The sequence below is a fragment of the Streptomyces sp. AC550_RSS872 genome (assembly GCF_019049285.1).
In the GTDB taxonomy this organism is placed as follows: Bacteria; Actinomycetota; Actinomycetes; order Streptomycetales; family Streptomycetaceae; genus Streptomyces.
The window spans coordinates 148,443-205,131 of sequence record NZ_JAGMUL010000198.1; the positions used below are offsets into that span (position 1 = coordinate 148,443).

The window sequence follows — 56,689 nt, forward strand, 5'->3', positions numbered from 1 at the left end:
ACCTGCTGGAGTCCACCACCGTGATGTTCCGGCAGTGGGACGCGCAGTGCGGCGGCGGCCTGCGTCGCAAGGCCGTCGTGGGCCAGCTGCACGAGGTGACCGATCTGCTCCAGGAACCGCATCCCGAGGCCACCACCAGGAAGCTGTTCAAGGTCGCCGCCGAGCTGGCGGAGCTGGCCGGCTGGATGTCGTACGACGTCGGGCTCCAGCCCACCGCGCAGAAGTACTTCGTCCTCGCGCTGCACGCCGCCAAGGAGGCGGGCGACCGGCCGCTCGGCTCCTACATCCTGTCCAGCATGAGCCGCCAGATGATCCACCTCGGCCGGCCCGACGACGCCCTGGAGCTGATCCACCTCGCGCAGTACGGCAGCCGGGACTGCGCGAGCCCGCGCACCCAGTCCATGCTGTATGCGATGGAGGCCCGCGCCTACGCCAACATGGGCCAGCCCGGCAAGTGCAAGCGGGCCGTCCGGATGGCCGAGGACACCTTCGCCGAGGCCGTGGACTGGGACGAGCCCGACCCCGACTGGATCCGCTTCTTCTCCGAGGCCGAGCTCTACGGCGAGAACTCCCACTCCTACCGTGACCTCGCCTATGTCGCCGGCCGCAGCCCCACGTACGCCTCGCTCGCCGAGCCGCTGATGCAGCAGGCCGTCGACCTCTTCGCGACGGACTCCGAGCACCAGCGGTCGTACGCACTGAACCTCATCGGCATGGCCACGGTGCATCTGCTCCAGAAGGAGCCCGAGCAGAGCGCGGTCCATGCCGAGCAGGCCATGCGCATCGCCAAAAAGGTGCGCTCGGAGCGCGTCAACACTCGTATTCGAAAGACGGTCGACACGGCGGCACGCGACTTCGGGGATCTCGCCGAGGTCGTGGACCTGACGGACAAGCTCGCCGTCGAGCTCCCGGAGACCGCGGAGGCGGTCTGAGCTTCGCGTGCCGACGCGGGGCCACCCCCGAACCCCGGCCGCGGCCGGCCCTCCCGAACTGCCCGACTCGGCTCCCCCATGCCAGGTCATCGGAAGGCCGACCGCGGCCGGTTCTCTGTCCCCCATCGAAGGTTGCGCCAAGATAACGATCGGCTCGCCCACAATCCGGCAGTTCATCGAGGCGTAACACACGAGGCGCCTTCGTCACGGCGGCGAAACAACGAGGGGCTTTCACCGAAACGGCGCTGCGCCAATCTCTTGGCGCATAACCGGCCCACCCCTCAATCCGCTCAGGCTTCGCCCGCACGGGGCCGTACCAATGACGAGGAGACGCCGATGGCACCAGCCATCATGATGGCGGCAGACAAGGTAGAGCTGTCGCCCGCCAACACAGGCTTCATGCTCATCTGTTCCGCCCTGGTGATGCTCATGACCCCGGGCCTGGCCTTCTTCTACGGAGGCATGGTCCGCGTCAAGAGCACCCTGAACATGCTGATGATGAGCTTCATCAGCTTGGGGATCGTCACCATCCTGTGGGTGCTGTACGGCTTCTCCCTCGCCTTCGGCAAGGACTCCGGCGGCCTCATCGGCTGGACCTCCGACTGGGTCGGCCTCAGCGGCGTCGACAAGGGCCAGCTGTGGGTCCTGGGCGAGACGACGTACAACATCCCGCTGCTGGTCTTCTTCGTCTTCCAGCTGATGTTCGCGATCATCACGCCCGCCCTGATCAGCGGTGCCCTCGCGGACCGCGTGAAGTTCTCGGCCTGGGCGCTGTTCATCGCGCTGTGGGCCACGGTCGTCTACTTCCCGGTCGCCCACTGGGTCTGGGCCGACGGCGGCTGGGCCTTCGACATGGGCGTGATCGACTTCGCCGGCGGTACGGCGGTCCACATCAACGCGGGTGCCGCGGCGCTCGGCGTGATCCTGGTCATCGGCAAGCGCGTCGGCTTCAAGAAGGACCCGATGCGTCCGCACAGCCTCCCGCTGGTCATGCTCGGCGCGGGCCTGCTGTGGTTCGGCTGGTTCGGCTTCAACGCCGGTTCCTGGCTCGGCAACGACGACGGCGTCGGTTCTCTGATGTTCGTCAACACGCAGGTCGCCACCGCCGCCGCCATGCTGGCCTGGCTCATCTACGAGAAGATCCGCCACGGTGCGTTCACCACGCTCGGCGCCGCCTCCGGTGCTGTCGCGGGTCTGGTCGCGATCACCCCGGCCGGTGGTTCGGTCACTCCGATCGGTGCCATCGCCGTCGGCGCCATCGCCGGTCTCCTGTGCGCCCTGGCCGTCGGCCTGAAGTACAAGTTCGGCTACGACGACTCGCTCGACGTCGTCGGTGTCCACCTGGTCGGCGGTGTCGTCGGCTCGATCCTGATCGGCTTCTTCGCCAGCGGCAAGGGCCAGTCCGAGGCCACGGGCGTCTTCTACGGCGACCACAGCTTCGACCAGCTGTGGAAGCAGCTCGCGGGTGTCGGCGGTGTCCTCGCCTACTCGCTGGTCGTCTCCGCGCTCCTCGCGTTCGTCCTGCACAAGACCATCGGGATGCGGGTCACCGAGGACGAGGAGGTGGCCGGTATCGACCAGGCCGAGCACGCCGAGACCGCATACGACTTCAGTGGCGCCGGCGGCGGTGCCGCCCGGACCGTCGCCCAGGCCCCGGTCGCCGCGGCCGCGAGCAAGAAGGTGGACGCATGAAGCTCATCACCGCCGTCGTCAAGCCCCACCGGCTCGACGAGATCAAGGAAGCCCTCCAGGCCTTCGGGGTCCACGGCCTGACGGTCACCGAGGCGAGCGGCTACGGTCGTCAGCGGGGCCACACCGAGGTCTACCGCGGTGCCGAGTACACCGTCGACCTGGTCCCGAAGATCCGTATCGAGGTCCTGGCCGAGGACGACGACGCCGAGCAGCTGATCGACGTCATCGTCAAGGCCGCCCGCACCGGCAAGATCGGTGACGGCAAGGTCTGGTCCCTGCCGGTCGAGACGGCCGTACGGGTCCGGACCGGCGAGCGCGGGCCCGACGCGCTCTGAGGCAGGGAAACAGAACAGGAGTCGCTGGGTGACGAGCACGGACGTTTCCAAGGATGCAGAGGACTCGGGACCCAGCGGCTATGCGGCGGCCCGGCTGCGTCTCCTCACGGAGGGGGCGCGGTCCGGGCCGCCGCGCCGTTCCGGCCTCGCGGAACTGACCGACGAGTGGCTGACCGGCCTGTTCGCCGCCGGCGCCGAGGGGCTGCGCGGAGTGTCCCTCGTCGCCGTCGGCGGCTACGGCCGTGGCGAGCTGTCCCCGCGCAGCGACCTGGACCTGCTCCTGCTGCACGACGGCGGTGACCCCGGCGCGGTGGCCGGCCTGGCCGACCGCATCTGGTACCCGGTCTGGGACCTCGGCCTCGCCCTCGACCACTCCGTGCGCACGCCCGCCGAGGCCCGCAAGACGGCCGGCGAGGACCTCAAGGTCCAGCTCGGCCTGCTCGACGCCCGGCACATCGCGGGCGACCTGGGGCTCACCGCCGGATTGCGTACGGCGGTGCTCGCCGACTGGCGCAACCAGGCGCCCAAGCGGCTGCCCGAACTCCAGGAGCTGTCCGCCGAGCGCGCCGAGCGCCAGGGCGAGCTCCAGTACCTCCTGGAACCCGACCTGAAGGAGGCGCGCGGCGGTCTGCGCGACGCCACCATCCTGCGCGCCGTCGCCGCCTCCTGGCTGGCCGACGCCCCGCGCGAGGGCCTCGACGACGCCCGGCGCCGGCTGCTCGACGTGCGTGACGCCCTGCACCTGACCACCGGGCGCGCGACCGACCGGCTCTCGCTCCAGGAGCAGGACCAGGTCGCCGCTGAGCTCGGCCTGCTCGACGCGGACACGCTGCTGCGGCAGGTGTACGAGGCGGCGAGGGTCATCTCGTACGCCAGTGATGTCACCTGGCGTGAAGTGGGGCGCGTACTGCGCTCGCGCGCCGTGCGGCCGCGACTGCGCGCCATGCTGGGCGGTGGGAAGCCCACGGCTGAAAGGTCACCTCTCGCCGAGGGCGTGGTCGAGCAGGACGGCGAGGTGGTGCTCGCCCGTGCCGCACGCCCCGAACGCGACCCCGTGCTCCCCTTGCGAGCCGCGGCCGCCGCCGCGCAGGCCGGGCTCCCGCTCTCCCTCCACGCCGTACGGCGCATGGCGGCCACGGTGCGCCCGCTGCCCACACCCTGGCCCGCCGAGGCGCGCGAGCAGCTCGTGACCCTGCTCGGCTCCGGCCGCCCCACGGTCGACGTCTGGGAGGCGCTGGAGGCCGAAGGCCTGATCACCCGCCTCCTCCCCGACTGGGAGCGGGTGCGCTGCCGCCCGCAGCGCAACGCCGTGCACATCTGGACGGTCGACCGGCACCTCATCGAGACGGCCGTGCGGGCTTCCGAGTTCACCCGCCGCGTCCACCGCCCCGACCTCCTCCTGGTCGCCGCGCTGCTGCACGACATCGGCAAGGGCTGGCCCGGCGACCACTCGGTGGCCGGCGAGATCATCGCCAAGGACGTCGCCGCGCGGATCGGCTTCGACCGTGACGACGTGGCCGTGCTCTCCGCCCTCGTACGCCATCACCTGCTGCTCGTCGACACGGCCACCCGGCGCGACCTGGAGGACCCGGCCACGGTGCGTTCGGTCGCCGAGGCGGTCGGCTCGCAGGGCACGCTGGAGCTGCTGCACGCCCTGACCGAGGCCGACGCGCTGGCCACCGGCCCGGCGGCGTGGTCGTCCTGGCGCGGGTCCCTCGTCGCCGACCTGGTGAAACGGGTCGCGGCCGTGCTCGCCGGGGACGACCTCGAGGAGCCCGAGGCCGCCGCACCCACCGCCGAGCAGGAGCGGCTCGCCATCGAGGCCATGGCGACCGGCAGCCCCGTGCTGTCCCTGCGCGCGCAGACCGAGCCGCCGACGGAGGAGCCCTCGGGCGATCCCGAGCCGCTCGGCGTGGAACTCCTCATCGCCGTTCCGGACCAGCCGGGCGTGCTGCCCGCGGTGGCCGGTGTCCTGGCGATGCACCGCCTGACCGTCCGCACCGCGGAACTGAGCGCCCTGGATCTGCCCGACGGCGTCGAGGGTTCCGTCCTGCTGCTGAACTGGCGGGTCGCCGCCGAGTACGGCTCCCTGCCGCAGGCCACCCGGCTGCGCGCCGACCTCGTCCGTGCCCTGGACGGCTCCCTGGACATCGCGGGCCGCCTCGCCGAGCGGGACGCGGCCTATCCGCGCCGCCGGGGTGTCGTGCCCCCGCCGCCGAGGGTGTCGGTCCATCCGGCCGCGTCCCGGCTGGCCACGGTGATCGAGGTCCGTGCCCAGGACGCTCCGGGGCTGCTGTTCCGGATCGGGCGGGCGCTGGAGGACGCGGCGGTGCGGATGCGCAGTGCGCATGTCAGCACGCTGGGTGCCAACGCCGTCGACGCGTTCTATGTCACAGGGCCCGAGGGAGCGCCGCTGCCCAGCGAGGAGGCGGCCGCCGTGGCCCGCAAGGTGGAGGAGACCTTGCGGGGCTGAGACCCTGTTCAAAGCCTCTGAACCGAGGGATCCCGGCAACCTGCGCGGCCGGGATACCCTGGAGGGCGATTCCCAGCTGCCACCGACCCCGAGGACCGCGAGCGCCGTGTTCGATACTCTCTCCGATCGCCTCTCAGCCACTTTCAAGAACCTGCGCGGCAAGGGACGGCTCTCCGAGGCGGACATCGACGCCACAGCGCGCGAGATCCGTATCGCACTCCTCGAAGCGGACGTGGCGCTGCCTGTCGTCCGGACGTTCATCAAGAACGTCAAGGAGCGTGCCCTCGGCGCCGAGGTCTCCAAGGCGCTGAACCCGGCCCAGCAGGTCCTGAAGATCGTCAACGACGAGCTCGTGACCATCCTCGGCGGCGAGACCCGCCGCCTGCGCTTCGCCAAGCAGCCGCCCACCGTGATCATGCTGGCGGGTCTCCAGGGTGCCGGTAAGACCACCCTCGCCGGCAAGCTCGGCCGCTGGCTGAAGGAGCAGGGCCACTCGCCGCTGCTCGTCGCGGCCGACCTCCAGCGTCCCAACGCCGTGAACCAGCTGAGCGTCGTCGCCGAGCGCGCGGGCGTGGCCGTATACGCGCCCGAGCCGGGCAACGGCGTCGGTGACCCCGTCAAGGTCGCCAAGGACTCCATCGAGCACGCCAAGGCCAAGGTTCACGACATCGTGATCGTGGACACCGCCGGCCGTCTGGGTATCGACCAGGAGATGATGCAGCAGGCCGCGGACATCCGCGACGCCGTCTCCCCGGACGAGATCCTCTTCGTCGTCGACGCGATGATCGGTCAGGACGCGGTCAACACCGCGGAGGCCTTCCGCGACGGTGTCGGCTTCGACGGCGTGGTGCTCTCCAAGCTCGACGGTGACGCCCGCGGTGGTGCGGCCCTGTCGATCCGGCAGATCACCGGCAAGCCGATCATGTTCGCGTCGAACGGCGAGAAGCTCGACGACTTCGACGCCTTCCACCCGGACCGGATGGCCTCCCGCATCCTCGACATGGGTGACCTGCTCACCCTGATCGAGCAGGCGGAGAAGACCTTCGACCAGGCCGAGGCCGAGAAGATGGCCTCCAAGCTGGCGTCGAAGAAGGGCCAGGACTTCACCCTGGACGACTTCCTGTCCCAGATGGAGCAGGTCAGGAAGATGGGCAGCATCAGCAAGCTGCTCGGCATGCTCCCGGGCATGGGCCAGATCAAGGACCAGATCAACAACCTCGACGAGCGCGACGTGGACCGCACGGCCGCGATCATCAAGTCGATGACCCCGGCCGAGCGCCAGGAGCCGACGATCATCAACGGCTCGCGGCGCGCCCGTATCGCCCGCGGTTCCGGTGTCGAGGTCAGCGCGGTCAAGAACCTCGTCGAGCGGTTCTTCGAGGCCCGCAAGATGATGTCCCGCATGGCCCAGGGCGGCGGCATGCCCGGTATGCCGGGGATGCCGGGCATGGGCGGCGGTCCCGGCCGTACGAAGAAGCAGCCGAAGAAGGCCAAGGGCAAGCAGCGCTCCGGCAACCCGATGAAGCGCAAGCAGCAGGAGCAGGAGGAGGCCGCCCGCAGGGCCGCCGCCGCTCAGGCCGGAGGCGCCTTCGGAGTGCCGGGCCAGCAGGCCGGGCAGGACTTCGAGCTGCCGGACGAGTTCAAGAAGTTCATGGGCTGACCCGAGAGCCCAAGGAGCTCAAGGGCCGGCAGTCCATCGCGTACGTCAATGAGGGCGCCCTTCCGGAGGGGGGCGCCCTCAGCGCATGCCAGGGCCCGGCATCTGCCGTAACGTCCAGATATGAGCAATGCCGCGCCACCACGCAAGGCCCCTGACCAGCCGTGGCGCACCGAGGGCACACCGGACGAGCCGCCCGGGCGGCCCCGTGGCCGACGGATGCGCGGTCGCTGGTGGAGCCTGTTCCTCACCGCGGTGATCGTGTTCCTTCTCGCCTATGTCGGGCTGACGTACCTCGACCGGGGCAACGAGCCGACGATCTCCTACACGGAGTTCAGCAGACAGGTCGACGCCGGCAACATCGACAAGATCTACTCCAAGGGCGACGCGATCCAGGGTGAGCTCAAGAGCGCCCGGGACAACCCCGAGGGCGACGGCGACTACACCCGGTTCAAGACCCAGCGGCCGGCCTTCGCGGACGACGACCTCTGGCAGCAACTGGACCGCCACGACGTGACCGTGACCGCCCAGCCGGTCGTACGGGAGCGTGGTGTCCTGTCCAACCTGCTGTTCTCCCTGATCCCGATCGTGCTCCTGCTCGCCGTCTGGATCTTCGTCGCCCGGCGGATGGGCGCAGGGCTCGGCGGCGCGGGCGGCATGCTCGGCCGAAAGGCACCGCCCAAGCCGGTCGAGCTCCAGCCCGGCAAGCAGCGCACGACGTTCGCCGACGTGGCCGGCATCGACGAGGTCAAGGGCGAGCTGGACGACGTCGTCGACTTCCTGGAGCATCCCGACGCCTACCGCAGAATGGGCGCCAAGATGCCGCGCGGCGTGCTGCTCGCCGGCTCGCCCGGCACCGGCAAGACCCTGCTGGCCCGAGCGGTCGCGGGCGAGGCGGACGTGCCGTTCTTCTCCGCCTCCGCCTCCGAGTTCATCGAGATGATCGTCGGCGTTGGCGCCTCCCGCGTCCGGGAGCTGTTCGCCGAGGCCCGCAAAGTGGCACCCTCGATCATCTTCATCGACGAGATCGACACCATCGGACGGGCACGCGGGGGCGGCGCCTCGGTGAGCGGCCACGACGAGCGCGAGCAGACGCTCAACCAGATCCTCACCGAGATGGACGGTTTCTCCGGCTCGGAGGGCGTGATCGTCATCGCGGCCACGAACCGCGCCGACATCCTGGACCCGGCCCTGACCCGCCCCGGCCGCTTCGACCGGGTCGTCAACGTCTCCCCGCCGGACCGCGGCGGCCGCGAGGCCATCCTGCGCATCCACACCCGCGCGATCCCGCTCGCCGAGGACGTGGACCTCACCCAGGTGGCCCGCACGACCCCGGGCATGACAGGTGCGGATCTGGCCAATCTCGCCAACGAGGCCGCCCTGCTCGCGGTCAAGCGCAAACAGGACCAGGTGACAGGCGCGGACCTGTCCGAGGCGCTGGAGAAGGTGCAGCTGGGCGCCGAGCGCACCCTGGTCATGCCCGAGGAGGACCGCCGGCGCACCGCGTACCACGAGAGCGGACACGCCCTCCTCGGCATGCTCCAGCCGGGCGCCGACCCCGTACGCAAGATCACCATCGTGCCGCGCGGCCGGGCCCTCGGCGTGACGATGTCGACCCCCGAGGTCGAGCGGTACGCACACTCCGAGGGCTATCTGCGCGGCCGCATCATCGGCGCCCTCGGCGGCATGGCCGCGGAACAGGTGGTGTACGGCGTCGTCACCACCGGCGCCGAGAACGACCTCGAGCAGGTCAGCAACATCGCGCGCGCCATGGTCGCCCGCTGGGGCATGAGCGAGCGGGTGGGCCGGCTGTCCGCCCTGCCCAGCGACACCCAGCAGGCGTACGGGCTCGCGGCCGCCCCGCAGACCCTCGACGTGATCGACGCCGAGATGCGCCGGATCGTCGACGAGTGCTACGAGGAGGCCTGCCGCAAACTCCAGGACCACCGGGGGCAGTTGAACGCCCTGGCGGAAGCGCTGCTGGAGAACGAGACGCTGGAGGAGGCGGACGCGTACCGGATCGCGGGGATCACGCGGCTGACGAAGGGCGACGCCCAGTAGGGCGGCAGCCTGTACGACGACGCCCCGCAGGGCGGCGCTCGGCCCTGTCGGCCGTCCCCCTGGCTCAGGGCACCCGGGCGATCAGGTACCGGAACACGTTGGGCATCCACACCGTCCCGTCCGGTCGCAGGTGCGGATGCAGGGCCTCCGCCACCTCCTTGTCGACCTGGGCCTGATCGGTCGCCGTGATCGCCGCGTCGAACAACCCCGTCGACAGCAGCCCCCGTACGGCACTGTCCACGTCCGCGTACCCGAACGGGCACGCCACCCGCCCCGAGCCGTCGGGCCTGAGCCCCGCGCGCTGGGCGACCTCCTCCAGGTCGTCGCGCAGGGCGGGACGCCAACTGCCCGTACTGCGCAGGGGATCGGCCAGCTTCGTGGCGACCCGCAGCACGGACGACGTGGCGCACCGCTCCGGCGGACCCCAGCCGGCCAGCACCACGGGCGCCCCCCGCTCGGCGAGCGGTGTCGCGGCCGCGAGCGCCTCGCCGAGCCCGTCCGAGTCACCCGCGAGGCACCCGATGGGCTCGAACGCGGTCACCAGCGTGTACGCGGGCGCCTCGGAGCCGGCCGTGTCACCGGGCGAGCCGTCGACGAGCCGCGTGTCGGCACGCGTGCGTGTGTCCCACCCCTGTGGCGTCAGCCGCCGCCGGGCCAGGGCCAGTCGTTCGGGGGAGGAGGACTCGACCCCGGTGACCGCCGCGCCTCTGGACGCCGCCATCAGCAGGGCGAGCCCGCTGCCGCAGCCGAGTCCCAGCAGCCGGGTCCCCGGGCCCACTTCCACTCGCTCGTAGACGGCCTCGTAGAGCGGAACCAGCATCCGCTCCTGGATCTCGGACCAGTCACGCGCGCGTGCACACAGGTCCACACGGGCTGCCGCGCCCGCGTGAGGCAGGTGCTGCCGCACGAGCGTAGGTGTCATCTAAAGCGCCCCAATCCGCAGAGAGTTGCCTCTGTGTCCGATTCCGTGGCCCCCGTGACATGCGCTCACATCCCCACGTATGCCAGGAAACTCCGCACCCGACGTCGCGTCCAGGGGTCGCGGAGCCCTGCTTGAGGCTTCCCTGTGTCCGTGGCCAAAATTCACATTCCGGCAACGTGGGCCCGTACCATCGCGCCATGGCAAAGGCACCCGTTCTGACGCCGCGGGCGGACGACTTCCCGCGCTGGTACCAGGATCTGATCACCAAGGCGGAGCTGGCCGACAACGGTCCGGTGCGCGGCACGATGGTCATCCGGCCGTACGGGTACGGGCTGTGGGAGCGGATGCAGGCCGAGATGGACGCCCGGATCAAGGAGACGGGCACGCAGAACGCGTACTTCCCGCTCCTGATCCCGCAGTCGTATCTCACCCGCGAGGCGGACCACGTCGAGGGCTTCGCGCCGGAACTCGCGGTCGTCACGCACGGCGGCGGCAAGGAGCTCGAGGAGCCGGCGGTGGTCCGCCCCACCTCCGAGATGATCATCAACGACTACTTCTCGAAGTGGGTGCAGAGCTACCGCGACCTGCCGCTGCTGATCAACCAGTGGGCGAACGTGGTCCGTTGGGAACTCAGGCCGCGCCTCTTCCTCCGTACGACGGAGTTCCTGTGGCAGGAGGGCCACACGGCGCACGCCACCTACGAGGACGCCCGCGACTTCGCCGCGCACATCCACCGCGAGGTTTACGAGGACTTCATGGTGAACGTCCTCGCCATGGACGTCGTCCCCGGCCGCAAGACCGTCAAGGAGCGCTTCGCCGGAGCTGTCAACACCCTCACGCTCGAAGGGATGATGGGCGACGGCAAGGCTCTCCAGATGGCCACCAGCCATGAGCTGGGCCAGAACTTCGCCAAGGCCTTCAACACCTCGTACCTGTCGAAGGACGGCACCCAGGAACTGGTCTGGCAGACCTCCTGGGGCTCGACCACCCGCATGATCGGCGCCCTCGTGATGATGCACGGCGACGACAACGGCCTCAGGGTCCCGCCGCGCCTCGCGCGGATCCAGGCCGTCGTCCTCGCGATCAAGGGCGACGAAGCGGTTCTGGCCAAGGTCCGCGAGATCGGTGATCAGCTTCAGGCGGCCGGTGTCCGCGTCCATGTCGACGACCGCACCGACACCCCTTTCGGCCGCCGCGCGGTCGACTGGGAGCTCAAGGGCGTGCCCGTCCGCATCGAGGTCGGCCCCCGTGACCTGGAGAACGGCACCGCGATGCTGGCCCGCCGCATCCCGGGCGGCAAGGAACCGGTACCTGTCGAGTCCCTCGTACGACTGCTCCCCACGGTCCTCGAAGAGGACCAGGCGCTGCTGCTGACCCAGTCCCGCGCCCGTCGTGAGTCCCGCACCACCGACGTGACGACGATCGACGAGGCCGTCGAAGCGGCCGTCGCCGGCGGCTGGGCGCGCGTCCCGTGGGCGACGCTCGGCGAAGAAGGCGAGGCCAGGCTGGCCGAGCACGCGGTGACCGTACGGTGTCTGGTCGCCGAGGACGGGTCGGTGCCGGACGCCGACGACACGCCCGGTAACGTCGCGGTCGTGGCGCGCGCTTACTGAGCCGACGCCCGTGGGGAACGAGAGCGACCGAATCGCCTCTTGCGCATCCGCGAACCACAGTCGCACCGGCGCGTGGACGGGGCGTACGCGCCGGCGCGTACGTCAGACTACGCACCGGTTGGGCATGAGCTGTGAGGCTTCTCCGCAGATCGGCGCACCCGCCCTCGTCGTGGCGCATCATTCGCAACTGACGGGTACGTGCAAATTATTTGGGATGGCCCGGAATCGGAACACAGCGGCACTCCGGCTCGTTGTCATTACGTGAGCACGACACAGACACCACCTGTTCTCGCCGCAGAGCTGGCAGAGGCGTGGGCCGACATTCAGCGGTACCACCCCGAGCTGCCGGATCTCGCCGCGCCAGAGTCCCTGATCGGGGAGTCGTCGTCCGCCTGCGGTCACGAGCTCTCCTTCGAGCGACTGCTTCATGAGGCAGTCCATGGCATCGCCGCCGCGCGCGGCGTCCGCGACACCTCCCGGGCCGGCCGCTACCACAACCGCAGATTCCTCGCCATCGCCGAGGAGCTGGGCCTGGACCACCCCGAGGAACCGCACCCGAGCAGCGGTTTCTCCCTGGTCACGCTCAACCCCGAGGCCAAGCGCCGCTACCGCCCGACCATCGAACGCCTCCAGCGCGCCCTGAAGGCCCACATCGCGGCGACCTCCGCCGACACCAGCAGGACCTTCCGGGGCCCGGCCGCCCGCCACGGCTCCTCCGGTGGCGGCGTCCGCGTCAAGGCGGTCTGCGACTGCGGCCGTAACGTCCGGGTCGTCCCGTCCGTGCTGGCGCAGGCGCCGATCGTGTGCGGCGGCTGTGGGAAGCCGTTCCGGATTCCCGAGGTGGTCGGAGCGGCGTAGCCACGCGAGGCGTCCAGCACCGGCATCTCGTGGCTGCCGGTCGGATCGTACGGCGCGCCGGAACGCGCGGCGCATTGCCTGCGCGTGGCGCCGGGGTGCCGCTGTCACCCGCGCAGCCTGCGGGCAGTCGTGCCGCTGGGGCGGCACGGGTGGGCGCAGGCGGCACCCCGTAGCGCCGGGCTGCGCGACCCACCTCAAGGGCACCCCCGACCCGGGCGCCTTTCAGGCATGCCCAGACACACTGCCGCCCCTCGGCTCAGGGCGACCCGCAGGGTATGGCACAATGGCTAGCTGTACTCGACAGCCGCACAGGAACCCTCTCGCCTCCGGCTGACGCGTCCATCGGGCACTCGGGTACCGCAACCCCACGCGGCATTCTCGCCGTGCCCAACCACGTCAAATCCAGGAGAACCCACTCCCGTGGCAGTCAAGATCAAGCTGAAGCGTCTGGGCAAGATCCGTTCGCCTCACTACCGCATCGTCGTCGCCGACTCCCGTACCCGTCGTGACGGTCGTGCGATCGAGGAGATCGGCAAGTACCACCCGACGTACAACCCGTCGGTCATCGAGGTCGACGCGGACCGTGTCGCGTACTGGCTGGGTGTCGGCGCGCAGCCGACCGAGCCCGTGCTCGCCATCCTGAAGAAGACCGGCGACTGGCAGAAGTTCAAGGGCGAGCCCGCCCCGGCGCCCCTGCTCGTTGCCGAGCCGAAGAAGGCGCGCCCGTCGTTCGAGGCCCTCGGTGGCGACGACGAGGGCAAGGGTGAGGCGATCACCCAGAAGAAGAAGGCTGACAAGAAGGACGAGGCCGCGGCCGAGTCCGAGTCGACCGAGGCCTGAGCATGCTCGAGGAGGCTCTCGAGCACCTCGTGAAGGGCATCGTCGACAACCCGGACGATGTGCAGGTCGCCTCGCGCAACCTGCGCCGCGGACGCGTGCTGGAGGTCCGGGTCCACCCCGACGACCTCGGCAAGGTGATCGGCCGTAACGGCCGCACCGCACGCGCTCTGCGCACCGTCGTGGGCGCCATCGGCGGCCGCGGTGTCCGTGTCGACCTCGTCGACGTGGACCACGTCCGCTGACGCCGAACGCAGCACCGGCTCGGGCCGGGGAGGGCCACTGGGCCGTCCCCGGCCCGTAGTCGTACGACAGGAGATGTGAACTCGTGCAGCTGGTAGTCGCACGGATCGGCCGCGCCCACGGCATCAAGGGCGAGGTCACCGTCGAGGTGCGTACCGACGAGCCCGAACTGCGGCTCGCCCCCGGTGCCGTCCTGGCCACCGAACCGGCCGCCACCGGGCCGCTCACCATCGAGACCGGCCGGGTCCACAGCGGCCGTCTCCTCCTGCGCTTCGAGGGGGTCAAGGACCGCACCGGCGCCGAGGCGCTGCGCAACACCCTCCTCATCGCAGAGATCGACCCGGACGAGCTGCCCGAGGAAGAGGACGAGTACTACGACCACCAGCTCATGGACCTCGACGTGGTGACCGCGGACGGGGTCGAGGTCGGTCGTGTCACCGAGATCTCGCACCTGCCCTCCCAGGACCTCTTCATCGTCGAGCGGCCCGACGGGAGCGAGGTGATGATCCCCTTCGTCTCGGAGATCGTCACCGAGATCGACCTGGAGGAGCAGCGCGCGGTCATCACCCCGCCGCCGGGCCTGATCGACGACCGCGCGGAGGTCGCGTCCTCGCGCGACGCGGAGGCCGAGGGCTGATGCGGCTCGACGTCGTCACGATCTTCCCCGAGTACCTGGAGCCCCTGAACGTCTCCCTGGTCGGCAAGGCACGCGCGCGTGGGCAGCTGAACGTCCATGTGCACGACCTGCGCGGCTGGACGTACGACCGCCACAACACGGTCGACGACACGCCGTACGGCGGCGGCCCCGGCATGGTCATGAAGACCGACCCGTGGGGTGACGCACTGGACTCCGTGCTGGCGGACGGCTACGAGACGGGCTCCGGCGCGCCCTCCCTGATCGTCCCCACGCCCAGCGGCCGCCCCTTCACCCAGGAACTCGCCGTCGAGCTCTCCGAGCAGCCCTGGCTGATCTTCACGCCGGCCCGCTACGAGGGCATCGACCGCCGGGTCATCGACGAGTACGCGACGCGGATGCCCGTCCATGAGGTGTCCATCGGCGACTACGTCCTCGCGGGCGGCGAGGCGGCCGTACTGGTCATCACGGAGGCCGTGGCACGGCTGCTGCCCGGTGTCCTGGGGAACGCCGAGTCCCACCGGGACGACTCCTTCGCGCCCGGCGCGATGGCGAGCCTCCTGGAAGGCCCCGTCTACACCAAGCCGCCCGAGTGGCGCGGCCGGGACATCCCCGACGTGCTGCTCAGCGGCCATCACGGCAAGATCGCCCGCTGGCGCAGGGACGAGGCGCTACGGCGGACGACGGCCAACCGGCCCGACCTGATCGAGCACTGCGACCCCAAGGTCTTCGACAAGAAGGACCGCGAGATGCTCTCCATCCTGGGCTGGATGCCCGACCCGGAGGGGGAGCCGTTCGGTCGATTTTGGCGCAGGACAGAGGGCGTGGAAGAATAGGCCGCTGTTGTGCGTCGTCCGGCGTGCGCCCCTGCCACAGGGGGACACGACGCCCGCCCCGACACGGACAGCATCCTCACGAAACACTAGCTCCCGCCTATGACCTGTGGCATGGGCGAAGAAAGCAGACGAAATGTCTCACCTGCTCGACTCCGTCGACGCCGCATCGGTGCGCAGCGACGTCCCGGCCTTCCGCCCGGGCGACACGGTCAACGTCCACGTCCGCGTCATCGAGGGCAACCGCTCCCGTGTGCAGCAGTTCAAGGGCGTTGTGATCCGTCGCCAGGGCGCCGGTGTCCGCGAGACCTTCACGGTCCGCAAGGTCTCGTTCTCCGTCGGCGTCGAGCGCACCTTCCCGGTGCACACCCCGATCGTCGAGAAGATCGAGGTCGTCACCAAGGGTGACGTCCGCCGCGCCAAGCTGTACTACCTGCGCGACCTGCGCGGCAAGGCGGCGAAGATCAAGGAGAAGCGCGAGAACTGAGCGCTTTCGGGGGCTCGCCCCCACGGGGTCCAAAGCGGGGCCGGATAGCATCTGGCCCCGATGGACACCGAAGCACAGCCGACGGAGCGCGACCGCTCCTCCTGCCCTTCCGACTCCGAGGCGATCTCGGACACAGAGGGACAGGAGGGACGGTCGCGTTTCGCGTTGGTGTCGCGGATCACCGAGTGGCTCCCGGGCGGGCGGATCAGCCTGACCCTCCTGGTCTTCCTGGCCTTTCTGCTGCTGCTGAACACGTTCGTGCTGCGGCCGTTCGAGATTCCCAGCGGATCCATGGAGTCCGGATTGAGGATCGGCGACCGCGTTCTCGTAAATAAGTTGGCGTACCGTTTCGGTGCCGAACCGCGGCGCGGTGATGTTGTCGTGTTCGATGGAACTGGGTATTTCGGGGATGCCGACTACATCAAACGGGTTGTGGGTGTGGGGGGAGACCACGTGGTCTGCTGTGACAAGGAGGGGAGGATCCAGGTGAACGGCCGGTCGGTCGACGAGTCGACGTTCCTGTTCCCCGGAGACGGCCCGTCCACGGTGCGCTTCGACGTCGTCGTGCCCGACGGCAGGCTGTTCGTCCTCGGCGACCACCGCAGCGCCTCGAGCGACTCCCGCGACCATCTGGGCTCGCCCGGCGGCGGGATGGTCCCGGTCGACGACGTCATCGGCCGCGCCGACTGGATCGTGTGGCCGACCGCCCACTGGACCCGACTGCACCGTCCGGACGCCTACGCGCGCGTGCCCGCAGCCGCAGCGGAGGGCACGCATGGGTAATCGTGGCAAGCCGCGTGGCGTACCCAGCAGTGCCGCCGACAACCTGCTGCCCACCGGTTCCCGGCGTGCCGCCAGCCCTGCCGGCGGTCGTACCCGCGCGGAGCGGCGCAAGCTCCAGCGCAAGGTCAAGCGGCGCCGCAGGCGCTCCGCGATGAAGGAGATACCTCTCCTCGTCGGTGTCGCCGTGCTCATAGCGCTCGTCCTGAAGACCTTCCTCGTCCAGGCCTTCGTGATCCCGTCCGGCTCCATGGAGCAGACGATCCAGATCGGCGACCGCGTCCTGGTCGACAAGCTCACCCCCTGGTTCGGCTCCAAGCCGCAGCGCGGGGACGTCGTCGTCTTCAAGGACCCCGGCGGCTGGCTCCAGGACGAGCAGACGACGGTGAAGAAGGAGGACCCCGTCGTCATCAAGCAGGTCAAGGAGGCACTCACCTTCATCGGCCTGCTGCCGTCCGACGACGAGAAGGACCTCATCAAGCGCGTCGTCGGCGTCGGCGGTGACCGCGTCAAGTGCTGTGACACGCAGGGCCGGGTCACCGTCAACGGCGTTCCCCTGAACGAGGACTACCTGTATCCCGGCAACGCCCCCTCCAACGCGCAGTTCGACATCACCGTCCCGCAGGGCCGGCTCTGGGTGATGGGCGACCACAGGGCCAACTCCGCGGACTCCCGGGCGCACCAGGACCAGGACTACGGCGGTACGGTCTCCGAGGGCGAGGTGGTCGGCCGCGCCATGTGGATCGCCTGGCCCTTCGGCCACTGGAGCACCCTGGACGAGCCGAATACCTACGCGTCCGTGTCCGACTCGGCGACCGGGTCGACCGCCTCCGACCCGCTGTCGCATAGGGTTGCTTCCGACGATTCGAACGGAACGATCCAACTCCCGACCCCTGCGGAACTCCCGCTCGTTATGGGAGTGGTGGGCCTGCGCCGCGCATGGGGCAGGCAGCGGCACAGAGTAAGGAGTTGGCGTGGGGGATGTGGCGGTTGGCGCACGGTCCGGGCACGACGGCGAGGAGCACCGCGGACGTCCCGTGGGCGCAGCCGACCCGGCCGCGGACGGCGCCGTGACCTCCGGGAATGACTCCGGAGGGGACGGCGACGAAGGAGGGTCGGGCGGGCAGCCCCCGACCGACGGTGAAGGGTCGGGAGCAGTCCCCAAGCCGAAGAAGCAGCGCTCCTTCTGGAAGGAGCTGCCCATTCTCATCGGCATCGCGCTCGTCCTCGCGCTGCTGATCAAGACGTTCCTGGTGCAGGCGTTCTCGATTCCGTCCGACTCGATGCAGAACACCCTCCAGCAGGGTGACCGCGTCCTGGTGGACAAGCTCACCCCCTGGTTCGGCTCCGAACCCGAGCGCGGCGAGGTCGTCGTCTTCCACGACCCCGACAGCTGGCTGGCCGGTGAGCCCACTCCCGACCCGAACGCCCTGCAAACCTTCCTCAGCTGGATCGGCCTGATGCCGTCGGCGGAGGAGAAGGACCTCATCAAGCGCGTCATCGGCGTCGGCGGCGACACGATCGAGTGCGAGGGCACCGGCCCGCTGAAGGTCAACGGCAAGGCACTGAGCGAGGCGTCCTACGTCTACCCCGGCAACACGCCGTGCAGCCAGGACGACCAGGGCGGCCAGTTCAAGGTGAAGGTGCCCGAGGGCTTCATCTGGGTCATGGGCGACCATCGGCAGAACTCCCGTGACTCCCGCTACAACCAGGCCGACAAGAACCACGGCATGGTCCCCGTCGACGAGGTCGTCGGCCGCGCCATCGTGATCGCCTGGCCGATCAACCGCTGGGACAACCTGCCGGTTCCGGACACCTTCGAGCAGAACCTGAGCGCCCGGTCCGTCGCCCTGACGGTCGCGCCGCAAGGTCTCGCCCTGGCCGGCGCGGTGCCGCTGGTGCTGTGGCGTCGGCGCCGGATCAAGGTGGCCGAGACCCGCTGACGGGCTGAGCACCTTCGGTGAGGTGGCGCGGACCGTGCCGCCCCCGCCCGGTGCCGGGAGCTTGGAAAACCTTTGCCGAGCCTGTGACCCAGGAGGTCTCGGGAGGGGCTGCCCGGTGTCGGTACCGCCGGGTAGGGTGCGGACCCATGGGTGGCGAGAGCGCGACACGTACGGCGCCGCGTAGTGGCGGCGCGAGCAGGGGCCCGGCGGGCAGCCGGACCGGGCAGCGGTTGTCCGGGCTGGCCGTGGCGCTGGGCCTGGTGCTGTTCCTGGGCGGGTTCGTCTGGGGAGCGGTGATCTACCGGCCGTACACCGTGCCCACCAGTTCGATGGCGCCGACGATCGGTGCGGGCGACCGCGTGCTGGCCCAGCGCGTCGACGGCGGCGAGATAGCCCGGGGCGACGTCGTCGTCTTCACCGACAAGACCTGGGTGAGCAACGCACCCGTCGTCAAGCGCGTGGTCGCGATCGGCGGCGACACGGTCGCCTGCTGCACGGACGGCAAGCTGACCGTCAACGGCAAGCAGATCGACGAGCCGTATCTGGCCAAGGACGGCCTGGCCGAACTCCAGAACTTCCCGACGGTGACGGTGCCCAAGGGCAGGCTCTTCCTGCTCGGTGACGAACGCAGCGGCTCCCTGGACTCCACGGCCCACCTCGCGGACGCCGCCCGCGGCACTGTCGCGCGCAGCGCGGTGTCGGCCCGGGTGGACGCTGTCGTCTGGCCCATGGACGGCATGCTGGAGCGTCCCACGGGCTTCGAACAGCTCGGCGCGCTGTCGTCGCCCGGGCCGCTGCGGACGATGGTCGCGCTGATCGTCGTCGGCGGGGTGCTCGTCCTCGGCGGCGGTGCGTACGGTCCGATCGCGAACCGGCGGAGCAAGCGGGCCCGGCCGGGCGCGGAGGCCGCGAGTGGCCGCTGAGCCGACGGACATGAGCACGAACCCTTACGGCGACTCGTACGTCGGTGGGCTGCGCAAGGTCGCCCGAGTCGTCCTCCTGGACCCGCAGGACCGCATTCTGCTGCTGCACGGCCATGAGCCGGAGGACCCCGCCGACGACTGGTGGTTCACCCCGGGCGGCGGCGTCGAGGGCGACGAGAGCCGTGCGCAGGCCGCGCTGCGGGAACTGGCCGAGGAGACCGGCATCACGGAGGTCGAACTCGGCCCCGTGCTGTGGCGTCGCAGGTGCTCCTTCCCGTTCGCGGGGCGCCGCTGGGACCAGGACGAGTGGTACTACCTGGCCCGTACGGCACAGACCGAGACCCGGGCCTTGGCGCTCACCGAACTGGAGCGGCGCAGCGTCGCCGGAGCACGCTGGTGGACGTGTGAGGAACTTGCCCAGGCACATGAGACGGTGTATCCGACCAGACTCGCCGAGCTTCTGCGCACACTGCTCGACGAAGGTCCCCCCGCCCGGTCCGTCACCCTTGACCCCGAAATTGTCTAGGTGCTGACGGGACTGGCGCACAATGGTGGGATCGCACGGCTGAAGGGGAACATGCCATGAGCGCCGAGGACCTCGAAAAGTACGAGACCGAGATGGAGCTCAAGCTCTATCGGGAGTACCGCGATGTCGTCGGTCTGTTCAAGTATGTGATCGAGACCGAGCGCCGCTTCTACCTGACCAACGACTACGAGATGCAGGTGCACTCGGTCCAGGGTGAGGTGTTCTTCGAGGTGTCCATGGCGGACGCCTGGGTGTGGGACATGTACCGGCCGGCGCGGTTCGTGAAGCAGGTCCGCGTGCTCACGTTCAAGGACGTGAATATCGAGGAGCTGAACAAGAGCGATCTCGAGCTTCCCGGTGGATGACGCCCGGTGACGTTCACTCGCAGGGGTGAGCAAGTTATCCACAGACGCGGACTTGTCCACCAAGATCCAATAGCTCGCTGAGCTGCCCTCATCGTTGGCGCCGGAGGTGGTGCCGACATGAACGCACGCAGTGCACTCGGCAGGTACGGCGAGGATCTGGCCGCGCGGCGGCTGACCGAGGCCGGGATGACGGTTCTGGAGCGCAACTGGCGCTGTGGCAGGACCGGAGAGATCGACATCGTCGCCAAGGACGGCGACGTGCTGGTCGTGTGCGAGGTGAAGACCCGCAGGACCAGCGGCTACGAGCATCCGATGGCCGCGGTCACACCCGAGAAGGCGCAGCGCCTGAGGGGCCTCGCGGAACACTGGATCCACGCGCACGGCGGAGCCCCACCCGGAGGCGTCCGCATCGACCTGGTCGGCATCGTCCTGCCCGACCGCGGCGCCCCGGTGGTCGAGCACGCGCGGGGGGTGGCCTGACATGGGGTTCGCGCGGACGTGTTCGGTGGCCCTGGTGGGCGTCGAGGGGGTCGTGGTCGAGGTCCAGGCGGACCTGGAGCCGGGGGTCGCGGCTTTCACGCTGGTGGGGCTGCCGGACAAGAGCCTGACGGAGAGCCGGGACCGGGTGCGGGCGGCCGTCGTCAACTCGGGCGGCGAGTGGCCGCAGAAGAAGCTCACCGTCGGGCTCAGCCCGGCATCGGTGCCCAAGGCGGGCAGCGGCTTCGACCTGGCCGTCGCGTGCGCCGTCCTCGGCGCCTCCGAGCGGATCGACCCGAAGGTTCTCGCCGACATCGTGATGATCGGTGAGCTGGGCCTGGACGGACGCGTGCGTCCCGTACGGGGCATCCTGCCCGCGGTGCTGGCGGCGGCGGACGCCGGCTATGTGCAGGTCGTCGTGCCGGAGTGCGCCGCGGCCGAGGCCTCGCTGGTGCCGGGCGTCTCCGTCCTGGGCGTGCGCAGCCTGCGCCAGCTCATCGCCGTCCTCGCGGACGAACCCGTACCCGACGAGGAACCCGACGACCAAAACCGCCCCGATCCGCTGCTCGCGGGTCTGCGCGTGCCCGGGACGGGCGCGGCCACGGGAATCCACAGCATGGGCGCCGCCCAGCCCGACCACGGGCACGACCTGGCCGACGTGGTGGGCCAGATGTCGGCGCGTACGGCCGTGGAGGTCGCCGCGGCCGGCGGGCACCATCTGTTCCTGGAGGGGCCGCCCGGCGCCGGCAAGACGATGCTCGCGGAGCGACTGCCGGCCATCCTCCCCCGGCTCGCCAGGGAGGAGTCACTGGAGGTCACGGCGGTGCACTCGGTGGCGGGACTGCTGCCCCCGGGCAAGCCCCTGATCGACGTCGCCCCCTACTGCGCCCCGCACCACTCCGCGACGATGCAGGCGCTCGTCGGCGGCGGCCAGGGCATCGCGCGGCCCGGTGCGGTGTCCCTGTCCCACCGCGGCGTCCTCTTTTTGGACGAGACGCCCGAGTTCAGCAGCCAGGCCCTCGACGCCCTGCGGCAGCCCCTGGAGGCCGGGCATGTCGTCATCGCGCGCAGCGCGGGCGTCGTGCGCTTCCCGGCGAAGTTCCTGATGGTGCTGGCCGCGAACCCGTGCCCGTGCGGCCGCTTCTCCCGGACGGACGAGATGTGTGACTGCCCGCCCTCGGCGATCCGCCGCTATCAGGCCCGGCTGTCCGGACCCCTGCTCGACCGGGTCGACCTCCGCGTCGAGGTGGACCGGGTCACCCGCGCCCAGCTGACCGAGCGCGGCGCCCGGGGCGAGTCCACCGCGAGGGTCGCCGACCGGGTGCGCGCGGCCCGTGAGCGCGCGTCGGCCCGGCTCGCCGGTACGCCCTGGCGGACCAACAGCGAGATCCCCGGACGGGAACTGCGCAGCCGCTGGTACGCCGCGATCGGCGCCATGGACGAGGCGGAACGGAACCTGGAGCGCGGTGTGCTGACCGCCCGCGGGCTCGACCGCGTCCTGCGCGTCGCCTGGACCGTCGCCGACCTCGTCGGCCACGACCGGCCCGACGCGACGGACGTCGCCCTCGCACTCCAACTGCGCACCGGCGTCCCGCGCGGTGTGCCCATGGCCATTGGGGCACTGACATGACGGGGAGCGGGACTCCGGACGACGAACTGCTCGGCCGGGTCCTTCTCAGCCGGGTCGTCGAGCCCGGCGACGAGGTCGCCGGGCGGTGGGTGCGGGAGTACGGCGTGGGGGAAGTGGTGCGGCGGTTGCGGGAGGGGACGCAACCCCTGCCGGGGGTGAGCTACAAGCGGTGGGACGGGCTGCGGGCGCGGGGGCAGCGGGCCGACCCCGGTCGGGATCTCGCCGTCGCCCGGGAAGCGGGAGTGCGGTTTCTCCGTCCGGGGGACGTCGAGTGGCCGGGTCAGCTCGACGATCTGGGCGATGCCCGTCCGATCGGGTTGTGGGTGCGGGGTCCGGCCAGCCTGCGCATGTGGGCGTTGCGGTCCGTGGCCGTCGTCGGGGCCCGGGCCTGCACCGAGTACGGCGCGCACATGGCAGCCACGCTGTCCGGCGGGCTCGCCGAACGGGGCTGGGTGGTCGTGTCCGGCGGTGCCTACGGCGTCGACGGCGCCGCGCACCGGGGTTCCCTCGGCGCCGGGGGAGCGACCGTCGCCGTGCTCGCCTGCGGGGTCGACCGGCCCTATCCGCGCGGGCACACCCAGTTGATCAACAGGATCGCCGAACAGGGACTGGTGATCGGGGAACTGCCGCCGGGGGACCATCCGACACCCAGCAGGTTCATCGTCCGGAACCGGGTGATCGCGGCCCTGACCCGGGGCACGGTGGTCGTGGAGGCCGCCCATCGCAGCGGCTCACTGGTCACCGCCCGGGCCGCACAGCGGCTGGGACGTCACACGATAGGGGTTCCCGGTCCGGCCACCAGCGGCCTCTCCGCGGGCGTGCACGAACTCCTGCGCGGTGATGCCGTGCTAGTCACCGACGCCGCCGAGGTCGTCGAGCTCGTGGGCGACATGGGAGAACTCGCGCCCGAACGACGCGGGCCCGTCCTGCCGCGCGATCTGCTGGAGCCGGGGGCGCGCAGAGTCCTGGCCGCGCTGCCGGGCCGTCGCGCGGCCGGAGCGGACGAGGTGGCGCGCGGTGCGCAGACCACCGAGGACGACGCGGTCGCGAGACTGTACGAACTCCGCTCACTTGGTTACGTCGAACGACACAGCGACGGCTGGAAGTTGACACGCCAGGCGATGATCTCCGTTCGGGCCGGTCGGAGTGGACGTTGACCGAGCGTGTTCGGCCGTACGGGGGAACACGGACGCCCTTGTGAATTCCCCCAGTTGGGGTGTTCCGATGATCACGTAGAGCGACCGTTATGCCCTGGCGGGGCGTCCAGCGGAACGTATCTGCGTACGGCTGGCGCTCCGCCCTTCGCGCACCGCGACACTTCAGTCACGCTACGCTCACGTGAATTCCGACTCAGACCGGCACCTCGACACCGGAAGGTCCCCAGAACGGCACCAGCGCGACATCAGACCGACAGCTCCCCCAGGAACCCCCACTTCACGGCAGAACGGCACAAGGCAACGAATGCCCCAGCACACCTCCGGGTCCGACCGGGCGGCCACCCCCCCAGCCGCCCGTGACGGTGGCAGCGTGCGGCCGCCCGCTCCCTCGACGCTCGACGAGCTGTGGCGGTCGTACAAGGCGACGGGGGACGAGCGGCTGCGCGAGCAGCTGATCCTGCACTACTCGCCGCTCGTCAAGTACGTGGCGGGCCGGGTGAGCGTCGGTCTGCCACCCAATGTGGAACAGGCCGACTTCGTCTCCTCCGGGGTCTTCGGGCTCATCGACGCGATCGAGAAGTTCGACATCGACCGGGAGATCAAGTTCGAGACGTACGCGATCACGCGGATCCGGGGCGCGATGATCGACGAGCTCAGGGCGCTGGACTGGATCCCCCGGTCGGTGCGGCAGAAGGCCCGGAACGTGGAGCGGGCGTACGCGACGCTGGAGGCCCGGCTGCGGCGGACGCCGACCGAGGCGGAGGTGGCCGTCGAGATGGGCATCGCGGTCGACGAACTCCACGCGGTGTTCAGCCAGTTGTCGCTGGCCAACGTGGTGGCCCTGGAGGAGTTGCTGCACGGCGGGGGCGACGGCGGTGACGGGCTGAGCGTCATGGACACGCTGGAGGACACCGCCGCGGACAACCCCGTGGAGGTGGCCGAGGACCGGGAGCTGCGGCGGTTTCTGGCACGGGCGATCAACACGTTGCCCGAGCGGGAGAAGACCGTGGTGACCCTGTACTACTACGAGGGGCTGACGCTCGCCGAGATCGGGAACGTGCTGGGTGTGACCGAGAGCCGGGTCAGTCAGATCCACACCAAGTCCGTGCTCCAGCTGCGGGCGAAGCTGGCCGGCTTCGGTCGTTGACCTGGCGGGACACGTGTGGGGTTGCCCGGAGAGACTCCCGTCGAAGGGGGTGCGTCCGTACAGTGGTTGACGTGCCAAGGATTCGAGCGGCCTCCGTGGCCGAGCACCGGTCGATGCAGCGAGCCGCCTTGCTGGACGCGGCTCGTTCCCTGTTGTCCGAGGGCGGGACGGAGGCGCTGACCTTCCCGGCCCTCGCCGAGCGGACGGGCCTCGCGCGGTCGTCCGTGTACGAGTACTTCCGTTCCCGGGCCGCCGTGGTCGAGGAGCTGTGCGAGGCCGACTTTCCCGTGTGGGCCGCGGAGGTCTCGGCGGCGATGGAGCGGGAGGCCACGGCCGAGGGCAAGGTCGAGGCGTATGTGCGCCGGCAGCTGGCCCTGGTCGGGGACCGGCGGCACCGTGCCGTCGTGGCGATCTCGGCGAGTGAGCTGGACGCGGGGGCCCGGGAGAAGATCCGGGCGGCGCACGGCGGTCTGGTCGCGATGATCGTCGAGGCGCTACGGGAGATGGGGCACGCGGAGCCTCGGCTGGCGGCGATGCTGTTGCAGGGCGTGGTCGACGCGGCCGTGCGACGGATTGAGCTGGGGGCGGCGGAGGAGCCTTCGGCGATTACGGATGCGGCTGTCTCCATGGCGTTGCGGGGCGTTCGGGGCTGAGCCCTGCGAGGCTGGGGCGGGTGGTAGTGCCGCCCGCGCCGGCGGGCGCCCGGTGCGCGGTGCGTGGGTTGAGGCTGGGGCGTTGTGCTGCCCGGAGCTGCTGGCCGGCCGGCGTTGGGATCGAGGCCGAGATGTCGTGCTGCCCGGCGCTCACGGGGTGCCGCTCTCTTTGGGACGGGTGCCGCCCCAGCGGTACGACTGCCCGCAGCCGGGTGGGGTCGCCGGCTGGGTGGGGCGGCGGTGCGGCTGTCCGCGGTCGCGGGGCGGAGCGGGGGCGCTGCCCCTGGATGGGAAGGCGCCCAGGCTGCCTGCCGCTGGAGCTGATCGCCACTCGGGGCCGACCATCTCGGCTACGGCGGCAGCGGCACCCCCAGTACCGGCAGCAGCCTCGATGGCCCCCTGTGGAGTAGCCACGGGGGGAGCAGTGACAACGGGTCCAGGTAGGTGTCGCCCTTCCGCAGGCCCCAGTGGATGCAGGTCGTCGTGCAGTGTGAGCCCCTCGGCTCCACCGATCCCACGGGCTCTCCCGCCCTCACCTCGTCGCCCTCCTCCACCGTCGCCCGCACCGGCTCGTAGGTCACCCGCAATGGTGGATCTCCCGCGCCCGTCAGCTCCACCGACACGACGCCCTTTCCCGCGACGCGGCCCGCGAACGACACCCGTCCGGCCGCCACCGCTCGTACGGGCGCCCCGGCAGGAGCCGTCAGATCCACGCCGCGGTGGCCGGGACCGTACGGTGTCGTCGGGGGTTCCCAGCCGCGGAGGATCGGCGGGTGTGAGCCCACGGGCCAAGCCCGGCCGACGGCCGGCACCGGCGGGTCGGGTGCGGCAGGGGGCACGGTCAGGGCGGTCGGGGTCAGTCGGGGGACCGGTGCCAGCAGGGCGGTCGCCGTCAGGAGCAGCAGCAACACCAGCCGTCCGCATGTCCTCGCCACCCCCGGCCTTCGCTTCTCTCGCATGGCGCAACCGTCCCGCACCCCCGCCGATCATGGCCGGGATCTGTGGACAACTCCCCGGTTGTGGACATCGGCGTCACCCGGGGCCTCGCGGGTCCCGTACACTTCTTCTGGCGATCCGGGTCACCGGGTCGACTTCGCACGCCCCGATATGGCCACCGGAGACGGTCCGTATCAGCGCCCCTCGGTCCTTCGTGGCACGGCGCATGTGGGCGTCAGGCGCGGGAGCCATCCGGCATCCGCGGCACAACCGAGAACATTCAAGGAGTGCGGCCATGGCCGTCGTCACGATGCGGGAGCTGCTGGAAAGCGGCGTCCACTTCGGTCACCAGACCCGTCGTTGGAACCCGAAGATGAAGCGCTTCATCTTCACGGAGCGCAACGGCATCTACATCATCGACCTGCTCCAGTCGCTGTCGTACATCGACCGCGCCTACGAGTTCGTCAAGGAGACCGTCGCCCACGGCGGCACGGTCATGTTCGTCGGCACGAAGAAGCAGGCGCAGGAGGCCATCGCCGAGCAGGCCACCCGCGTCGGCATGCCCTACGTCAACCAGCGTTGGCTGGGCGGCATGCTCACCAACTTCTCGACCGTCTACAAGCGTCTGCAGCGCCTCAAGGAGCTCGAGCAGATCGACTTCGAGGACGTCGCCGCTTCCGGTCTGACCAAGAAGGAGCTTCTCGTGCTCTCGCGCGAGAAGGCCAAGCTGGAGAAGACCCTCGGTGGTATCCGCGAGATGCAGAAGGTGCCCAGCGCCGTCTGGATCGTGGACACCAAGAAGGAGCACATCGCGGTCGGCGAGGCCCGGAAGCTCAACATCCCGGTCGTCGCCATCCTCGACACCAACTGTGACCCCGACGAGGTCGACTACAAGATCCCGGGCAACGACGACGCGATCCGCTCCGTCACCCTGCTCACCCGTGTGATCGCCGACGCCGTCGCCGAGGGCCTCATCAGCCGCTCGCGCGTCGCCACCGGTGACAAGGGTGAGAAGGCCGCGGGCGAGCCGCTCGCCGAGTGGGAGCGCGACCTGCTCGAGGGTGAGAAGAAGGCCGACGAGGCCCCGGCCGCCGCCGAGGCCCCGGCTGCTGAGGCCCCCGCTGCGGAGGCTCCGGCCACCGAGGCTCCCGCTGCGGAGGCTCCGGCCACCGAGGCTCCGGCCGCCGAGGGCGAGCAGGCCTGACACCGTCAGCGTTGACGGCGGGAGCGGCATGAAATCCGCTCCCGCCGTTCACCCGTAGGTCGACGGAAGGTCGGCGGCACCGGCTACTCCATGGGAGCCGCAGACCCCGTAGATCTTCGATCTTCCAGACTTCGAGAAAGATTCACAGACTCATGGCGAACTACACCGCCGCTGACGTCAAGAAGCTCCGTGAGCTCACCGGCGCCGGCATGATGGACTGCAAGAAGGCGCTGGACGAGGCCGAGGGCAACGTCGAGAAGGCTGTCGAAGCGCTCCGTATCAAGGGCCAGAAGGGCGTCGCCAAGCGCGAGGGCCGCTCCGCCGAGAACGGCGCCGTGGTCTCGATCATCGCCGACGACAACTCCTCCGGTGTCCTCGTCGAGCTGAAGTGCGAGACGGACTTCGTCGCCAAGGGCGAGAAGTTCCAGGCCGTGGCCAACGCCATCGCCGAGCACGTCGCGAAGACCTCCCCGGCCGACATCGAGGCGCTGCTCGCCTCCGAGATCGAGGCCGGCAAGACCGTCCAGGCGTTCGTCGACGAGGCCAACGCCAACCTCGGCGAGAAGATCGTCCTGGACCGCTTCGCGCAGTTCGCCGACGGCTTCGTGATCGCGTACATGCACCGCACGATGCCCGACCTGCCCCCGCAGATCGGTGTCCTCGTCGAGCTGGACAAGCCGAACGCCGAGGTCGCCAAGGGCGTCGCCCAGCACATCGCCGCCTTCGCGCCGAAGTACCTCTCCAAGGAGGACGTGCCGGCCGAGGTCGTCGAGTCCGAGCGTCGCGTCGCCGAGGAGACCACCCGCGCCGAGGGCAAGCCCGAGGCTGCCCTGCCGAAGATCGTCGAGGGTCGCCTCAACGGCTTCTTCAAGGACGCCACGCTCCTCGGTCAGCCGTACGCGCTCGACAACAAGAAGTCCGTCCAGAAGATCCTGGACGAGGCCGGTGTCACCCTGAAGCGCTTCTCGCGTATCAAGGTCGGCATCTGAGTCCGTGCCGCGATCGGTGCCCGGTCCCTATAGGGTCGAGGGCAGTCGTTGGCGGACTCCGTCACCACGCACGCGTGTGCGGTGACGGACGACAGCAGATCTGACGAGGAGGCCATTGCCGCGCATGGGATGCGAAACACGCCCCAACCGGCAATGGCCTTCTTCGTATGTGCACCACGTAACAAAGGCGGGATCTCGATGACCACCAAGGCCCAGAAGAGCGACGACGGCAAAGTACGCGGCCGGTTTCTGCTGAAGCTGTCCGGAGAGGCCTTCTCCGGTGGCGGGGGCCTCGGCGTCGACCCGGACGTGGTGCACAAGATCGCCCGCGAGATCGCGGCCGTCGTGCGCGACGGCTCGCAGGTCGCGGTCGTCATCGGCGGCGGCAACTTCTTCCGCGGCGCCGAACTCCAGCAGCGCGGCATGGACCGGGCCCGCTCGGACTACATGGGCATGCTCGGCACCGTGATGAACTGCCTCGCCCTCCAGGACTTCCTGGAGAAGGAGGGCATCGACAGCCGGGTCCAGACCGCCATCACCATGGGGCAGGTCGCCGAGCCGTACATCCCGTTGCGTGCCGTACGGCACCTGGAGAAGGGCCGCGTGGTCATCTTCGGCGCCGGTATGGGCATGCCGTACTTCTCCACCGACACCACCGCCGCGCAGCGCGCCCTGGAGATCGACGCCGAGGCGCTGCTCATGGGCAAGAACGGGGTGGACGGGGTCTACGACTCCGACCCGAAGACCAACCCCGACGCGGTCAAGTTCGACTCCCTCGGCTACGGCGAGGTCATCACCCGCGACCTCAAGGTCGCCGATGCCACGGCGGTCACGTTGTGCCGCGACAACAAGCTTCCGATCCTCGTCTTCGAGCTCCTGGCGGAGGGCAATATCGCGCGCGCCGTCAAGGGTGAGAAGATCGGCACGCTTGTGGGTGAGCAGGGCGGTCGGGGCTGACGCTCCGACAACTCCGACAACGAACCCGTCCGAGGGACGGACGGGGCGGACCCTGACCGGGGGATGGACAATGTCCTGCCGGTCGGGAACCGTGCAGGAAGAAGACGCGACGCAGCCGGCCGCCGCCCCCACCCAGGAACCGCAGCCGGGCCTTTACTCAAGACACGCAGGAGCAAGTGGTGATCGAAGAGACCCTCCTCGAGGCCGAGGAGAAGATGGAGAAGGCCGTCGTGGTCGCCAAGGAGGACTTCGCCGCGATCCGCACCGGCCGTGCGCACCCGGCGATGTTCAACAAGATCGTGGCCGACTACTACGGTGCGCCGACGCCGATCAACCAGCTGGCTTCGTTCTCCGTGCCGGAGCCGCGCATGGCCGTCGTGACCCCGTTCGACAAGAGCGCGCTGCGCAACATCGAGCAGGCGATCCGTGACTCCGACCTCGGCGTCAACCCGAGCAACGACGGCAACATCATCCGAGTGGTGTTCCCCGAGCTCACCGAGGAGCGCCGCCGCGACTACATCAAGGTCGCCAAGGGCAAGGCCGAGGACGCGCGCGTGTCCATCCGCTCCGTCCGCCGCAAGGCCAAGGAGGCCATCGACAAGGCGATCAAGGACGGCGACATCGGCGAGGACGAGGGCCGCCGTGCGGAGAAGGAGCTCGAGGACACCACGCACAAGTACGTCGCGCAGGTGGACGAGCTCCTCAAGCACAAGGAAGCGGAGCTGCTCGAGGTCTGATGAACGACTCTTCCTGGGGGGCACCGCCACAAGCCGGGCAAGCCGGGCAAACCGGTTACTGGGGGGCCGCCGCACGTGGACCTGTCCAGGGGGCTGCCCCGGCGGGTCCCGCGTACGATGCGCCTGAGGCGCAGCAGACTCGCCCCATGCCCATCGTGCCCGACGGACCCGCGTATGGCGGAGACCAGGATGACGACCGGGGGGCCGCTCGGCTGAGCGGCCCCTTGTTCCGCGAACAGCCGCCGCACGCGCGGCCGTACGACACGCCGCAGGCGCGGCCCTCCGAGGCGGCGCAGCAGAATCCGGAGCCCATGCCCGACGCCCCGCAGCCGGCGCCCCAGCCGCAGAAGAAGAGCGCGGGGCGCGACCTGGGTGCGGCCATAGGAGTCGGCGTCGCGCTCGGTGTGGTGATCGTCGCTTCGCTGTTCGTTGTCAAGGCCGTGTTCGTCGGTGTGGTCGCGGTCGCCGTCGTCGTGGGCCTGTGGGAGCTGACCAGGCGGCTCGAGGAGCGCAAGGGCATCAAGGCGCCCCTCGTCCCGCTCGCGCTCGGCGGTGCGGCCATGGTGATCGCCGGCTACGTCCGGGGTGCCGAGGGCGCCTGGGTGTCGATGGCGCTGACCGCGCTGGCCGTACTGGTCTGGCGGATGACGGAACCGCCGGAGGGCTACCTCAAGGACGTCACCGCGGGCGTGTTCGCGGCGTTCTACGTGCCGTTCCTGGCGACGTTCGTGGCGATGATGCTGACCGCCGAGGACGGGGCGTGGCGCGTCCTGACCTTCCTGCTCCTGACGGTCGTCAGCGACACCGGCGCGTACGCCGTCGGCTGGCGCTTCGGCAAGCACAAGCTCGCCCCGCGCATCAGCCCCGGCAAGACCCGCGAGGGCCTGCTCGGCGCGGTGAGCTTCGCGATGGTGGCGGGCGCGCTGTGCATGCAGTTCCTGATCGACGACGGCACCTGGTGGCAGGGCCTGCTGCTGGGCCTCGCGGTCGCGGCCAGCGCCACGCTCGGCGACCTCGGCGAGTCGATGATCAAGCGGGACCTCGGCATCAAGGACATGGGCACGCTGCTGCCGGGTCATGGAGGGATCATGGACCGGCTGGACTCGCTGCTGCCCACGGCGCCTGTCGTCTGGCTGCTCATGGTGCTTTTCGTGGGATCGGGCTGACGGGTCGGTCAAACGTCCGGGAGCCTCCGTTCTTACAGAGCGGGGGCTTCTTGATGTGTGGGACGATTCCGGTGTAAGCCCTCACGGCACCGCAAAGGGGGTCGTCATGGCCATCATCCGAGAAACCATCGACGTCGACCGGCCGCCTGGCGAGGTCTACGCGTATATCACCGAGCCGTCCCATCTGCCCGAGTGGCAGCTGAGCGCCGTCTCGGCCGAACCCCTCGACGAAGGGCCGATCCACACCGGCTCCCGGGTCCGGGTCACCCGGCGCATCGGCAGCCGCGAGGTTCCGATGACCGTGCAGTTCGACGAGCTCGACCCTCCGCGCAGTTGGGATCTGCACGGGGTCGACGGCCCCGTCAGGCCCCGTACCCACGGTGAGATCGAGCCGCTCGACGACGGTCGCCGCTCCCGCGTGACGATCGACATCGACTTCGAAGGGCACGGCCTCGGCAAGGTCCTGGTGCCCCTTGTCGTCCGCCCGCAGGTCCGCAAGGAACTCCCGCGCGACGAGCAACTCCTCAAGGACAGGCTGGAGCGCACGACCGACTAGCCGTACCGCGCCGCCGACGACAGGCGGACGTCCCTCAGCTCCGCCGCCGCGGACGTCTGTCGCGTCGAGCCGCTCGCCCTTCGACGCGTCGGAGATCACGTCGGTCCCTACGGATCCGGTCTGTGGACCTACGAATCCCGTCGCCAGTTGATCTGCGACACTGGTACAGCCATGCCTAAGCCCGGAGAACTCACTTTCGTCGCCCCGCGCGGAGCCAAGAAGCCGCCGCGGCATCTTGCCGATCTCACGCCCGGTGAGCGTAAGGACGCTGTCGCCGCGATCGGGGAGAAGCCGTTTCGCGCCAAGCAGCTTTCGCAGCACTACTTCGCGCGGTACGCGCATGACCCGGAGCAGTGGACCGACATCCCGGCCGGTTCGCGGGACAAGCTGCGGGAGGAGCTGTTTCCCGAGCTGATGACCGTCGTACGGCATCTGTCGACGGACCAGGGTGACACGCGCAAGACGTTGTGGCGGCTGTTCGACGGGACGCTCGTCGAGTCGGTGTTGATGCGGTATCCGGACCGGGTGACGATGTGCATCAGTTCACAGGCCGGATGCGGGATGAACTGTCCGTTCTGTGCCACCGGGCAGGCGGGGCTCGATCGGAATCTGTCGACCGCCGAGATCGTGCATCAGATCGTGGACGGGATGCGGGCGCTGCGGGACGGGGAGGTTCCTGGGGGGCCTGCTCGGCTGTCCAACATCGTCTTCATGGGGATGGGCGAGCCGCTCGCCAACTACAACCGGGTCGTGGGGGCGATTCGGCGGCTCACCGATTCCGAGCCCGATGGGCTGGGGCTGTCCCAGCGCGGGATCACCGTCTCGACCGTCGGGCTCGTCCCGGCCATCCACCGGTTCGCCGACGAGGGCTTCAAGTGCCGGCTCGCGATCTCGCTGCACGCGCCCGACGACGAGCTGCGTGACACCCTTGTGCCCGTCAATACGCGGTGGAAGGTGCGGGAGGTCCTCGACGCCGGGTTCGAGTACGTCGAGAAGAGCGGGCGGCGGCTGTCGATCGAGTACGCCCTCATCCGGGACATCAACGACCAGGCCTGGCGTGGTGACCGGCTCGGGCGGCTGCTCAAGGGCAAGCCGGTGCATGTGAACCTGATTCCGCTGAACCCGACGCCGGGGTCGAAGTGGACCGCCTCCCGGCCCGAGGACGAGAAGGCGTTCGTCGAGGCCATCGCCGCCCATGGTGTGCCGGTGACGATCCGGGACACCCGTGGTCAGGAGATCGACGGGGCCTGCGGTCAGCTCGCGGCCACCGAGCGGTAATCTGAGCGCGTACACCCGTACGTACATCTTCATATTCCGGCAGGGGAGCGCCACAGCGCTGAGAGTGCGGCAATCGGGCCGCAGACCCTCTGAACCTCGCCCAGGTCATTCTGGGTAGGAAGTTCGGTCATCACTCAAGCTGTTGCGCCCTGCCCAGGAGCCGAAGGAAGACTTCTGGGCAGGGCCGCGTCTCTTCCTGGTCAACCCCAGGAGGAATCCAGTGAGCATCACCAAGAAGGCCACGGTCTTCGCCGTCGGGCTCGGCCTCGTCACGCTGTCCGCGTGTGGTTCGTCCGACTCGGGCAGCGACAGCCAGCAGTCCGGCGGTAAGACCGTGACCCTCGTCAGCCATAACTCGTGGGCCGTCTCGAAGAACGTCATCGCCGCGTTCGAGAAGCAGTCCGGGTACAAGGTCAAGGTCCTGGAGGACGGCGACGCCGGGCAGGCCGTCAACAAGGCGATCCTGACCAAGGACAACCCGCAGGGCGACGTCTTCTTCGGCGTCGACAACACCCTGCTCTCGCGGGCGCTCGACAACGATCTGTTCCAGTCGTACGAGGCGAAGGGCTCCGATCTCGTCCGGCCCGAGTACCAGGTCGAACAGGACCAGCACCGGGTCACCCCGATCGACACCGGCGACATCTGCGTCAACTACGACAAGGCGTACTTCAGCGAGCACAAGCTCACCCCGCCCACCTCGTACGACGACCTGATCAAGCCCTCCTACAAGAACCTCCTCGTCACCGAGAACGCCTCCACCTCCTCGCCCGGCCTCGGCTTCCTGCTCGGCACCGCCGCGAAGTACGGCGACGACGGCTGGCAGGACTACTGGAAGAAGCTCAAGGCGAATGGTGTGAAGGTCGTCGACGGGTGGGAGCAGGCCTACAACGAGGAGTTCTCCGGGTCCGCCGGCGGCAAGAAGGCCAAGGCCGACCGGCCGCTCGTCGTGTCGTACGCCTCCTCGCCGCCCGCCGAGGTGATCTACGGCGACCCGAAGCCCACGACCGCGCCCACCGGCGTCGCCGAGGGCACCTGCTTCCGGCAGGTCGAGTACGCCGGCCTGCTGAGCAATGCCGGTAACGCCGCGGGCGGCAAGGCGCTCCTCGACTTCCTGCTCACCAAGACGTTCCAGGAAGACATGCCGCTCAACATGTTCGTCTACCCGGTACGGGAGGGCGCCCAGGTACCCGAGGAGTTCACGAAGTACGGGCCGCAGGCCAAGGATCCCGAGACCATGGACCCGGCGAAGATCGCCGACAACCGTGACGACTGGGTCAAGTCGTGGACCTCGCTCGTACTGAAGTAGCGGCCCCGCGCAAGAGGGGCGCGGCGAGGCGCAGGAGGGGCGCGGCGGTGCGGCTCGGCCTCGTCGCCGTGCCCGTCGCGTTCTTCGCGCTCTTCTTCGCCTACCCCGTCGCCGCGATCGTCGCGCGCGGTCTTCAGGTCGACGGGGTATGGCAGTTCGGGCGGCTCGCGGACGTGCTCGGGGAGTCCGACATCCGGCACGTCCTGTGGTTCACCACCTGGCAGGCGCTCGCCTCCACCGCGCTGACCCTGCTGATCGCACTGCCCGGCGCCTATGTCTTCGCCCGCTTCGATTTCCCCGGCAAGCAGATCCTGCGAGCCGTCGTCACCGTCCCCTTCGTGCTGCCGACGGTCGTCGTCGGTACGGCGTTCCTCGCGCTCCTCGGCCGCGGCGGACTCCTCGACGAGCTGTGGGGCGTACGGCTCGACACCAGCGTGTGGGCCATCCTGCTCGCGCATGTCTTCTTCAACTACGCCGTCGTCGTACGGACCGTCGGTGGCCTCTGGGCGCAGCTCGACCCGCGGCAGGAGGAGGCCGCGCGGATGCTCGGCGCGTCCCGCCTCACCGCATGGCGGACCGTCACCCTGCCGGCCCTCGGGCCCGCCGTGGCCGCCGCCGCGCTCATGGTCTTCCTGTTCACCTTCACCTCCTTCGGCGTGGTGCAGATCCTCGGCGGCCCGACCTTCTCGACCCTCGAAGTGGAGATCTACCGGCAGACCTCCGAGATCTTCGACCTGTCCACCGCCGCCGTCCTGACGATCATCCAGTTCCTCGCGGTGGGCGCGATCCTCGCCGTGCACGCCTGGACGGTACGGCGGCGGGAGAGCGCCCTGCGTCTGGTGGACGCGTCCGTGACCGCGCGGCGGCCGCGCGGGGCGGGGCAGTGGGCGCTGCTGGCCGGTGTCCTGGCCGTGATCGTCGTCCTCCTGCTGCTGCCCCTCGCCGTGCTCGTGCAGCGCTCGCTGGACGCACCCGACTTCGGCTACTACCGGGCGCTGACCGATGCCGACGGTGGGGTCTTCCTCGTCGCGCCGATCGAGGCGATCGGCAACTCGTTCCAGTACGCCGTCGTCGCCACGCTCATCGACGTGCTGATCGGCGGTCTGGCGGCGGCCGCGTTGACCCGACGGGACGCGGGACGGTTCGTACGGGGCTTCGACGCGCTGTTGATGCTGCCGCTCGGGGTGTCAGCGGTGACGGTCGGGTTCGGGTTCCTGATCGCCCTGGACGAGCCGCCGCTGGACCTGCGCAGCACCTGGATCCTGGTGCCGCTGGCCCAGGCACTGGTCGGGGTGCCCTTCGTCGTACGCACCATGCTCCCTGTGCTGCGCGCCGTGGACCAGCGGCTGCGCGAGGCGGCCTCGGTGCTGGGGGCCTCGCCCTGGCGGGTCTGGCGTGAGGTGGATCTGCCGATGGTGCGGCGGGCGCTGCTGATCGCGGCCGGGTTCGCCTTCGCGGTGTCGCTGGGCGAGTTCGGGGCGACCGTGTTCATCGCGCGGCCCGACAACCCGACGCTGCCGGTCGCCGTGGCCCGCCTGCTGGGGCGGGCCGGCGAGCTCAACTACGGCCAGGCGATGGCCCTTTCAACGGTACTGATGGTGGTGTGCGCGGTGGCGCTGCTGGTGCTGGAGCGGCTTCGTACGGATCGGACGGGGGAGTTCTAGATGCTGTTGAGTCTGGCGGGTGCGACCGTACGGTTCGACGGGCGGCCCGTGCTGGACCACGTCGACCTCGATGTCGCCGAGCACGAGATCGTGTGCGTCCTCGGGCCGAGCGGCAGCGGCAAGTCGACGCTGCTGCGGGCGGTGGCGGGGCTGCAACCCCTCGACGCCGGGCGGGTGTCGCTCGACGGCCGGGACCAGGCGGGGGTGCCCGCGCACAAGCGGGGCGTCGGGCTGATGTTCCAGGACCATCAGCTGTTCCCGCAGCGCGACGTCGGCGGCAATGTGGCTTTCGGGGCACGGATGCACGGCGCCTCGAAGGGCGAACAGGCCGAGCGGGTACGGGAGTTGCTCGACCTGGTCGGGCTTCCGGGCGCCGCCCGCCGGGCCGTCGCCTCCCTCTCCGGCGGGGAACAGCAGCGGGTGGCGCTGGCCCGTGCGCTCGCGCCCCGGCCGCGGCTGCTGATGCTGGACGAGCCGCTGGGCCAGCTCGACCGCTCGCTGCGGGAGCGCCTCGTCGTCGAACTCAGGGAGCTGTTCGGACGGTTGGGCACCACCGTGCTCGCTGTGACGCACGACCAGGGCGAGGCCTTCGCGCTCGCCGACCGGGTCGTGGTGATGCGGGACGGGCGGATCGCCCAGACCGGGACGCCGCTGGAGGTGTGGCAGCGGCCCGTGGACGCGTTCGTGGCACGCTTCCTCGGGTTCGACAACGTGGTCGAGGCCACCGTCGCCGGCGAGGCCGCGGACACGCCCTGGGGCAAGCTGCCGGTGAGCGTGGACGCCGTGCAGGGGCCGCGGACGCTGCTCGTACGTCCGGCCGGCGTACGGCTCGTGGCCCCCGACGCGGGGCTGCGCTGCACGGTCACGGCACGCACCTTCAAGGGCACGCATGTCGCCGTGCACCTCCAGCCGGAGGACGCGCCGCGCCTCGAAGCGGCCTGCGCGCTGCGGGAGGCGCCCGGGGTCGGGGACGAGGTCGGGGTGGAGTTCGACGCGGCGGAAATTGTCGTGCTGAGCTGATCGTCCGGCACATAGGGTGCGGGGCATGACACTCCCGCATGATCGCTACTGCGACGAAATCGCCCATCAGGTCGGCCTGTTGAGGGCCGTTGTGACCTCCGGCGCCGACCTGTCCGCCACTGTGCCGACCTGCCCGGACTGGTCGCTGGAACAGCTCGTACGGCATACCGGCGGCGCCTTGCGCTGGGTGGAGCTGATGGTGCGGACGCGGGCGCAGGAGGAGATCCCCGAGGAGGAGGTCCCTCTCGCGGACGGCCCGGACGAGAAGGGCGACCCCGCAGCCCTGGACGCCTGGCTCGCGGAGACCGGCGAGATGCTCGTCGACGCCCTCCGGAAGGCCGGCCCGGACGCGAAGGTCTGGGGATGGGCCGGGATCCTCAACGCCGGGTTCTGGGCCCGCCGTATGACCCACGAGATCACGATTCACCGGGCCGATGCCACGCTCGCCGCCGGACTGCCCTACGAGGTCGCGCCGGACATAGCCGCCGACGCGATCGACGAGTGGCTGGAGATCGTCGAGTGGGCCCAGCGGACGCTGCCGGACGATCCGGCGAAGGAGCTGCGTCGGCCGGGGAGCAGCCTCCATCTGCATGCCACCGACGACACCCCTGAAGTGAACGCTGAGTGGTTCGTCGACCTCGACGAGGACGTCATCGCCTGGCGCCGCGGCCACGAGAAGGCGACCGTCGCGCTCCGCGGCCGCCTCACCGCCGTACTCCTCGGCTTCTACCGTCGACTGTCGCTGGACAGCCCCGAGTTGGAGGTCGTCGGCGAGCGGGAGTTGCTGGAGTTCTGGCTGGAGCGGGCGACCTTCGGCTGACAGGCGAATGGCCCGCCCCCGGGAAAGGGGACGGACCACAAGGGCGTTGCCGTGCGGGAGGGTCAGCGGTCGCCGTTCGCCCCGCGACGGCGCAGGCCGAAGAAGACCGCGCCGCCGCCGACCGCGACCAGGGCGACCGCGATGCCGGCGATCAGGCCGGTGTTGGAGTTCGCACCGGTCTCGGCGAGGTTGGAGTCATCGTTCGCCGGGGACGGGGCGCTGCCGGCCGTGTCCGCGGGGGCGGTGCTCTCGCTCTCGGACGGCGCAGGGGCCGGGGAGTCGGTCTCCTCGGCCGGGGTGGACGCGGAGTCCGACGGGGTCGGGGTGTCCGACGGAGCCGGCGGCTCCTCCTCGTCCTTCTTGCAGGCCGTGGACGGCGTCGTCAGGTTGGGCTTGATGTCCTCGTCGACATAGCCGGCGGCCTTGACGTGGACGCGGTACTCCGCGTCCGGCTTCCAGTTCTCCTCGAAGGTGATGGTGACACCCTCGCGCGAGCCCTTGACCACCTGCTCGCCGACCTTCTTCAGGTCGGCCCCGTTGTTTTGCAGGAAGACGCTGACCGTCGCCGGGATACCGCTGGGGTCGACGTCGGTGACCGTGATGACACCCTTGTCGCCGTCGCACTTGGCTTCGGCGGAGAATTCACTGATGTCGCACGCGAGCGCGTTGCCCGCGAGGCCCAGCGCGAGCGCGGCCGAGGCGGAGGCAACACCAAGAGCGCGCACGGAACGCGTGACTGTACGGCGGTTTATGGACACTTTTGTCCTTACGAGTTGCACCACTGAGGGGGGTTGAACGAGGCGGCGATATGACATCACCGTCCCCAGGAGTCTCACAGGTTTATAAGCGTGGCATAAGTAGTGTCAACGCGTACGCGGTCCACAGCCGTTGGCTTTGCCCTCTTATTAATCGCTGAGACGTTTCAGCGCCGCCGGAGCCTCCTCGATCCGGTCGACCAGGGCGATACGGGACTCCATCGACCGCTCCCGGGCGAGGGCCTGAAGCAGCGGCCAGGCCGGCAACTTCTCCGTCCAGTGGGCCCTGTTGACCAGAACCATCGGGGTCGGCTCGCCGCGCGACTCGTAGTAGTTCGGCGTGGCGTTGTCGAAGATCTCCTGCACGGTGCCGGCGGCCCCCGGCAGGAAGACGACGCCGGCGTTCGAGCGGGCCAGGAGGCCGTCCTCGCGCGTGGCGTTGGCGAAGTACTTGGCGATGTGGGAGGCGAACGGGTTCGGCGGCTCGTGGCCGTAGAACCACGTCGGGATGCCGACGGAGCGGCCGCCCTTCGGCCAGCGCGCACGGACCTCGAAGGCGGCCGTCGCCCACGCGGTGACCGAGGGCGTGAACAGGGGCGCCTTCGCCAGCAGCCGGAGCGCGTCGCTGAGCATCTCGTCGTCGTACGGGGCGGCGTACGCGCCGAGGTTGGCCGCCTCCATCGCGCCCGGGCCGCCGCCGGTGGCGACCGTGAGACCGGCGCGGGCCAGCTCCCGGCCGAGCCGCGCGGCACCCTCGTACGCCTCCGTGCCGCGCCGCATCGCGTGGCCGCCCATGACGCCCACCACCCGTGTCCCGGCGAGGAGTTCGTCGAGCGCGTCCGACACGGAGTCGTCGTGGACCGCGCGCAGCATGGAGGCGTGGATGTCGCCGTCGGCCTTGGTCCGCTGGAACCAGGCGTAGGCGAGGGCGTCGGGCGTGTTCTCGTAGCCGTCCGGGCCGTCCGTCAGGGAGGCGAAGAGTTCGTCGGGGGAGTAGACCAGGCCGCGGTACGGGTCGAAGGGCAGGTCCGGGATCGGCGGGAAGACGAGGGCGCCGTCCGTGCGGACCTTGGCGGCGGCCTCCTCGCGCATCGGGCAGCCGAGGAAGAGGGCGCCCGCGGCGCTGGTGGCGAGCAGTTCGCGCGTACGGTCCGTCAGGTCGACGGCCTGGACGCGGAATCCGGCGAGGGAGCCGCGCGCCGAGACGGTCGCGTCGAACTCCTCCAGCGTCTCTATCTCACGGTCGTTGTGGTGGGCCGCATGGGCGGGCATCGTCTGCACCCGCCCATGCTAGGCACCCTGCGAAGGACGGCCCGCGTCAGCCCTCGATGGCCGACGGGTCCATCCAGACGACCTCCCAGGTGTGGCCGTCGAGGTCGTCGAAGGCGCGGCCGTACATGAAGCCGTGGTCCTGGGTCTCGCCGGAGACGGAACCGCCCGCGGCGAGCGCCTTGTCGACCAGCTCGTCGACCTTCTCGCGGCTCTCGGCGCTCAGCGCGATCAGCACCTCGCTGGTCTTCGTCGCGTCCGCGATCGGCTTCTTCGTGAACTGGGCGTACTTGTCGTGGGTGTGCACCATCGCGACGATGGTCTCGCTGATCACGACCGAGGCCGTCGTGTCGTCGCTGAACTGCTCGTTGATCGAGTAGCCGAGTTCCGTGAAGAACTTCTTGGAGGCGTCGAGGTCGTTCACGGGCAGGTTCAGGAAGATCATCTGCTGGTACGCGGGGGCGGTCATCGTGGTCTCTCCCATCGGGGTGTCTGCTGTTCGGTGGGGTAGACCGGGGGTCCGAGCGGAACTCATCGCCGGTCGGAGATTTTTTTCGTACGAGTTTTCCGACGCCTGTCGTCGGCTTCAGCGGGCTGCCAGAGGGAGCGCGGCCAGCTCGGCCACGATCAGGGTGAGCGGGCAGAAGAACGCGAGCAGGGCGCCGGCGCGCAGGGCCGCCGCGCTGCGCAGCAGCGTGGTGGGGGCGCCGACCCGGAGCAGCGCGGCCGTCGCGTCGGCGCGGGCCTGCTTGGCCTCCACGGCAGCCGTGAGGAGGGTGGCCACCGTGCAGCCGGTGACGACGGTGGCGCCGAGGGTGCTGAGCGGCCCGACGGCGGCGGTGGCCGCGGCGGCGGAGAGCGGGGCCACGGCGTACGCCGCGGAGGCCACGGCGCAGACGACGCCGAGAGGGCGGCCGATGCGGGTGGCTTCGGCCATGAGGACACGGCCGGCCAGGAGACGGACGGCGCCCGGGCGTACGGCCTGGAGGAGCCGACCGCAGAGGTGGGTGAGTCCGGGGGCGGCCAGGGCCAGCCCGAGAGCCGTCAGGAGCCAGCCGGCCAGTACGCCGGCGGGACCGGTCGGGAGGGCGGAGGGCAGGGCGAGGGCGCCGGTCGCCGCGCGGGCGGCGTAGGCCTCCACGGCCAGGCCCGCGGCGAGGATGGCGATGCCCCAGGGGAGGCCGGCGGGGGGTTTGCGGGGGGCCGGCAGGTGGGTCACGTGGTCCAGCGGTTCCACCGCCTCCTCAGGTGCGGCCGGCGTGGGGGCTGGTTCGCCCGTCTGCATGCTCGTCTGCTCACTCGCCGGCTCCGGCGGCGTGCCGCCCTTCCCCGGCGCACCTCGCAGTCGCGCCCCGAACCGCCCGTACGCCCCGAACGTCTCCCGCGCCACCGTCCTGCCGTACGCCCCGAAGCGGCGGTACGACCTCCCCTCGACGCCCCGTGCCCCGGTGGGTCCGGGCTCCTTCGGTCGCAGGGCGAGGGCCACCGTCGTCGACGCGGTCGCCGGGACCAGGGTCAGCAGGGTCAGGGCGGCCGGCAGGGGAAGAGGGGCGTGCGCTGCCAGGAAATCCGCGGCCGCGCCGTCGAAGGGCATGCCGTTCAGGTCGCCGCGCAGGTGGAGGAAGACCAGCAGGGCGAGCATCGAGCCGAGGGTGCAGGACAGGGCCGTGGTGGTGGCCGATACCAGCATCAGGCGGGCCGGGCCGAGGCCGATCGCGGCGAGGCCGGGGCGCGGCCTGGTGCCCGGGTCGGTGCGGGCCACGGCCACCGCGAGGTGGATCGTCGCGGCCAGCGGCGGTACGCACCAGGCCAGGCGCAGGACCGACGCGCCGGGGTCGGCGTGCGTCAGCGCGTAGCCGAGGGTGCACAGCAGCAGGAAGCCCGTGCCCGCCGAGGCCGCCGCCACGAGCAGACGGCGCAGCTGTACGGCGGGCCGGGCGGTTCGGGTCAGACGGAGAGCGAGCACGCCGCCCGGCCTTCCGTCGCGGCGACCGGAGGCAGGTGCACCGTGTTGACGCGCCGTCCGTCGAGGAGGGCGATGGTGCGGTCGGCGAAGGCCGCGTTCTCCACGTCGTAGGTGGCCAGGACGACGGTGATGCCGTGCGAGCGGGCCGCTGTCGTCAGGGTGCGCAGGGCGTGTGCGCGGTCGGCGCGATGCAGGGGGGCCGTCGGTTCGTCGGCGAACAGGACCGTGGGTGAGGGGGCCAGCGCGCGGGCGATGCAGACGCGCTGCCGTTCGGCGTGGACCAGCTGGTGCGGGCGCTTGCGCGCGGACTCGCCGACGTCCAGGCGGTTCAGCCACTCCAGCGCGGCCGTCTTGGCGCGGCGGCGGCTGGTCCCGCGCAGCATCAGGGGGAGGGCGGCGTTCTCCCAGACGTTCAGTTCCGGGACGAGTGTCGGGGTCGGGTCGATCCAGGTGAAGCGGTCACGGCGGAGCCGTTCGCGGGCCAGCGGGCCCATGGTGTGCACCGGGACGCTGTTGAACCAGACCTCGCCACGCACCGGCCGGACCAGGCCGGACAGACACCGCAGGAGAGCCGTCTTGCCGCTGCCCCGCGGGCCGGTCACGGCGAGGATCTCGCCCTCACGCACTCCGAGCGAGACCCCGCCGAGCGCGGGGGAGCCGTCGCGGTGCGTGAAGTGCAGCGCGCGTGCCCAGAGCACGTCGTTGTCCGGCGGAGCCTCCATGGGCGTACACCTCGTCAGATCCGTAGTTCCCGTGCCGTTCCCCCGTGCGGGGGAACGAAGACAGGGCCGATCGGTTACCAGGCACGCTAAGGATCCGGGACCGGAACGAGGGACAGCACGCGGCGGGTGGTGCACCCTTCTCACTCCTACGGGTGCACCCCCGTCGAACCGCGGGGAGCCGGAGCTCCGTCCACCGCTGGAGGCTAGAGCTTGGTCCACGCCTCCGACAGGGTCGCCCGCAGGATCTGCTCGATCTCGTCGAACGTCTCCTGGTTGGAGATCAGCGGCGGCGCGAGCTGCACGACCGGGTCGCCACGGTCGTCGGCACGGCAGTACAGGCCGTTGTCGTAGAGCGCCTTGGAGAGGAAGCCGTACAGGACGCGCTCGGTCTCCTCGTCGTTGAAGGACTCCTTGGTGTTCTTGTCCTTCACCAGTTCGATGCCGTAGAAGAAGCCGTTTCCGCGGACGTCGCCGACGATCGGCAGGTCGTGGAGCTTCTCCAGGGTCGCGCGGAAGGCGCCCTCGTTGTCGAGGACGTGCTGGTTGAGGCCCTCGCGCTCGAACAGGTCGAGGTTGGCCAGGCCCACCGCGGCCGACACGGGGTGACCGCCGAAGGTGTAGCCGTGCAGGAAGGTGTTGTCACCCTTGTAGAACGGCTCGGCGAGGCGGTCGGAGATGATGCAGGCGCCGATGGGGGAGTAGCCCGAGGTCATGCCCTTGGCGCAGGTGATCATGTCCGGGACGTAGCCGAACTTGTCGCAGGCGAACGTCGTGCCGAGGCGGCCGAAGGCGCAGATGACCTCGTCCGACACGAGCAGGACGTCGTACTGGTCGCAGATCTCGCGCACCCGCTGGAAGTAGCCGGGCGGGGGCGGGAAGCAGCCGCCCGCGTTCTGCACCGGCTCCAGGAAGACAGCGGCGACCGTGTCCGGGCCCTCGAAGAGGATCTGCTGCTCGATCTGGTCGGCGGCCCAGCGGCCGAAGGCCTCCGGGTCGTCGCCGAAGAGCGGGGCGCGGTAGATGTTGGTGTTCGGGACCTTGTGCGCGCCCGGGACGAGGGGCTCGAACGGGGCCTTCAGACCGGGCAGGCCGGTGATGGACAGGGCACCCTGCGGGGTGCCGTGATACGCCACCGCTCGGGAAATCACCTTGTACTTGGTGGGCTTGCCGACCAGCTTGAAGTACTGCTTGGCGAGCTTCCAGGCGGTCTCGACCGCCTCACCGCCGCCCGTGGTGAAGAAGACCTTGTTGAGGTCGCCCGGCGCCTCGTGGGCCAGCCGCTCCGCCAGCTCCACTGCCTTCGGGTGGGCGTAGGACCACACCGGGAAGAACGCCAGCTCCTGCGCCTGCTTGAACGCGGTCTCGGCCAGCTCGACGCGGCCGTGCCCGGCCTGCACCACGAAGAGGCCGGCGAGACCGTCGAGGTAGCGCTTGCCCTTGTCGTCGTAGATGTAGGTGCCCTCGCCCCGGACGATGGTCGGGACGGGGGACTTCTCGTACGAGGACATACGCGTGAAGTGCATCCACAAGTGGTCGTACGCGGTCCTGCTGAGGTCCTGAGGGCTGTTGCTGCTCACGGTTATCGGGTCCTCACGGTTATCGGGTTCCCCACATGTAGGTCTGCTTCTTGAGCTTGAGGTAGACGAAGCTCTCGGTCGAGCGAACTCCGGGGACGGCCCGGATGCGGCGGTTGATGACGTCCAGGAGGTGGTCGTCGTCCTCGCAGACGATCTCCACCATCAGGTCGAAGGACCCGGCGGTCATCACCACGTACTCGCATTCGGACATGGCGGTCAGCGCGTCGGCCACCGACTCCACGTCGCCCTCGACGTTGACACCGACCATCGCCTGCCTGCGGAAGCCCACGGTGAGCGGGTCCGTGACGGCGACGATCTGCATCACGCCCTGGTCGAGCAACTTCTGGACGCGCTGGCGCACGGCCGCCTCGGACAGGCCCACCGCCTTGCCGATGGCGGCGTACGGTCGGCGGCCGTCCTCCTGGAGTTGTTCGATGATGGCGAGGGAGACGGCGTCCAGCTGGGGACCGCCGCCGGTCCTGGACTCGCGGGAGTCCCTGTGCTCTGCGCTTCGACTGGCCACGACGTCACTGTGCACGACGTCTCGACAGTTCCGCAAGGCCGAAGCGATGAAATTCGTTGTTTACGAGACCGAGACTTGCGGATTTCGCAGCCTTGGCGTGATCGGGGGTGTTGAAAACGTGGCGCGGCCGACTAGGGTGGGTGTCTCAGTAACTGGACAACCAGAACTGACAGCCAGCAGTAGTGAGACCTGACAGGAGGCCGGCAGTGAGCACCGAGCTGCGTCGTCTGCGCAACTACATCGACGGTGAGTTCCGGGACGCCGCCGACGGACGGACCACCGATGTGGTCAACCCCGCGACGGGCGAGGCGTACGCGACCGCGCCGCTGTCCGGGCAGGCGGACGTCGACGCCGCGATGGAGGCCGCCGCCAGGGCCTTCCCGGGCTGGCGCGACACGACCCCCGCCGAGCGGCAGAAAGCCCTGCTGAAGATCGCGGACGCGTTCGAGGAGCGGGCCGAGGAGCTCATCGCGGCCGAGGTCGAGAACACCGGCAAGCCGATCGGGCTCACGCGGTCCGAGGAGATCCCGCCGATGGTGGACCAGATCCGCTTCTTCGCGGGTGCGGCGCGGATGCTCGAGGGCCGTTCGGCAGGTGAGTACATGGAGGGGCTGACCTCCATCGTCCGCCGTGAGCCCGTCGGTGTGTGCGCGCAGGTCGCGCCCTGGAACTACCCGATGATGATGGCCGTATGGAAGTTCGCGCCGGCCATCGCGGCGGGCAACACCGTGGTGTTGAAGCCGTCGGACACGACTCCGGCCTCGACGGTTCTGATCGCCGAGATCATCGGGGCGATCCTGCCGAAGGGTGTCTTCAACGTCATCACGGGTGACCGTGACACCGGCCGCCTCATGGTCGAGCACCCGACCCCGGCGATGGCCTCCATCACCGGCTCCGTGCGCGCCGGCATGTCGGTCGCCGAGTCCGCCTCCAAGGACCTCAAGCGGGTCCACCTGGAGCTGGGCGGCAAGGCACCGGTCGTCGTCTTCGACGACACCGACATCGCCAAGGCCGTCGAGGACATCTCCGTCGCGGGCTTCTTCAACGCCGGGCAGGACTGTACGGCCGCCACACGCGTGCTCGTGCAGGAGGCCATCCACGACGAGTTCGTACAGGCGCTCGCGAAGGCCGCCGCCGACACGAAGACCGGCCAGCCGGACGACGAGGACGTGCTGTTCGGCCCGCTCAACAACCCCAACCAGCTGAAGCAGGTCTCCGGGTTCATCGAGCGGCTGCCCGCCCACGCCAAGGTCGAGGCCGGCGGCCACCAGGTCGGTGAGAAGGGGTACTTCTACGCGCCGACCGTGGTGTCGGGGCTGAAGCAGGACGACGAGATCATCCAGAAGGAGGTCTTCGGTCCGGTCATCACCGTCCAGTCCTTCTCCGACGAGGACCAGGCCGTCGAGTGGGCCAACGGCGTGGAGTACGCGCTGGCTTCGTCCGTGTGGACGAAGGACCACGGGCGTGCGATGCGGATGTCGAAGAAGCTGGACTTCGGGTGCGTCTGGATCAACACGCACATTCCGCTGGTCGCGGAGATGCCGCATGGCGGGTTCAAGAAGTCCGGGTACGGCAAGGACCTTTCGGGTTACGGGTTCGACGACTACACGCGGATCAAGCATGTGATGACGTCGCTGGACGCGTAGCGCTCCGCTTGGTCGGGCCGATCTCGGGTGCGGGTGTGCGGGGGCTGGTCGCGCAGTTCCCCGCGCCCCTCCACCGGCGTGATCGACAGGGTGTCCGGTCAGGGCCGTTCTGCTTGACGGGGCGTCCATTGTCCGGCCGGCGGCCACGGCGTCATGCTTCCGCAATGGCCCTCCCCTCGACGAGCTCCTCGCTCTCCCGTCGGACCTTGCTGCGTGCTCTCGGTGGGGGCGCCGCGCTCGGCGGGCTCGCAGGCTGCGGGGTGCGGCCCGCCTATGTGTCGGCCGGTGACCGGGCCGCCACCGATGTCTCCGCCACCGACAAGCGGCTGACCTGGGCGAACTGGCCGTTGTACATCGACACGGACGACGAGGACGAGACGCGGCGGCCGTCGTTGGAGGCCTTCGAGAAGCGCACGGGCATCTCCGTCGAGTACGTCGAGGAGATCAACGACAACGACGAGTTCTTCGGCAAGGTCAGCCCTGCCCTGATGAACCATCAGGGCACCGGCCGCGATCTCATCGTCGTCAGCGACTGGATGTGCGCCCGGTTCGTACGGCTGGGCTGGGTGCAGGAGATGGACCGGGCGCGCCAGCCGAACGTGACCGAGTACCTGGATCCGCTGCTGCGTTCACCGGCGTTCGACCCCGGGCGGAAGTACACCGTGCCGTGGCAGTCCGGTATCACCGGCATCGCCTACAACCGCCGCCGGTCGGGCCGCGAGATACGCAGTGTGTCGGAGCTGTGGGCGAGCGACCTGAAGGGCCGGGTGACCCTGCTGTCCGGGCTGGACGAGGCCTTCGCGCTGCTCATGCAGGGCAACGGCGTCGACATCACGCGGTGGACGGCGGACGACTTCCACACCGTTTGCGACCAGGTCGAGGAACAGGTCCGCAAGGGCCAGATCCGGCGCTTCACCGGCAACGACTACATCAAGGACCTCTCCAGCGGCGACGTCCTGGCCTGCCAGGCCTACTCGGGCGACGTCATCCAGCTCCAGGCGGACGACCCCGACATCCGCTTCGTCGTCCCCGACGAGGGCGCCGAACTGTGGTCGGAGTCCCTGATGATCCCCGCCCTGGCCCGGCACAAGACCAACGCCGAGCGGCTCGTCGACCACCACTACGACCCCGAGGTCGCCGCCGAACTGGCCGCCTGGGTCAACTACGTCTGCCCCGTCCCCGCCGCCCGGGACGTCCTCGCCGCCGCCCAGGACGAGGAGACGGCCGCGCTGGCCGAGGACCCGCTGATCTTCCCGGACACGGCGATGCGTGAACGGCTGGCCATCGCACGGGACATCACATCGGAAGAGCGGGTGGGGTTCGCCAAGCGGTGGAACGCCATCGCGGGGTTGTAGGGATCCCCTAACCCCGATGCCGGTGATGCACCGCCGCGGTCCGCCCCACCGTCGCCGCCAGCTTCCGCAGTCGGCGCCAGTCCAGGCGGGGGACGGGCTGGGGGGTGCCGGGGCGTTTGCGGGGGACGCGGACGCGTAGGGCGCCGGGGGCGATGCGGCAGTGGACGGGGGTCGGGAGGACCAGGGCCTCGCCGTCGATGCCGGCCTCGATCTCCGGACGGTCGGCCTCGACGACCACGTGGGGTGCGGTCAGGATGGTCAGGCCGCCCGGAGCGGGGTCGAGGAGAAGGCCGGCGGCCTCGGCCGCGCTGTCCACCCGGATGCCGAGGACGCCGAGGACGGCGGCGTCGAGGCGGTCGCGGCGGCCGAGGCCGAAGGGATCGTCCGTGCGGTAGGGGTTGTTGCTGACCAGCACGGCGTGCGGGGCGTCGAGGGTCCTGTCCGCCGCGTGGGCGGTGAGCCGCGCGCCCTGCTGCCGGGTGAGCAGGTCGGGCAGCAGTTGCAGGCTGGTGCCGATCTTGTCGTCCCGGTAGCCGGGGCTCTGCACGATGGCCGCGTACGCCCCGAAGGACGCGTTGTTGACGAAGGGCCGGCCGCCCGCGTAACCGAGGTCGACACGGAGTTCCACGCCGTCGGTGAGCGCGTCGAGGCAACTGGAGGGGTCCTCGCGGTCGAGGCCCAGGTCCATGGCGAAGTGATTGCGGGTGCCGGCGCTGATCACCAGGAACGGAATGTCGTACGCGGCGGCGACGGCCGCGACCAGCGCCTGGGTGCCGTCGCCGCCCGCGACGCCCAGCAGGTCGGCGCCCTCGTCCACGGCCTTGCGGGCCAGGGCGGTGACGTCCTGGTGCTCGTCGGGGTCGAGCAGGATGACGCGGGCGCCGAGGCGTTCGGCCTTCTCCTGGAGCGCGAAGCGGACCACCTTCCCGCCGCCCGAGCGAGGGTTCATGATCAGGTACGGCCGTCGCGGCGGCGACGCCTTGCGCTCCCGCATCACCCGCACCCGCGCACTGCCCGTGCCTCGCAGCGCGTACCGGCCGCTCCACACGGCCACCGCCCACAGCGCCACGGATGCCAGCAGCGCCCAGAACAGGGTGGCCGCGAACAGGGCGACGAGCGCTGCGGGAAGGGCCACGGCGACGACGGCCGCCGCCCAGCGCAGCGGGCCGCGCAGGGCCAGCGTCCACCACACCGCGACCGCACTGAGGCCCAGCCCCGCCACCCCGGCCACCAGCAGCAGAACCCCGCCGACGCCGCCGTACGCGAGCGGCACCAGCACCGCGAGCCCCGCGGCGGCCAACGCCGTCCGCGCGGCCCACCGCTGTGCGCGGTAGGCCCGCCCGCTCAAGTCCAGGGCCATGATTCCTCCGTTCACCGCGGACATCGTAGGGCCGGGCCTGAGATGGAGGGGATTTTTGAACGGGTTCAATATTAGGCGTACGCTGGCTCCATGAGCGACAGAGCCGCCCTGCTCAAGGGCATCCGCGTCTGGCTGGTCTTCTTCGTCGTCTGTCTGGTGCTCAGCGGCGCCACGGCCTTCCCTCTCGTCCACGAACTGCGCTGGACCGAGGACCTGTTGCGCGCCCTGTCCGTGCCGGAGCACCTGCCAGGACTCATGGACTGGATCGAGCGGGTGCGGCGCGGGCTCGACACCGCCGACGCCGACTACCCGTTCCTGCTCTACGGCACCGACTGGCTGGCCTTCGCCCACCTCGTCATCGCCGTCGCCTTCTACGGCGCGTACCGCGACCCCGTCCGCAACATCTGGGTCGTCGAGTTCGGGATGATCGCCTGTGCCGGCATCATCCCGCTGGCCCTGATCTGCGGGCCGATCCGTGACATCCCCTTCTGGTGGTCGGTGATCGACATGTCGTTCGGCGTCTTCGGGGTGATCCCGCTGTACGTCGTACGGAAGAAGATCAAGCGGCTGGAGGCGCTGACGGCGCCTCCGGTGCCGCAGGCCGCCGTCGCCGTCAGCGGTTGAACGCAGGGAAGGCGAAACGCTGGGCGATGGCCAGGCCGTCGCCCTTCGCGTCGGTCGAGTTGACCGAGTAGACCACCGTGCGGGACAGATCGCGGGTGGCCGCCACGACGGTGTGATAGCCGGGGCGGGCGCCCGTCTTGGCCCAGATGACCTTGCCGTTCAGTTCGAAACGCTGAAGCCCGGCACCCATGGTGGCCCCGTCGATGTCCGGGACCGTGAACATCTCCTTCAGCTGCGGCTCGGGCACGACCCGGCCGCGGAACACGGCGAACAGCAGCCGCTCCAGGTCGGCCGTCGTCGAGATCATGTCGCCGGCCGCGAACCGGTCGGACATGTTCCACTCGGTCACGTCGACCAGCTTGCCGTCGATCCAGTCGTAGCCACGGTTGTGCGGCCCGTGGATGCGGGGGTCCGGCCCCGCCGGGAACGAGGTGTGCCGCATGCCGAGCGGGCGGAAGATCCGCACGGCCGCCTGGTGGGCGTACGAGTCGCCGGTGACCTTCTCGATCAGCATGCCCAGCACGGTGTAGTGGATGTTGCCGTACCGCTGGTGCTCGCCGGGCGCGTGCTCGGGGTCGGGGCCCTTGGCGACCGACGCGGCCACCACCTCCTTCGGGGTCAGCGTCTCGAAGCGGTGCGGGTAGCCGGTGTCGACGTCCTCGCCGAGGGACGCGCCCGGCTGTAGACCGCTCGTGAAGTTCAGCAACTGCCGTACGGTGATGGGCTCGAAGTCGTCGGTGAGCAGATCCGGCAGGTACTGCTGCACCGTCCCGTCGAGCGAGATCCGCCCCTCGGCGGCGAGTTGCAGCACGATCGCCGCGGTCACGATCTTCGTCGTCGAACCGGCCCGGAAGCGGGCGTTCTCCAGCGCCGGCGCCCCGGTTCTCATGTCCCGCACGCCGGCCACCCCGTGCCAGCTCCCCTTGCCGCCCACACGGATCAGCGCGGCCGTCGCGTCCTGGTCGGGCAGCCCGGCGAGCGCGGCGCACAGGGCCTTCACGTCCGGGCCGTGCGGCGCGGCGTCCTCGATCGCCTGCGCGGAGCACGACGACGAGGACGACGCGGGCCGCGCGGACGCCGCCCCGGCCAGCGGCAGTGCGGTCAGGGCCAGGGCGAGCGCGGAGGTGAGGAGGGCGGGAAGCGGGCGTACGGTCATCTGCTGCTCCTGAGATCGGCGGGAAGTGCGTGATCATCGTCAGGGCGAGGCGGTCCCCGCCGAATCGTCGGCGAGGAGGGGCTCGACCCTGGCGGCTCCCCGGAGCAAGTGCCGTACGGAACAAGGGTGTTGTAAGGGATCGCCCTTACGGGCCGCCGAACGCCGGGAAAGTGTTGTCGCCGCTGTCTTCACCGCGTCTCCACCCCGGAAGCGGAATGCGATCTCCGACGCAGCAGCCGTGCCGGTCGGGCAGGAAGGTGCGTACGGGCAGCAGATGACCTGGGAGAGGACGCACGTGGACGAGGGAGCAGGAGCTGGTCGAGGGGTGGCTGCCGCAGGTCTACAACGTGGTCGGGCAGATCCGGACCGGGCGCGCCGCGGACAGACCGCGCAACCTGGACGACTCGGCGGCGCGCGAGACCGCCGACTTCGCCGAACTCACCGTGCTGCGGCGGCGCCGACTACGGCCTCGTCCGTGACACCGGCAAGGACGACGCACCCGTCCCGCAGTACGTCACACGCGCGACCCCTGCGGAAGCGGCGACCGTGCCTCAGCAGTCCCGCGTGCAGCGAGCAGGACGTCGATGCGGTTCGTGGTGATCGAGTCGACGCCCAGGCCCAGCAGACGGCGCATGGAGCGCCGGGTGTCCGGGGTCCAGACGGACAGGAGGTAGCCGGCGCGGTGGACGCGCTCGGCGACGGCGTGGTCGACCAGGCCGAAGCGGTAGTTGAGCCAGCGCGGGCGTACCGCGTCGAGCAGGCCGGCGCGCGGCGGGGCCAGGCTCGTCCAGGTCAGGGCGATCTCGGCGGCCGGGTCGGCGGCGCGGACGGCGAGCATGGCCGGGGCGCCCGCGCAGTAGTAGACGCGGTCCTGCGCCCCGCACGCTCGGACGACGTCCACGACCCGGCGCGCCGCCCGGACGCTCGGCGTGCCCGGCAGGTCGAGCATCACCCGGCTGTCGCCGCACGCCGCCAGGGCCTCCTCCAGCGTCGGCACCCCGCCCGCCGTCAGCCCCCGCACCTCGGCCGACGACAGCGCGAGCAGTGGACGGTCCTGCTCCCACAACCGCTTCAGGGTCTCGTCGTGCAGGAGCACCGGCACGCCGTCCTTGGTGAGACGTACGTCGATCTCCACCGCGTCCGCGCCCCGCCGCAGCGCGGAGCGCAGGGATTCGAGGGTGTTCTCGCGGACGCGGTAGGGGTCGCCGCGGTGGGCGACGGCGGTCACGTTCTGCATGAGGACATTGTGGGGGAGGGCCGGCGGTGTCAGGGGGCGAGCCAGTGCGCGGTGTACGTGTCGATCTCGGCCCTGATCCGGGCCTTGCCGGGCTCGTCGAGGAAGGACGCGTCGACGGCGTTCTTGGCGAGGTCGGCCAGGCCCCGCTCGTCGAGGTCGAGGAGACGGGCGGCGACGGCGTACTCGTTGTTGAGGTCGGTGCCGAACATCGGCGGGTCGTCGGAGTTGACGGTGACGACGACCCCGGCCTTCGCGAACTCCTTGACCGGGTGCTCGTCGATTGTGCGGACCGCGCGCGTGGCGAGGTTGGAGGTCGGGCACACCTCCAGCGGGATCCGGTGCTCGGCGAGGTGCGCGAGCAGCCGGGGATCCTGTGCCGAACTGGTGCCGTGCCCGATGCGCTCGGCACGCAGGTGGGTGAGGGCGTCCCAGACGGTCTCAGGGCCGGTGGTCTCGCCGGCGTGCGGCACGGAGTGCAGTCCGGCGGCGATGGCCCGGTCGAAATACGGCTTGAACTGGGGCCGCGGTACGCCGATCTCGGGCCCGCCGAGCCCGAAGGAGACCAGGCCCTCCGGGCGCAGCCGGTCGTCGGTGGCGAGCCGCGCCGTCTCCTCGGCGGCCTCAAGACCGGCCTCGCCCGGGATGTCGAAGCACCAGCGCAGTACGGTCCCGAACTCGGCCTCGGCCGCCTTGCGGGCGTCCTCGATCGCGGCCATGAAGGCGCCGGCCTCGATGCCCCGGCGGGTGGAGGAGAACGGGGTGATGGTCAGCTCGGCGTAGCGCACCTGCTGGCGGGCCAGTTCGCGGGCCACCTCGTAGGTGAGCAGCCGTACGTCCTCCGGGGTGCGGATCAGATCCACGACGGACAGGTACACGTCGATGAAGTGGGCGAAGTCCGTGAACGTGAAGTAGTCGACCAGGGCCTCGGGGTCCGTGGGGACCTTGGAGTCGGGGTGGCGGGCCGCCAGGGCCGAGACGATGCGGGGGGAGGCGGAGCCGACGTGATGCACGTGCAGTTCGGCCTTGGGCAGTCCGGCGATGAAGGCGTGCAGGTCGCGCGTGACGCGGGCGTCGACGAGACGGTCGGTCAAGGTTCCTCCCCGGGAACGGCGTCCGGTGGCCGGCTGCGTGAGCGGCGGGACGCGGGTGATCGGCTGATCGGATGGGTGCCATCGTATGCAGCGGGGGCGAGCGCGGGTGCGCACGGTCGGATACCGGCCGCCGGAGCGCCGTCGTTGAGGCCGTAGCATGGCGGCACGAACATCAGGGGGGACATGACATGACGGACGCAGCGCAGCCCGGCGGGGAGGCCGGGGGAGAGCACGACCCGTGGGCGCCGCCCGAGGACCGGCCGTCGCTGGACAAGAAGCCGGCGCCCGGTGCGGCCCCACAGCCGCCGTCCGTCCACGACCAGGCCACGGTCACGTCGATGCCGTCCGAGGGTTTCGCCGCGCCCGACGGCACGGCCCCGTCGGACCCCGCCGCGGGTTACGCCTACCCTCCGCCCGGTGCCGCCGTCCCTCCCCCGCCCATCGCGCCCACCGGCCCCGGCGCCCCGGGCGGCTACGGCTACCCCGGCTATCCCCCGGGCTACGGCTGGCCCGGCATGCCGATGCAGCCGCAGAACGGCATGGGCGTCGCGGCCATGGTGCTCGGCATCCTGTCCTGCTGCCTGTTCTGTCTGTACGGCGTGGTCTCCATCGTCCTCGGCATCCTCGCCGTGGTCTTCGGCATCAAGGGACGCCGCAAGGCCGAGCGCGGCGAGGCCACCAACCACGGCCAGGCGCAGGCCGGTCTGATCACGGGCGTCATCGGCCTCGTCCTGGGCGTCCTCGTGATCGTCCTGATCGCCATCGGCATCACGGCCGCCATCAACTCGGACGACTACGACGACGACTACTACGGCGCCTCCCCGGCGGTGCCGGTGTCCGTCGCTGCGGCGGTCCGCTGAATTCCTGGCATGAACAGGGCCATTACGATGCCCTGATTGTCAACGAGGGGAGAGTTCATGTCCGACGCCAATCCCGGACCCGGTGGGTTCGGGCCACCGCCGTCCCAGCCGCCGCAGCAGCCCACCGGGGGATACGCCTACCCGCCGCCGGCCCAGCCGCCCGCCCCGCAGCCCGGCCCGGGGTACGGGTATCCGCCCGCCGCCCCGTCCTACCCGGCGGCCTACCCGCAGACGCCCGGTTATGCCATGCCGATGCAGCCGAGCAACGGGATGGGCACCACCGGCCTGGTGCTGGGCATCATCGGCGTGGTGTGCAGCCTGACCTTCTTCCTGTGGTTCTTCGGCGTCATCCTCGGGATCCTCGGGATCATCTTCGGCGCGATCGGCCGGAGCAAGGCCAACCGGGGTGAGGCCACCAACAAGGGCGCGGCGACCGCCGGTCTGGTCTGCGGGATCGTGGCCACCGTGATCCTCCCGCTGCTGGGCTTCCTCGTCTTCGCGAGTTTCATGGGCGCGCTGTGAGGCTTCGCGCCCTGTGAGGTGCCGGGCTCCGTGAGGATCCGGGCCCTGTGAGGTGGTGAGTGAGGGGGTCGGCCGTCAGGCCGGCCCCCTCAAGCTCCTTCCGGCCCGCCCCGCAACCGCTCCCGCGCCTCCATCAACGCGAACCCCAGCAGGTTCGGCCCCCGCCACCGCTGCGGGTCCCCGGCCTCCTCGTCCCCCGCGGCCAGTCCGATCCCCCACACCCGGTCCACCGGACTGGCCTCCACCAGCACCCGCTCCCCGGTCCCCAGCAGAAACTCCCGCAGCCGCGCATCCGCCGCGAACTTGTGGACCGACCCCTCGACGACGATCCGGAACCGCTCCCGCTCCCATGTCGCCTCGTCGAACCCCCGCACCAGCCGCCCGGCCTTCTTCGCCTCGGACGGATGCCCGGCGTCCAGCGCCCGCCGCTCCGCCTCCGCGTCCCCGAACAGCCGCGCCTTCTCGGCCATCATCCAGTGCTCGGCGGTCGCGTACGAGACGCCGTCCACCGTGAACGGCGCGGCCCACCACTGACTCAGGCAACTCGCGCTCAGCTGCCCGTCCGGTCGCGGCCGGTGCCCCCAGAAGTGCAGATACCTGACTCTTGTCCCCGCACGGACCTCCCGGATCAGGACATCCCAGGAATCGATCTTCGCCATGTTCCCGAGTCTGACAGGCACCACCGACAAAACGTCCCCCGTTTTCCAGGCCAACTCGACACCTGGTCGACAGATTCCGTCGCGTAACCAAAAGGCAACAACGGAATCACTTGTTGGGGCCTCCCTGCTCTGTCAGGATCGGCACTCAAATCGAGCCTGAGCCACGCCGGCCCCATCTCGGGGCACGGAGGGAGCGACATGCACAACCCGGGCACCGCCACCCCGGAACGATTCCCGGCCCAGGACCGCTTCGCGGACGGCGCGCAGTACATCGCGGGCCGGCCGGCGAAGGGGACCTCGGGGCGTACCCACGCCGTCGTCGACCCTGCCACCGGCGAGGAGGTGTACACCTACGACCTGGCCGGCACCGAGGACGTCGACGCCGCGGTCGCCGCCGCGCGCGAGGCGTTCCCCGGCTGGGCCGGCGCCACCCCGGGCGAGCGCTCCGACGCCATGCACCGCTTCGCCGCCGTGCTCGCCGAGCGCGCCGAGGACTTCGCCCGCGCCGAGTCCCTGCACTGCGGGAAGCCGCTGAAGCTGACGCGTGAGTTCGATGTGCCGGGCACCATCGACAACATCGCCTTCTTCGCGGGCGCCGCCCGGCATCTCCAGGGGCAGTCCGCGGGGGAGTACTCCGGCGACCACACCTCGTACGTGCGCCGCGAGCCCATCGGTGTCGTCGGTTCCATCGCGCCCTGGAACTACCCCCTCCAGATGGCCGCCTGGAAGGTCCTCCCGGCCATCGCCGCGGGCAACACCATCGTGCTCAAGCCCGCCGAGCTGACCCCTCTGACCTCGCTTCTCTTCGCGCAGGCCGCCACCGACGCCGGGATCCCCGACGGGGTCGTCAACATCGTCACCGGAACCGGCAAGGAAGCCGGCGAGCATCTCGTCGGGCATCCCGACGTCGCCATGACCTCCTTCACCGGCTCCACGGCCGTCGGCAAGCGCGTCGCCGAGATCGCCACCGCCACCGTCAAGCGGATCCATCTCGAACTCGGCGGCAAGGCGCCCTTCGTGGTCTTCGACGACGCCGACCTCGAGGCGGCCGCCCACGGAGCCGTCGCGGGCGCGCTCATCAACACCGGGCAGGACTGCACGGCGGCCACGCGCGCGTACGTACAGCGACCCCTGTACGAAGCCTTCGTCGAGCGGACCGCCGCGCTGATGGAGAGCGTCCGGCTCGGTGACCCGTTCGCGCCGGGCACGGATCTCGGGCCGCTGATCTCGCACGTCCAGCGTGACCGGGTCGCCGGGTTCGTCGACCGTGCGCGTGCCTACGCGCGCGTGGTCACCGGCGGTGAGGCTCCCCGTGGCGAGCTCGGGAGCGGCGCTTACTATCGGCCCACGCTCGTGGCCGACGCGCCCCAGGACAGTGAGATCGTTCAGTCCGAGATCTTCGGGCCGGTCCTGGTCGTCCTGCCGTTCGACGGCGACGACGAGGGGATCCGGCTCGCCAACGACACCCCGTACGGGCTCGCGGCCTCCGCGTGGAGCCGCGACGTCTACCGGGCGAACCGCGCCACCCGCGAGATCAAGGCCGGGTGCGTGTGGGT

Annotated in this window: 56 protein-coding genes and 1 riboswitch (2 of these 57 only partly in view); of the genes, 42 read left to right on the forward strand and 14 right to left on the reverse strand. The window is 70.3% G+C overall.

The window, feature by feature from the left end:
* From KUM44_RS42490 to ftsH, 6 genes are all read left to right on the forward strand, one after another.
* Positions 1-932 carry the 3' portion of a hypothetical protein gene (locus KUM44_RS42490; RefSeq protein ID WP_217215102.1) on the forward strand. 562 nt of this gene lie to the left of the window's left edge, so only the last 932 of its 1,494 coding nucleotides appear in the window; its start codon lies beyond the left edge, outside the window; its stop codon occupies positions 930-932.
* Between the two features lie 336 nt (positions 933-1,268).
* Positions 1,269-2,624: an ammonium transporter gene (locus tag KUM44_RS42495; RefSeq protein ID WP_217215103.1), complete on the forward strand. Its 1,356-nt coding sequence runs from the start codon at positions 1,269-1,271 to the stop codon at positions 2,622-2,624.
* Positions 2,621-2,959 carry a P-II family nitrogen regulator gene (locus KUM44_RS42500; RefSeq protein ID WP_003997576.1) on the forward strand — a complete coding sequence of 113 codons (339 nt, stop codon included), beginning with the start codon at positions 2,621-2,623 and terminating at the stop codon, positions 2,957-2,959. The genes KUM44_RS42495 and KUM44_RS42500 overlap by 4 nt, the downstream gene beginning before the upstream one ends.
* Before the next feature lie 28 nt (positions 2,960-2,987).
* Positions 2,988-5,432 carry a [protein-PII] uridylyltransferase gene (locus KUM44_RS42505; RefSeq protein ID WP_217215104.1) on the forward strand — a complete coding sequence of 815 codons (2,445 nt, stop codon included), beginning with the start codon at positions 2,988-2,990 and terminating at the stop codon, positions 5,430-5,432.
* 106 nt (positions 5,433-5,538) lie between these two features.
* A complete protein-coding gene (gene ffh / locus KUM44_RS42510) occupies positions 5,539-7,092 on the forward strand; it encodes a signal recognition particle protein (protein ID WP_217215105.1) in 1,554 nt (517 codons plus the stop codon).
* A 120-nt stretch (positions 7,093-7,212) separates the two neighbouring features.
* On the forward strand, positions 7,213-9,150 hold the full coding sequence (gene ftsH / locus KUM44_RS42515) for an ATP-dependent zinc metalloprotease FtsH (protein WP_217215106.1): 1,938 nt from the start codon (positions 7,213-7,215) through the stop codon (positions 9,148-9,150).
* A gap of 64 nt (positions 9,151-9,214) precedes the next feature.
* Here the strand turns inward: ftsH and KUM44_RS42520 are convergent, their stop codons facing one another.
* Entirely contained in the window at positions 9,215-10,072 is an 858-nt protein-coding gene (locus KUM44_RS42520) for a class I SAM-dependent methyltransferase (RefSeq protein WP_217215107.1), read from the reverse strand.
* A gap of 197 nt (positions 10,073-10,269) precedes the next feature.
* Here KUM44_RS42520 and proS point away from each other — a divergent pair, with 197 nt between their 5' ends.
* The 18 genes from proS (at position 10,270) to KUM44_RS42610 (ending at position 25,178) form a co-directional block, all read left to right on the forward strand.
* Positions 10,270-11,685 (forward strand): proline--tRNA ligase, encoded by a 1,416-nt coding sequence (gene proS, locus KUM44_RS42525; protein ID WP_217215108.1) that lies wholly within the window; start codon positions 10,270-10,272, stop codon positions 11,683-11,685.
* Positions 11,686-11,946: 261 nt separating this feature from the next.
* Positions 11,947-12,543: a hypothetical protein gene (locus KUM44_RS42530; protein ID WP_217215109.1), complete on the forward strand. Its 597-nt coding sequence runs from the start codon at positions 11,947-11,949 to the stop codon at positions 12,541-12,543.
* A 420-nt stretch (positions 12,544-12,963) separates the two neighbouring features.
* Positions 12,964-13,383 carry a 30S ribosomal protein S16 gene (gene rpsP / locus KUM44_RS42535; protein WP_062709179.1) on the forward strand — a complete coding sequence of 140 codons (420 nt, stop codon included), beginning with the start codon at positions 12,964-12,966 and terminating at the stop codon, positions 13,381-13,383.
* A gap of 2 nt (positions 13,384-13,385) precedes the next feature.
* Positions 13,386-13,625, forward strand: a complete 240-nt coding sequence (locus KUM44_RS42540) for an RNA-binding protein (protein ID WP_003973401.1) — start codon at positions 13,386-13,388, stop codon at positions 13,623-13,625.
* Positions 13,626-13,708: 83 nt separating this feature from the next.
* The gene (rimM, locus tag KUM44_RS42545) at positions 13,709-14,260 is read left to right on the forward strand and encodes a ribosome maturation factor RimM (RefSeq protein ID WP_217215110.1); all 552 of its coding nucleotides are present in this window, start codon (positions 13,709-13,711) and stop codon (positions 14,258-14,260) included.
* Complete coding sequence (gene trmD / locus KUM44_RS42550; protein ID WP_217215111.1) at positions 14,260-15,093, forward strand: tRNA (guanosine(37)-N1)-methyltransferase TrmD; 834 nt, start codon at positions 14,260-14,262, stop codon at positions 15,091-15,093. The genes rimM and trmD overlap by 1 nt, the downstream gene beginning before the upstream one ends.
* Positions 15,094-15,226: 133 nt before the next feature.
* Positions 15,227-15,577 (forward strand): 50S ribosomal protein L19, encoded by a 351-nt coding sequence (rplS, locus tag KUM44_RS42555; RefSeq protein WP_217215112.1) that lies wholly within the window; start codon positions 15,227-15,229, stop codon positions 15,575-15,577.
* Positions 15,578-15,637: 60 nt separating this feature from the next.
* Positions 15,638-16,360, forward strand: coding sequence for a signal peptidase I (gene lepB, locus KUM44_RS42560; RefSeq protein ID WP_217215113.1), 723 nt, complete (start codon positions 15,638-15,640; stop codon positions 16,358-16,360).
* Positions 16,353-17,444 carry a signal peptidase I gene (lepB, locus tag KUM44_RS42565; RefSeq protein WP_217215114.1) on the forward strand — a complete coding sequence of 364 codons (1,092 nt, stop codon included), beginning with the start codon at positions 16,353-16,355 and terminating at the stop codon, positions 17,442-17,444. The genes lepB (KUM44_RS42560) and lepB (KUM44_RS42565) overlap by 8 nt, the downstream gene beginning before the upstream one ends.
* Positions 17,332-18,300 carry a signal peptidase I gene (gene lepB / locus KUM44_RS42570; protein WP_217215115.1) on the forward strand — a complete coding sequence of 323 codons (969 nt, stop codon included), beginning with the start codon at positions 17,332-17,334 and terminating at the stop codon, positions 18,298-18,300. Before lepB (KUM44_RS42565) ends, lepB (KUM44_RS42570) begins: the two co-directional genes overlap by 113 nt.
* 146 nt (positions 18,301-18,446) lie before the next feature.
* Complete coding sequence (gene lepB / locus KUM44_RS42575; RefSeq protein WP_217215116.1) at positions 18,447-19,223, forward strand: signal peptidase I; 777 nt, start codon at positions 18,447-18,449, stop codon at positions 19,221-19,223.
* A gap of 10 nt (positions 19,224-19,233) precedes the next feature.
* Positions 19,234-19,749, forward strand: coding sequence for an NUDIX hydrolase (locus tag KUM44_RS42580; RefSeq protein WP_217215117.1), 516 nt, complete (start codon positions 19,234-19,236; stop codon positions 19,747-19,749).
* 56 nt (positions 19,750-19,805) lie between these two features.
* Positions 19,806-20,114, forward strand: a complete 309-nt coding sequence (locus KUM44_RS42585; RefSeq protein ID WP_003965949.1) for a DUF2469 domain-containing protein — start codon at positions 19,806-19,808, stop codon at positions 20,112-20,114.
* A 117-nt stretch (positions 20,115-20,231) separates the two neighbouring features.
* Positions 20,232-20,594 carry a YraN family protein gene (locus KUM44_RS42590; protein ID WP_217215118.1) on the forward strand — a complete coding sequence of 121 codons (363 nt, stop codon included), beginning with the start codon at positions 20,232-20,234 and terminating at the stop codon, positions 20,592-20,594.
* A gap of 1 nt (position 20,595) precedes the next feature.
* Positions 20,596-22,221, forward strand: coding sequence for a YifB family Mg chelatase-like AAA ATPase (locus KUM44_RS42595; protein ID WP_217215119.1), 1,626 nt, complete (start codon positions 20,596-20,598; stop codon positions 22,219-22,221).
* Positions 22,218-23,378 carry a DNA-processing protein DprA gene (gene dprA / locus KUM44_RS42600; protein WP_217215120.1) on the forward strand — a complete coding sequence of 387 codons (1,161 nt, stop codon included), beginning with the start codon at positions 22,218-22,220 and terminating at the stop codon, positions 23,376-23,378. Before KUM44_RS42595 ends, dprA begins: the two co-directional genes overlap by 4 nt.
* A 304-nt stretch (positions 23,379-23,682) precedes the next feature.
* Positions 23,683-24,525: an RNA polymerase sigma factor WhiG gene (gene whiG / locus KUM44_RS42605; RefSeq protein ID WP_217215121.1), complete on the forward strand. Its 843-nt coding sequence runs from the start codon at positions 23,683-23,685 to the stop codon at positions 24,523-24,525.
* Positions 24,526-24,620: 95 nt separating this feature from the next.
* Positions 24,621-25,178 (forward strand): TetR/AcrR family transcriptional regulator, encoded by a 558-nt coding sequence (locus tag KUM44_RS42610; protein ID WP_217215173.1) that lies wholly within the window; start codon positions 24,621-24,623, stop codon positions 25,176-25,178.
* A gap of 350 nt (positions 25,179-25,528) precedes the next feature.
* On the opposite strand, the gene KUM44_RS42615 is transcribed toward KUM44_RS42610, so the two are convergent.
* A complete protein-coding gene (locus KUM44_RS42615) occupies positions 25,529-26,137 on the reverse strand; it encodes a murein hydrolase activator EnvC (RefSeq protein ID WP_217215122.1) in 609 nt (202 codons plus the stop codon).
* Between the two features lie 272 nt (positions 26,138-26,409).
* Here KUM44_RS42615 and rpsB point away from each other — a divergent pair, with 272 nt between their 5' ends.
* From rpsB to KUM44_RS42670, 11 genes are all read left to right on the forward strand, one after another.
* A complete protein-coding gene (gene rpsB, locus KUM44_RS42620; protein WP_217215123.1) occupies positions 26,410-27,318 on the forward strand; it encodes a 30S ribosomal protein S2 in 909 nt (302 codons plus the stop codon).
* Positions 27,319-27,470: 152 nt separating this feature from the next.
* Positions 27,471-28,307 carry a translation elongation factor Ts gene (tsf, locus tag KUM44_RS42625; protein WP_217215124.1) on the forward strand — a complete coding sequence of 279 codons (837 nt, stop codon included), beginning with the start codon at positions 27,471-27,473 and terminating at the stop codon, positions 28,305-28,307.
* Positions 28,308-28,505: 198 nt separating this feature from the next.
* Positions 28,506-29,264 carry a UMP kinase gene (gene pyrH, locus KUM44_RS42630; RefSeq protein WP_217215125.1) on the forward strand — a complete coding sequence of 253 codons (759 nt, stop codon included), beginning with the start codon at positions 28,506-28,508 and terminating at the stop codon, positions 29,262-29,264.
* A gap of 179 nt (positions 29,265-29,443) precedes the next feature.
* Positions 29,444-30,001 carry a ribosome recycling factor gene (gene frr / locus KUM44_RS42635; protein ID WP_217215126.1) on the forward strand — a complete coding sequence of 186 codons (558 nt, stop codon included), beginning with the start codon at positions 29,444-29,446 and terminating at the stop codon, positions 29,999-30,001.
* Positions 30,001-31,167 (forward strand): phosphatidate cytidylyltransferase, encoded by a 1,167-nt coding sequence (locus KUM44_RS42640; RefSeq protein WP_217215127.1) that lies wholly within the window; start codon positions 30,001-30,003, stop codon positions 31,165-31,167. The genes frr and KUM44_RS42640 overlap by 1 nt, the downstream gene beginning before the upstream one ends.
* A 106-nt stretch (positions 31,168-31,273) precedes the next feature.
* Positions 31,274-31,723, forward strand: coding sequence for an SRPBCC family protein (locus KUM44_RS42645; RefSeq protein ID WP_217215128.1), 450 nt, complete (start codon positions 31,274-31,276; stop codon positions 31,721-31,723).
* Between the two features lie 171 nt (positions 31,724-31,894).
* On the forward strand, positions 31,895-33,001 hold the full coding sequence (gene rlmN / locus KUM44_RS42650; protein WP_217215129.1) for a 23S rRNA (adenine(2503)-C(2))-methyltransferase RlmN: 1,107 nt from the start codon (positions 31,895-31,897) through the stop codon (positions 32,999-33,001).
* A 31-nt stretch (positions 33,002-33,032) separates the two neighbouring features.
* Positions 33,033-33,140, forward strand: a riboswitch (TPP riboswitch).
* 81 nt (positions 33,141-33,221) lie between these two features.
* Positions 33,222-34,307, forward strand: a complete 1,086-nt coding sequence (locus tag KUM44_RS42655) for a thiamine ABC transporter substrate binding subunit (RefSeq protein ID WP_217215130.1) — start codon at positions 33,222-33,224, stop codon at positions 34,305-34,307.
* The gene (locus tag KUM44_RS42660) at positions 34,283-35,971 is read left to right on the forward strand and encodes an iron ABC transporter permease (RefSeq protein WP_217215131.1); all 1,689 of its coding nucleotides are present in this window, start codon (positions 34,283-34,285) and stop codon (positions 35,969-35,971) included. The genes KUM44_RS42655 and KUM44_RS42660 overlap by 25 nt, the downstream gene beginning before the upstream one ends.
* Positions 35,972-36,991 carry an ABC transporter ATP-binding protein gene (locus KUM44_RS42665; RefSeq protein ID WP_217215132.1) on the forward strand — a complete coding sequence of 340 codons (1,020 nt, stop codon included), beginning with the start codon at positions 35,972-35,974 and terminating at the stop codon, positions 36,989-36,991.
* A 25-nt stretch (positions 36,992-37,016) separates the two neighbouring features.
* Positions 37,017-37,811, forward strand: coding sequence for a maleylpyruvate isomerase family mycothiol-dependent enzyme (locus tag KUM44_RS42670; protein WP_217215133.1), 795 nt, complete (start codon positions 37,017-37,019; stop codon positions 37,809-37,811).
* 62 nt (positions 37,812-37,873) lie between these two features.
* Here the strand turns inward: KUM44_RS42670 and KUM44_RS42675 are convergent, their stop codons facing one another.
* The 7 genes from KUM44_RS42675 to KUM44_RS42705 form a co-directional block, all read right to left on the reverse strand.
* A complete protein-coding gene (locus KUM44_RS42675; RefSeq protein ID WP_308402850.1) occupies positions 37,874-38,536 on the reverse strand; it encodes an LAETG motif-containing sortase-dependent surface protein in 663 nt (220 codons plus the stop codon).
* 180 nt (positions 38,537-38,716) lie between these two features.
* Positions 38,717-39,847 (reverse strand): LOG family protein, encoded by a 1,131-nt coding sequence (locus KUM44_RS42680; protein WP_217215135.1) that lies wholly within the window; start codon positions 39,845-39,847, stop codon positions 38,717-38,719.
* 37 nt (positions 39,848-39,884) lie between these two features.
* Entirely contained in the window at positions 39,885-40,304 is a 420-nt protein-coding gene (locus tag KUM44_RS42685; protein ID WP_217215136.1) for a VOC family protein, read from the reverse strand.
* A gap of 117 nt (positions 40,305-40,421) precedes the next feature.
* Complete coding sequence (locus KUM44_RS42690; RefSeq protein WP_217215137.1) at positions 40,422-41,801, reverse strand: hypothetical protein; 1,380 nt, start codon at positions 41,799-41,801, stop codon at positions 40,422-40,424.
* Positions 41,783-42,523, reverse strand: a complete 741-nt coding sequence (locus KUM44_RS42695; protein WP_217215138.1) for an ABC transporter ATP-binding protein — start codon at positions 42,521-42,523, stop codon at positions 41,783-41,785. The genes KUM44_RS42690 and KUM44_RS42695 overlap by 19 nt, the downstream gene beginning before the upstream one ends.
* A 203-nt stretch (positions 42,524-42,726) precedes the next feature.
* Positions 42,727-44,100, reverse strand: a complete 1,374-nt coding sequence (locus tag KUM44_RS42700; RefSeq protein ID WP_217215139.1) for an aspartate aminotransferase family protein — start codon at positions 44,098-44,100, stop codon at positions 42,727-42,729.
* A 19-nt stretch (positions 44,101-44,119) separates the two neighbouring features.
* A complete protein-coding gene (locus KUM44_RS42705) occupies positions 44,120-44,638 on the reverse strand; it encodes an Lrp/AsnC family transcriptional regulator (RefSeq protein ID WP_217215140.1) in 519 nt (172 codons plus the stop codon).
* 191 nt (positions 44,639-44,829) lie between these two features.
* Here KUM44_RS42705 and KUM44_RS42710 point away from each other — a divergent pair, with 191 nt between their 5' ends.
* Positions 44,830-46,269, forward strand: a complete 1,440-nt coding sequence (locus KUM44_RS42710) for a gamma-aminobutyraldehyde dehydrogenase (RefSeq protein WP_217215141.1) — start codon at positions 44,830-44,832, stop codon at positions 46,267-46,269.
* A gap of 164 nt (positions 46,270-46,433) precedes the next feature.
* Positions 46,434-47,624, forward strand: a complete 1,191-nt coding sequence (locus KUM44_RS42715; protein ID WP_217215142.1) for a spermidine/putrescine ABC transporter substrate-binding protein — start codon at positions 46,434-46,436, stop codon at positions 47,622-47,624.
* A gap of 7 nt (positions 47,625-47,631) precedes the next feature.
* On the opposite strand, the gene KUM44_RS42720 is transcribed toward KUM44_RS42715, so the two are convergent.
* Positions 47,632-48,984 carry a diacylglycerol kinase family protein gene (locus KUM44_RS42720; protein ID WP_217215174.1) on the reverse strand — a complete coding sequence of 451 codons (1,353 nt, stop codon included), beginning with the start codon at positions 48,982-48,984 and terminating at the stop codon, positions 47,632-47,634.
* A 90-nt stretch (positions 48,985-49,074) separates the two neighbouring features.
* Between KUM44_RS42720 and KUM44_RS42725 the strand changes: the two genes are divergently transcribed.
* A complete protein-coding gene (locus KUM44_RS42725; RefSeq protein WP_217215143.1) occupies positions 49,075-49,608 on the forward strand; it encodes a hypothetical protein in 534 nt (177 codons plus the stop codon).
* Here KUM44_RS42725 and KUM44_RS42730 read toward each other — a convergent pair.
* Entirely contained in the window at positions 49,598-50,764 is a 1,167-nt protein-coding gene (locus KUM44_RS42730) for a serine hydrolase (protein ID WP_217215144.1), read from the reverse strand. The genes KUM44_RS42725 and KUM44_RS42730 overlap by 11 nt on opposite strands.
* Before the next feature lie 347 nt (positions 50,765-51,111).
* Here KUM44_RS42730 and KUM44_RS47050 point away from each other — a divergent pair, with 347 nt between their 5' ends.
* A complete protein-coding gene (locus tag KUM44_RS47050; protein WP_302186124.1) occupies positions 51,112-51,243 on the forward strand; it encodes a hypothetical protein in 132 nt (43 codons plus the stop codon).
* A gap of 35 nt (positions 51,244-51,278) precedes the next feature.
* On the opposite strand, the gene KUM44_RS42735 is transcribed toward KUM44_RS47050, so the two are convergent.
* Both KUM44_RS42735 and KUM44_RS42740 read right to left on the reverse strand, forming a co-directional pair.
* Positions 51,279-52,001: a glycerophosphodiester phosphodiesterase gene (locus KUM44_RS42735; protein ID WP_217215145.1), complete on the reverse strand. Its 723-nt coding sequence runs from the start codon at positions 51,999-52,001 to the stop codon at positions 51,279-51,281.
* A gap of 29 nt (positions 52,002-52,030) precedes the next feature.
* Entirely contained in the window at positions 52,031-53,152 is a 1,122-nt protein-coding gene (locus KUM44_RS42740; protein ID WP_217215175.1) for an adenosine deaminase, read from the reverse strand.
* Positions 53,153-53,280: 128 nt separating this feature from the next.
* On the opposite strand from KUM44_RS42740, the gene KUM44_RS42745 reads away from it, so the two are divergent.
* Positions 53,281-53,952, forward strand: coding sequence for a DUF4190 domain-containing protein (locus KUM44_RS42745; RefSeq protein ID WP_217215146.1), 672 nt, complete (start codon positions 53,281-53,283; stop codon positions 53,950-53,952).
* A 57-nt stretch (positions 53,953-54,009) separates the two neighbouring features.
* Positions 54,010-54,474: a DUF4190 domain-containing protein gene (locus KUM44_RS42750; protein WP_217215147.1), complete on the forward strand. Its 465-nt coding sequence runs from the start codon at positions 54,010-54,012 to the stop codon at positions 54,472-54,474.
* 89 nt (positions 54,475-54,563) lie between these two features.
* Here KUM44_RS42750 and KUM44_RS42755 read toward each other — a convergent pair whose 3' ends face one another.
* Entirely contained in the window at positions 54,564-55,133 is a 570-nt protein-coding gene (locus tag KUM44_RS42755; protein ID WP_217215148.1) for an NADAR family protein, read from the reverse strand.
* A 198-nt stretch (positions 55,134-55,331) separates the two neighbouring features.
* Here KUM44_RS42755 and KUM44_RS42760 point away from each other — a divergent pair, with 198 nt between their 5' ends.
* A protein-coding gene (locus KUM44_RS42760; RefSeq protein ID WP_217215149.1) for a gamma-aminobutyraldehyde dehydrogenase crosses the window boundary here: on the forward strand, positions 55,332-56,689 show its 5' portion. The gene runs 178 nt beyond the window's last position; the window shows 1,358 of its 1,536 coding nt (coding positions 1-1,358); its start codon is at positions 55,332-55,334; the stop codon falls past the right edge of the window.

Excerpts from the sequence above, each read along its gene's own strand:
- whiG (WP_217215121.1), top strand. The coding sequence starts at position 23,683 with ATGCCCCAGCACACCTCCGGGTCCGACCGGGCGGCCACCCCCCCAGCC.
- lepB (WP_217215116.1), top strand. The coding sequence starts at position 18,447 with ATGGGTGGCGAGAGCGCGACACGTACGGCGCCGCGTAGTGGCGGCGCG.
- rplS (WP_217215112.1), top strand. The coding sequence starts at position 15,227 with ATGTCTCACCTGCTCGACTCCGTCGACGCCGCATCGGTGCGCAGCGAC.
- lepB (WP_217215113.1), top strand. The coding sequence starts at position 15,638 with ATGGACACCGAAGCACAGCCGACGGAGCGCGACCGCTCCTCCTGCCCT.
- rlmN (WP_217215129.1), top strand. The coding sequence starts at position 31,895 with ATGCCTAAGCCCGGAGAACTCACTTTCGTCGCCCCGCGCGGAGCCAAG.
- KUM44_RS42615 (WP_217215122.1), bottom strand. The coding sequence starts at position 26,137 with ATGCGAGAGAAGCGAAGGCCGGGGGTGGCGAGGACATGCGGACGGCTG.
- KUM44_RS42720 (WP_217215174.1), bottom strand. The coding sequence starts at position 48,984 with ATGGCCCTGGACTTGAGCGGGCGGGCCTACCGCGCACAGCGGTGGGCC.
- KUM44_RS42645 (WP_217215128.1), top strand. The coding sequence starts at position 31,274 with ATGGCCATCATCCGAGAAACCATCGACGTCGACCGGCCGCCTGGCGAG.
- KUM44_RS42495 (WP_217215103.1), top strand. The coding sequence starts at position 1,269 with ATGGCACCAGCCATCATGATGGCGGCAGACAAGGTAGAGCTGTCGCCC.
- KUM44_RS42725 (WP_217215143.1), top strand. The coding sequence starts at position 49,075 with ATGAGCGACAGAGCCGCCCTGCTCAAGGGCATCCGCGTCTGGCTGGTC.
- rpsB (WP_217215123.1), top strand. The coding sequence starts at position 26,410 with ATGGCCGTCGTCACGATGCGGGAGCTGCTGGAAAGCGGCGTCCACTTC.
- pyrH (WP_217215125.1), top strand. The coding sequence starts at position 28,506 with ATGACCACCAAGGCCCAGAAGAGCGACGACGGCAAAGTACGCGGCCGG.
- tsf (WP_217215124.1), top strand. The coding sequence starts at position 27,471 with ATGGCGAACTACACCGCCGCTGACGTCAAGAAGCTCCGTGAGCTCACC.
- KUM44_RS42695 (WP_217215138.1), bottom strand. The coding sequence starts at position 42,523 with ATGGAGGCTCCGCCGGACAACGACGTGCTCTGGGCACGCGCGCTGCAC.
- KUM44_RS42745 (WP_217215146.1), top strand. The coding sequence starts at position 53,281 with ATGACGGACGCAGCGCAGCCCGGCGGGGAGGCCGGGGGAGAGCACGAC.
- KUM44_RS42580 (WP_217215117.1), top strand. The coding sequence starts at position 19,234 with ATGAGCACGAACCCTTACGGCGACTCGTACGTCGGTGGGCTGCGCAAG.
- KUM44_RS42590 (WP_217215118.1), top strand. The coding sequence starts at position 20,232 with ATGAACGCACGCAGTGCACTCGGCAGGTACGGCGAGGATCTGGCCGCG.
- KUM44_RS42735 (WP_217215145.1), bottom strand. The coding sequence starts at position 52,001 with ATGCAGAACGTGACCGCCGTCGCCCACCGCGGCGACCCCTACCGCGTC.
- KUM44_RS42750 (WP_217215147.1), top strand. The coding sequence starts at position 54,010 with ATGTCCGACGCCAATCCCGGACCCGGTGGGTTCGGGCCACCGCCGTCC.
- proS (WP_217215108.1), top strand. The coding sequence starts at position 10,270 with ATGGCAAAGGCACCCGTTCTGACGCCGCGGGCGGACGACTTCCCGCGC.
- KUM44_RS42715 (WP_217215142.1), top strand. The coding sequence starts at position 46,434 with ATGGCCCTCCCCTCGACGAGCTCCTCGCTCTCCCGTCGGACCTTGCTG.
- trmD (WP_217215111.1), top strand. The coding sequence starts at position 14,260 with ATGCGGCTCGACGTCGTCACGATCTTCCCCGAGTACCTGGAGCCCCTG.
- KUM44_RS42665 (WP_217215132.1), top strand. The coding sequence starts at position 35,972 with ATGCTGTTGAGTCTGGCGGGTGCGACCGTACGGTTCGACGGGCGGCCC.
- KUM44_RS42520 (WP_217215107.1), bottom strand. The coding sequence starts at position 10,072 with ATGACACCTACGCTCGTGCGGCAGCACCTGCCTCACGCGGGCGCGGCA.
- KUM44_RS42685 (WP_217215136.1), bottom strand. The coding sequence starts at position 40,304 with ATGACCGCCCCCGCGTACCAGCAGATGATCTTCCTGAACCTGCCCGTG.
- KUM44_RS42640 (WP_217215127.1), top strand. The coding sequence starts at position 30,001 with ATGAACGACTCTTCCTGGGGGGCACCGCCACAAGCCGGGCAAGCCGGG.
- dprA (WP_217215120.1), top strand. The coding sequence starts at position 22,218 with ATGACGGGGAGCGGGACTCCGGACGACGAACTGCTCGGCCGGGTCCTT.
- KUM44_RS42755 (WP_217215148.1), bottom strand. The coding sequence starts at position 55,133 with ATGGCGAAGATCGATTCCTGGGATGTCCTGATCCGGGAGGTCCGTGCG.
- KUM44_RS42595 (WP_217215119.1), top strand. The coding sequence starts at position 20,596 with ATGGGGTTCGCGCGGACGTGTTCGGTGGCCCTGGTGGGCGTCGAGGGG.
- KUM44_RS42670 (WP_217215133.1), top strand. The coding sequence starts at position 37,017 with ATGACACTCCCGCATGATCGCTACTGCGACGAAATCGCCCATCAGGTC.
- lepB (WP_217215114.1), top strand. The coding sequence starts at position 16,353 with ATGGGTAATCGTGGCAAGCCGCGTGGCGTACCCAGCAGTGCCGCCGAC.
- KUM44_RS42500 (WP_003997576.1), top strand. The coding sequence starts at position 2,621 with ATGAAGCTCATCACCGCCGTCGTCAAGCCCCACCGGCTCGACGAGATC.
- KUM44_RS42585 (WP_003965949.1), top strand. The coding sequence starts at position 19,806 with ATGAGCGCCGAGGACCTCGAAAAGTACGAGACCGAGATGGAGCTCAAG.
- KUM44_RS42540 (WP_003973401.1), top strand. The coding sequence starts at position 13,386 with ATGCTCGAGGAGGCTCTCGAGCACCTCGTGAAGGGCATCGTCGACAAC.
- ftsH (WP_217215106.1), top strand. The coding sequence starts at position 7,213 with ATGAGCAATGCCGCGCCACCACGCAAGGCCCCTGACCAGCCGTGGCGC.
- KUM44_RS42730 (WP_217215144.1), bottom strand. The coding sequence starts at position 50,764 with ATGACCGTACGCCCGCTTCCCGCCCTCCTCACCTCCGCGCTCGCCCTG.